Raw genomic sequence first — 40,708 nt, forward strand, 5'->3', positions numbered from 1 at the left:
GGCAGCGGCAGCGGCAGCGGCAGCGGCAGCGGCAGCGGCAGCGGCAGCGGCAGCGGCAGCGAGCAGATTGGTCGCATGCCTTGGTCGCGGCTACCCTCAATCACGCGCGGACGGTGCTGAACGTAATGCGCTTGGCAGGCTGTGGAAAAGCAATCTTGAGAAGGTCGCGGGGGAAATCCTTGATCCGCTGACGATGGGTCAGAAAACGGGGCGTTTCCGGGTGTTCTGGAACGGGTTTCCAGGCTCGCGGCCCAAGCCGGTCCGTCGCGCTGGCGCTTTTCAGCAGCCTGCCCGATCATGCAGCAGGCATACCTTCGCTCGGGCATATGGGCGGCGCCAAACATCGCGCGCGCCTGTTGATTCGCGTGTGGGTTGCCCCACTTGCGCGTATGGAAGGCGTAGAACCATAAGGCCGGCATTCCCGGTCGCCTCCACCGGCACATGCGCCGGCGGCGGACAAGACCATCAAGTCGCAGGTCCGCCCGACCGGCACCCGCCGTCCACCCGTGGCATGCAAGGCGATGGGCGCCTGCCGGATTTCGCCACCTCGCGCCAATATCCCACGGCAATGCATGCGCGCACGGATGAGGCATGCACGTGCGCATCGCAGACATTGGGGCAAGGCCGCTCACATGTCGCGCCATCCACCCGCCGCGATCCACGCCCCCGCGGATAAAACATGGTCGGGCCGGGCGGCACGACGGCGCCAAGGGTAAGCCGCAATGCATGCGCGCGCGGATAAAAATCGGACGGGCAGATCGCGGACATGGGGGCGTCAAGACATCAAGCCGTCCCCCGGTAAAGCCCAATATACAGGGCCCACCCAGCAACAGCCGACCCATGTGCCGGAGGGGCCGGCATATGCGCGCGGGCGGGTCCCATTCCCAAGGTCCGGGCAGGATCGCCGCTGCGCGGAAACATCCGCGTCACCGGCCCGCCACCTTGGCAAAAAAGAATTTCCTGCCCGGTTCAGGGCTGTTTTCCGGCATGATATTTGCGGGCTGGTCAGGATAATGATCCTTGTTTTAGCGGCATTCCACCAAATACAGGAATATTATTCCTTCAACCTCGCCGTTTACGCCGCTTGCGTTCCTTGATTGCGCCGCACCCCCACCTTAATCAATCAACCTGAAGGAGCGCGCGATGACCATCACGATCACAGGCATGAGAAAGCGGTTCGGTCCCACCGAGGTCCTGCGGGGCATCGACCTGACCGTCGAAAAAGGCGAACTGGTCGCCCTCCTCGGCCCGTCGGGTTCGGGCAAGACGACCCTGCTCAAGATCATCGCCGGGCTGGACTGGCCCGACATGGGCGGGTTGGACGTGGACGGCGTCAACTGGCTGAACCTGCCCGCGCAGGACCGCCGCATCGGCTTTGTCTTTCAGCATTACGCGCTGTTTCCGCATATGAAGGTGCGCGACAACATCGCCTTCGGCCTGACCGTGCGCCCGCGCAGCCAGCGGCCGGGGCGCGGCGTCATCGCCGCCCGCGTCGACGAATTGCTGCACCTGTTGCAGATCGCCCATCTGGGCGACCGTTATCCCGCCCAGCTTTCGGGCGGACAGCGCCAGCGGGTCGCGCTTGGCCGGGCGTTGGCGATCGAGCCGACGGTGCTGCTGCTGGACGAACCCTTCGGCGCGCTGGACGCCGCCATCCGCCGCGACCTGCGCAACTGGCTGCGCGAGGTGCATGGCGCGACCGGCTCGACCTCGATCTTCGTGACCCACGACCAGGAAGAGGCGTTCGAGCTGGCCGACCGCGTCGTCATCATGGGCCAGGGCCAGATCGAGCAGATCGGCAGCGCCGACCAGATCCACGACCGCCCTGCGACGCCCTTCGTCGCCAATTTCATGGGCGCGACGGTCGAAATTCCCGTCACCATGCGCGCCGGACGGATCGAGGCCGCAGGCATCGACGCCACGCGGCTGGAACGGCGGGTGCTGCCCGACGGCCCCGCGACGCTGTTCCTGCGCCCCGACGACATCACACCGATCGCCGACACCCAGGGTTGCTGGACCATCGAGACCGTCGCCAGCACCGGCGCGACCCTGCGCATCGCGCTGAAGGACGGGGCAGGCAACCGCGTCGAGACCGTCCTGCCCCGTCGCGCCCCCGAAGCCGCCGGGCTGACTCCCGGCACCCGCACCCATCTGCGCCCCGAGGCGGGATCGGTCTTTCCCGGCCCACGGCCGGCCACCACCCCCGCCCCGGCTGCACAAGCCCCCGCCAAGGAGAACATCCGATGAAACCGAAAACCCTCCGCACCGCCTTTCTGGCCCTGGCGCTTGGCGCCTCGCCCGCCCTGGCGCAGGACAAGATCCTGAACGTCAGCTACGATATCGGGCGCGAACTGTTCGAGGCGCTGAACCCCCATTTCGTCGAAAGCTGGCAGGCCGAGAGCGGGCGCGACGTAACCATCGACCAGAGCCACGGCGGGTCCTCGCGTCAAGCCCGCGCGATCCTTGAGGGGCTGCCCGCCGATGTCGTGACCTTCAACCAGGAAACCGATATCGACGTGCTGGTCGAGGGCGGGCTGGTCCAGGAGGGCTGGCGCGAGGCTTTCCCGAACGGCGCGTCCCCCTTCTATTCGCTGCCCGCCTTCCTGGTGCGGCAAGGCAACCCCAAGGACATCACCGATTGGGACGACCTTGCGCGCGAGGACGTCCAGCCGGTCTTTCCCAACCCCAAGACCAGCGGCAACGCGCGCTATACCTACCTGGCCGCCTATGCCTATGCGCTTGACCAGAACGGCGGCGACCAGGAACAGGCGCAGGAGTTCGTGCGCCAGATCCTGTCGAACGTCCCCGTCTTCGACACCGGCGGGCGCGCCGCGACCCAGACCTTCGCCGAGCGCAACATCGGCGACGTGCTGGTGACCTTCGAGGCCGAGACCGGCGCCATCGCCGCCCAATACGAGGCGCAGGGGTTCGAGCGGGTCACGCCCTCGCTGTCGCTGTTCGCGGCCTTCCCGGTCGCGGTCGTGGACGCCAATGCCGAGCGCAACGGCTCGACCGAGGTTTCGACCGCCTATCTCGACTGGCTCTATACCCCCGAGGCGCAAGAGATCATGGCGCAGAACCATTATCGCGTGTCGGATGAAGCCGTGACCGCCGCCCATGCCGACGACCAGCCCGAGGTGCGCCTGGTAACGGTGGACGAGGTCTTCGGCGGTTGGGATCAGGTGACCCAGGATCATCTGGCCGAGGGCGGCATCCTCGACAGCGTCTTCGTCAACCAATGATCGGTGCCGCCGCACCCATACGCGCGCGGCGCGTGCTGCCGGGGTTCACGCTGAGCCTCGGCACCACGCTGCTTTACCTCGTGCTGGTGGTGCTGATCCCGGTCCTTGCGCTGATCCTGAAGGGGGCCGAGATCGGTCCCGAACGATTCTGGCAGATCGTGACATCGCCGCGCACGCTGGCAGCGTTCAGGATCACCCTGACCGCCGCCGCCATCGCCACCGTCTTCAATGCGGTCTACGGGGTGCTGATGGCATGGGTGCTGGTGCGCTACGAATTTCCCGGCAAGCGCATCCTGGATGCGCTGATGGACGTGCCCTTCGCCCTGCCCACCGCCGTCGCGGGCCTGTCGCTGACCGCGCTGTTTTCGGCCAACGGCTGGTTCGGGCAATATCTGGACGCGGCGGGGATCCAGGTCGTCTACACGATCTGGGGCATCGTGCTGGCGATGACCTTCACCTCGATCCCCTTCGTCGTGCGCACCGTCCAGCCGGTGCTGGAGGACCTGGACACCACGCTGGAACAGGCCGCGATGACGCTTGGCGCGCGGCCCTGGACGATCTTTGCCCGCGTCGTCTTTCCCGCGATCCTGCCCGCCTTCCTTGCCGGATCGACCGTCGCATTCGCCCGTTCGCTGGGTGAGTTCGGCGCGGTCGTCTTCATCGCCGGGAACCTGCCGATGAAGACCGAGATCGCCTCGCTTCTCGCCTATATCCGGCTTGAGGAATACGACTATATCGGCGCCGCCGCCATCGCGCTGGTGCTGCTGGTCTTTGCGCTGGTGCTGCTGCTGGTCTCGAACCTGCTGCAAATCTGGGCCGCACGTTACCGCGAGGTGAAATGAGCATGTCCCACGCCGCGACCAGCTTCGCCCCGGGCCAGAGCCGAACGGGCCCGCGCATCCTGATCGGGTTGGCCGTCCTGCTGACCGGCCTTCTGGTCGTGGCGCCGCTGATCTACATCTTCGCACGCGCCTTTTCGGCGGGCTGGGGCGCCTATGTCCGCAACATCATGGCCCCCGACACGCTGCATGCGATCTGGCTGACCAGCATCACCGCGCTGATCGTGGTGCCGGTAAACATCCTGTTCGGCATCGCCGCCGCATGGGCCGTCGCCAAGCATCGCTTTCCGGGGCGCGGGCTGCTGGTCACGATCATCGAGATCCCGTTTTCCATCTCGCCCATCATCGCGGGGATCTGCTATCTGCTGCTTTACGGGCGGCAGGGGTTGCTGGGTCCGTGGCTGCAAGCCCATGACGTGCAGATGATGTTCGCCCTGCCCGGCATCGTGATGGTGACCATGTTCGTCACCGCCCCCTTCGTCGCGCGCGAGGTGCTGCCCCTGATGCAGGCGCAGGGAACCGAGCAGGAACAGGCCGCCGTCACCCTTGGCGCAAGCGGCTGGCAGATCTTTACCCGCGTGACGCTGCCCGGCATCAAATGGGCGCTGCTTTACGGCGCGGTGCTTTGCACGGCCCGCGCTGTCGGCGAATTCGGGGGCGTGTCGGTCGTGTCGGGCAACATCCGGGGCCAGACCAACACCCTGCCCTTGCAGGTTGAGTTGCTGTTCAACGACCTCAATGCCGTGGGCGCCTTTGCCGCCGCCTCGATCCTGACGCTGATCGCGCTGGTCGCGCTGGTGCTGAAGGCCGTGCTGGAAGGACGCAAGGCGGTCTGAGCGGCGCGGTTGCAAAGCCCGCGCACCGGTTCCATGATCCGGGTTCTGCGACCAAGGGGGCGGCATGCGGCATCAGGCTGGACGGATCGGGGCGGTCCTTTTCGACTGCGACGGCGTGCTGATCGACAGCGAGGTTTCGTCGATCGACTGCCTGATCTTGGAACTGGCGCGGCATGGGATCGCGGCCGACCGCGGCTATGTCATGCGCCATTTCATGGGCCGCAGCTTCGACACCGTGACCCGCCACGCGCGCGAGGTCTTTGCCCGCCCCCTGCCCGACAGCGCCGAGGAGGACTATCGCCTTGCCGTCGTCCGCGCCTTTGCCGACTCGCCCCGGACGATGCCGGGCCTGCCCTTGTTGCTGCGGCGGCTGGCGCTGCCTTGGGCGGTCGTGACCTCGTCCACGCGCGCGCGGGTGCAGGCGACGCTTGGCGCGGCGGGCTTGTGGCCGCTGGTCAAGCCGCGCCTTTTCACGACCGAGATGGTTGCCCGTTCCAAGCCCGCCCCCGACCTGTTCCTGCTGGCCGCCGAACGGCTTGGCGTTCCGCCCGCCCGCTGCGTGGTGATCGAGGACAGCCTGCCCGGCTTGCAGGCCGCCCGCGCCGCCGGAATGACAAGCTGGCATTTCAAGGGCGGCGGCCATATGCGCGGCCAGCAGGTCGATTACTGCCGGTTGACGCGGCCCGATGCGGTCGTCGATTGCTTTTCGCAGGTCATGGCGCAAGACCTGCTGCCGCTGCATGCCAAGGGGGGTGACGATGGCGCGAAATGACGAAAGCTCGCTGGACCTGGCCGCGCGGGCGGGCTGGCTTTACTATGTCGGCGGCAAGACGCAGGACCAGATCGCCAAGGAACTGTCCGTCTCGCGCCAGCGTGCGCAGCGGATGGTCGCAAGGGCGCTGGCCGAGGGGCTGGTGCGCGTCCGGCTGGACCACCCCATCGCCGCGCTGATCGAGCTGGAAAACCGCCTGATCGCCCGCTACGGGCTGCGCGAATGCCGCGTCGCCCCCGACCCCGGCGCGGGCGGTTCGCCCAATGGCGCCATCGCGGGCCATGCGGCGGCGCTGCTGGAAACCGTGCTGGACCGAACCGAGCCGCAGATCGTCGCCGTCGGCACGGGCCGCGCGATCCGGGCGATGGCGGACGCGGTCTTTGCCGCGCCCTCGCCCCAGCACGAGATCGCCTCGATCGTGGGCAATATCGGCTCGGACGGGGCGGCGACGCTTTACGACGTGGTGATGCGAATCGCCGAAAAACGCGGGATGCGCCCCTATCCGATGCCGGTGCCGGTCGTCACCGCCTCGGGGCAGGAACGGCGCGCCTTCCATGCCCTGCCGCCGGTGAAAAGCGTGCTGGCCAAGGTCGCCAGCGCCCATGCCGTCTTTGTCGGCGTCGGCCAGATGAGCGAGGACGCGCCGCTGGTCGTCGACGGCTTCATCACGCCGCAGGAACGCGCGCGCGTCGCCCGGCACGGCGCCGCGGGCGAGATCGCGGGCCATATCTACGACGCCGCCGGGCAATATATGGAAAGCCCCTTTCACGACCGGGTCGCGGGCCAGCGCATCATGGCCGGCGACGGGCGGCTGATCGTCGGCATCGCCGCCGGGCCGGCCAAACTGGTGCCGCTGCGCGCCGCGCTGACCGGCGGGCTGCTGAACGCCGTCGTCACTGACGAACGGACGGCAAGCGCCCTGCTGGACTGAACCGGAACGCCCGCCGGGCAAAATGGCATTGACTCGGCAATCAAAAATCATGATCCTTTGCTTACGCATTGGGCAAATGCTCATCCCGCGCCAATGTGGAGGAGGTAATCACATGAATCGCAGCACTTGCGGGCTTGCTCTGGCTGGCGCGCTTGCCGCCCTTGCAGGGTCGGTTTCCGCCGAGACGATCACGGTCGCCACCGTCAACAACGGCGACATGATCCGCATGCAGGGCCTGATGGCCGAGTTCAACCAGGCCCATCCCGACATCACCGTCGAATGGGTCACGCTGGAGGAAAACGTCCTGCGCCAGCGCGTCACGACCGACATCGCCACGGGCGGCGGCCAGTATGACGTGCTGACCATCGGCAATTACGAGGTGCCGATCTGGGGCGCGCAGGGCTGGCTGCTGGGTCTGGACGACATGGGCGAGGATTACGACGCCGCCGACCTCTTGCCCGCCGTCGCCGATACGCTGACCGTGGACGGCACGCTTTACGCCGCCCCCTTCTACGGCGAGGCCGCGATGGTGATGTATCGCACCGACCTGGCCGAGGCCGCGGGCGTCACCATCAGCGAAGCCCCCACCTGGGCCGAAATCGCCGACGCCGCCGAGAAGATGACCGACAAGGACGCGGAAATCTATGGCATCTGCCTGCGCGGCAAGGCCGGCTGGGGCGAAAACATGGCCTTTCTGACCGCCATGTCGCATTCGATGGGCGGGCGCAGCTTCGACACGGAATGGGTGCCGCAATACGACAGCCCCGAATGGGTCGAGACGCTGACGCTCTACCTGGACCTGATGTCGAACTACGGCCCGCCGGGCGCGTCGTCGAACGGCTTCAACGAATCGCTGGCGCTGTTCCAGTCGGGCAAATGCGGCATGTGGATCGACGCCACGGTGGCCGCGTCCTTCGTGACCAACCCCGATGATTCGTCCGTTGCCGATCACGTCGGTTTCGCCAAGTTCCCGCACAAGGACGGCGTGGACAACACCGGCAACTGGCTGTGGTCGTGGAACCTTGCCATCCCGGCGTCCTCGACCAAGGCCGAGGCGGCAAAGACCTTCGTGGAATGGGCCACGTCCAAGGAATACCTGGCGCTGGTGGCCGAGAAGGAAGGCATCGCCAACGTCCCGCCGGGCACGCGCACATCGCTTTACGAAAACCCGGAATACCTGGAGGACGCGCCCTTCGCCGCCATGACGCTTGAGGCGATGACGGCGGCCGACACGCAGAACCCCTCGGTCCAGGAAGTGCCCTATACCGGCGGGCAATGGATCTCGATCCCCGAGTTCCAGGCCATCGGCACGGCGGTCGGCCAGCAGTTTTCCGCAGCGGTCGCGGGTTCGGCCAGCCTTGATCAGGCGATTGCCAGCGCCCAGCAACTGGCCAAGCGTGAAATGACCCGCGCGGGTTATCCCAAGTAGGAACGGGCCCAAACAAGAACCCGGCCGTGGCGGAACCCTCGCCACGGCCCCCGGCACGGCAAGGAGCCTTACATGGCCACCAAAGCTTCACGCGCCACGGCGCGATTGATGGTTTCGCCTTCGGTCATCCTGCTCTTGCTGTGGATGATCGTGCCGCTTGGCATGACGATCTGGTTTTCGCTGCTGCGCTACAACCTGCTGATGCCGGGCACCGAAAGTTTCGCGGGGCTGGAAAACTATCGCTATTTCTTCAGCGATCCCGCCTTCTGGCCCGCCATCGCCAACACGCTGACGCTGGTTCTGGGGGTGCTGGCAATCACGGTCGGCGGCGGCATCCTACTGGCGATCCTGCTGGATCAACCGATCTTCGGACAGGGGATCGTGCGCATCCTTGTCATCGCGCCCTTCTTCGTCATGCCCACCGTTTCCGCGCTGGTGTGGAAGAACATGATGATGAACCCCGTGAACGGCCTTTTCGGCTGGCTGGCGCGGACCTTCGGGATGCAACCCATCGACTTCTTCGGGCAGATGCCGCTGTTTTCCATCATCGTGATCGTAAGCTGGGAATGGTTGCCCTTCGCGACGCTGATCCTGCTGACCGCGATGCAGTCGCTGGACAGCGAACAGCTTGAGGCCGCCGAAATGGACGGTGCCCGCCCGCTTGCGCGGTTCCGCCATATCGTGCTGCCGCATCTGGCGCGCGCCATCACCGTCGTCATCCTGATCGAGACGATCTTCCTGCTGTCCATCTTCGCCGAGATCCTGGTCACCACCAACGGCGGTCCGGGCACGGCGACGACCAACCTGCCCTTCCTCGTCTATGCGCAGTCGCTCTTGCAATTCGACGTGGGGCTGGGATCGGCGGGCGGCATCTTCGCGGTAATCCTTGCCAATATCGTGGCGATCTTCCTGCTGCGCATGATCGGAAAGAACATAGATGCCTGACCGTAACCAAGGGGGAAACTGACATGGCCCGCGCCGTCTCGACCCGCCGCAAGATCGGCTTCACGGCACTGGCCTGGGCCGTGGGGCTGCTGATCTTCTTCCCGATCCTGTGGACCGTGCTGACCTCGTTCAAGACCGAGGCCGATGCCGTCGCAATCCCGCCGAAATTCCTGTTCACGCCGACGCTGGACAATTATGCGACGGTGCAGAGCCGCTCGAACTACGGGCTGCATTTCATGAACTCGGTGATCCTGTCGCTTGGCTCGACGCTGCTGGCGCTGGTTATCGCGATCCCCGCCGCATGGGCGATGGCCTTCCAGCCGGGGCGGCGGACCAAGGACCTGCTGATGTGGATGCTGTCCACCAAGATGATGCCCGCCGTGGGCGTGCTGGTGCCCATCTACCTGATCTTTCGCGATTTCGGCCTGCTGGATACGCGCCTTGGCCTGATGATCGTGCTGACGCTGATCAACCTGCCCATCGTGATCTGGATGCTGTTCACCTATTTCCGCGAAATTCCGGGCGAGATCCTGGAGGCCGCGCGGATGGACGGCGCCAGCCTGTGGCGCGAGATTGTCCATGTGCTGGCGCCGATGGCGGTGCCAGGGATCGCCTCGACCATGCTGCTCAACATCATCCTTGCGTGGAACGAAGCGTTCTGGACGCTGAACCTGACCACATCGAAGGCCGCGCCGCTGACCGCCTTCATCGCCAGCTATTCCAGCCCCGAAGGGCTATTCTATGCGAAACTGTCCGCCGCCTCGACGCTGGCCATCGCGCCGATCCTGGTTCTGGGCTGGTTCAGCCAGAAGCAACTGGTCCGTGGCCTGACCTTCGGCGCCGTGAAATAGGAGACGACAATGGGACAGATCGAACTTCGCGGCGTGCAGAAGACCTTCGGGACAACCGAGGTCATCCCGCCCCTGGACCTGTCGATCGGAGACGGCGAATTCGTCGTCTTCGTCGGCCCCTCGGGCTGCGGGAAATCGACGCTGCTGCGCCTGATCGCAGGGCTTGAGGACATCACCGGCGGCGAAATCAGGATCGACGGCAAGGATGCGTCCAGCCTGCCGCCCGCCCGGCGCGGGCTGGCGATGGTGTTTCAAAGCTATGCGCTTTATCCGCATATGTCGGTGCGCAAGAATATCGCCTTTCCGCTGAAGATGGCGGGCACCCCGCAGGCCGAGATCGACCGCAAGGTCGAGGCAGCGGCACGCAGTCTGAACCTGACCGACTATCTCGACCGCCGCCCCGGCCAGCTTTCGGGCGGCCAGCGCCAGCGCGTGGCCATCGGGCGGGCCATCGTGCGCGAGCCTGCGGCCTTCCTGTTCGACGAGCCGCTGTCCAACCTCGACGCGGCGCTGCGCGTGAACATGCGGCTGGAAATCTCGGAACTGCACAAGCAGTTGCGCACGACGATGATCTACGTCACCCACGATCAGGTCGAGGCGATGACCATGGCCGACAAGATCGTCGTGCTGAACGCCGGGCGGGTCGAGCAGGTCGGCAGTCCGCTGGAGCTTTACCGCAACCCGGTCAACCTGTTCGTGGCGGGTTTCATCGGCAGCCCGCGCATGAATTTCGTGACCGGACCCGAGGCCGCGCGTTTCGGCGCCCATACCATCGGCATCCGTCCCGAACACCTGACCGCACAGCCCGCAGGGGGCGAAGGCTGGCAGGGCGAGGTTCTGCTGTCCGAACATCTCGGTTCGGACACCTATCTGCACACCCGCACCGAACATGGTCAGGTCAATGTCCGCGTGCATGGCGAATTCCCGGTCCATTCGGGCGACCGCGTGACCCTGACCTTCAACCCCGACCACCTTCATCGTTTCGATCAACAAGGCTCCACGCTGAAATGAGACTTACAGGCAAGACCGCCCTCGTCACCGGCGCCGCGCGCGGCATCGGAACCGCCTTCGCGCGCCGCTATGTCGCGGAAGGCGCAAGCGTCGTGATCGCCGACATCAACCTGGAAGCGGCGCAGGCCGCCGCCGAAAGCATCGGCCCCAAGGCCCATGCCGTGCGGCTGGACGTGACCGACCAGGCCAGCATCGACGCCTGCGTGACGCAATCCGCCGAGATTCTGGGCGGCATCGACATCCTGATCAACAATGCGGGCATCTTCACGATGGACCCGATCGTGGACATCAAGCGCACCGATTACGACCGGGTTTTCGCGATCAATGTTTCGGGCACGCTGTTCATGATGCAGGCCGTCGCGCGCCACATGATCGCGCGCGGCAAGGGCGGGCGCATCATCAACATGGCCAGCCAGGCGGGCCGCCGGGGCGAGGCGCTGGTCGGCGTCTATTGCGCCAGCAAGGCCGCCGTGATCTCGCTTACCCAATCGGCGGGGCTGAACCTGATCGCGCATCGCATCAACGTCAACGCCATCGCCCCCGGCGTGGTCGAGGGCGCGCATTGGGACGAAGTCGACGCCCATTTCGCCCGTCACGAAAACCGCCCTCTGGGCGAGAAGAAGCGCCTTGTCGGCGAGGCCGTCCCCTTCGGCCGCATGGGCACCGCCGAGGATCTGACCGGCATGGCGGTATTCCTTGCCTCGGACGATGCCGAATATATCGTCGCGCAGACCTATAACGTCGATGGCGGGAACTGGATGAGCTGATGAAACTCTCGCTTACCACCCTGCCCGGCCTGCCCGCCGCCGTCGCCGCACCGCGTTACGCGCGCGCCGACCTGCGCCCCGGCATCGTCCATATCGGCTGCGGCAATTTCCACCGCGCCCATATGGCGGTCTATCTGGACGACCTGTTCAACCTGGGCCGGGGCCATGACTGGGCGATCATCGGCGCAGGCGTCCGCCCCGAGGACAGCGCGATGCGCGACCGCCTTGCCGCGCAGGACTGGCTGACCACGGTGATCGAACTTGGCCAGCCCGAGTTGAACCAGGGTCCCCGCGTCACCGGCGCAATGGTCGATTTCCTGCCCGTGACGCCGGGCCATGCCGCGCTGATCGAACGGATGTCGCAGCCCGATATCCGCATCGTGTCCCTGACCGTGACCGAGGGCGGCTATTTCACCGATCCCCGCACCGGCACCTTTTCGCCCGATCATCCCGATATCCGCGCCGACGCCGCGCAGCCCGGCAGCCCGCGCACGGTCTTTGGCGCGATCCTGGCGGCGCTGCGCAACCGGCGCGCGGCGGGGCTGGCGCCCTTCACCGTCATGTCCTGCGACAACCTGCCCCATAACGGCCATGTCACCCGCGACGCGGTGGCGGGGCTGGCCGCGCTGATCGAGCCCACGCTGGCCGAATGGGTGCGCGAGGCGGTGGCCTTCCCCAACTCGATGGTGGACCGCATCACCCCCGCGACCGGCCCGGCCGAGATCGCGATGGCCGCGGCCCTCGGCATCGACGATGCCGCCCCCGTCACATGCGAACCGTTCCGGCAATGGGTGGTCGAGGACGACTTCCCCCAGGGCCGCCCCGCGCTGGAAGAGGTCGGCGTCACCTTCACCCCCGACGTCGCCCTGTTCGAGGCGATGAAGATCCGCATGCTCAACGGCGGCCATGCGATCATCGCCTATCCCGCCGGGCTGCGAGGCATCGAATTCGCGCATGAGGCGATGGCCGACCCGCAGATCGCTGCCTTCCTGCAAGCGGTCGAACAGCGCGAGATCATGCCCACCCTTCCCGCCATCCCCGGCCAACCGCCGCAGGATTACCTGCGCCTGCTAAGTGCCCGCTTTGCCAACGCGCAGGTGCGCGACACGATCCGGCGGCTGTGCCTGGACGGGTCGAACCGGCAGCCGAAATTCATCGTGCCGACGCTGCGCGACCGGCTGGCGGCGGGGCAACCGGCGGATGGGCTGATCCTGCTGTCGGCGCTGTGGTGCCGCTATTGCCATGGCCAGGCCGAGGACGGCACGGAAATCGCGCCCAACGACCCCAACTGGCCCGCCCTGACCGCCCGCGCACACGAGGCACGGGAACGCCCCGAGGCATGGCTGGAAATGGCCGATGTCTATGGCGGGCTTGGCCAGGACCCCACCCTGCGCGCGGCTTTTGCGACAGCCCTGCGCAAGATCTGGGATCAGGGCAGCCAGGCCGCGATCGCTGGCTACCTCGCCGGCTGAACGCAGCCGCTGGCCACGCCCGCAGCGCAGCCTGGCGATCCGAAACAAGCAAGGGTCCCGGCACCACATGCGCCGGGACCCTTTTCCAATCGGCAACGGCCAATCGAAACATGCGCAGGAAACCACGCCCCTGCCATGAACCCAAGGCCATGCCGAATGCAGGCAAAACCCGGTGTGAGGACGCCCGTATCAGGTCAATCGATACAGACGTTACTTGGTAAGCCCCCTATGGATACGCATGCCGCGTCCTCACAGGGCTTATAAAACATATCCCATTTTTCTTTTGAACTTGTTTCTTTCGACAGTTGTTCGCCTTCAAGTATAGCCCCGATGGATTCCACCACCACAGAGGGCCGAAAGACATTAACCAAGATCTATGGATTCTTCATATTTTCTCTAATTAAATATCTGTAAAATATGAATTAAACTTTATTAATGGTCAAGAATGCTGACCTAAGAAAGGCTGACTATTAACCTTCGTATATCGAATGGCTTTACGAACCGAACCGTTCCCTTTTACACCCGAAGGATCTACCCAGGGCTGTATCCGGCGCCGGGAATTTCCCGGTGTTTTCCTGACATTCCCACAACCAGAGCGGATATTTGGCCTTGGCGTGTAATCATTTGTTTACTTTTCTGGCTGGAAAGGGAATCGGTCCGAATCGCCGTCTCGGGAACGCTCCCACGGCGGGGTGCCGCCCAGTTCGGCCAGAAGGCAATCGATCAGCGCGCGCAGCTTCATCGGCATCGGGTTGACCGGCGGCCAGACCACGGCAATGGGCAAGGGCCGGTGATCCAGCTCGGGCAGGACGCGCACCAGCCTGCCCGCACGAATATCCGGCAGGCAGATGAAGCCCGGCATCGTGCCAAGACCAAGCCCCGCCAGGACGAAATCGCGGATCGCCTCGCCATTGTTCACGGTGATGCGGCTTGCGATGGGCACGTTGACGCGGTCGGCGCCATTGCCGGGCTGCCACATGCGCCCATCCGCGACATGGCTGTAGCCGATGGTGCGGTGGTTGCGCAGGTCGGCCAGATCCCGCGGCGCGCCGTGGCGGGCGATGTAATCGGGGCTGGCGCAGGCGATCTGCCGATCCTCGCAGATCTTGCGCGACATCAGGGCGGTGTCGCGCATGCGTCCGACGCGGACGGCGGCGTCCAGCCGGTCGTGGATCAGGTCGCGGGCGCGATCCTCGTAATCGATCAGCAGGTCCAGTTCCGGGTGCGCCTGCGCAAAACGCGCGAGGATCGGGCCAAGATAGAGGCGCCCCAATGTCATCGGGACCGAGATCGACAGCCTGCCGCGCAGCTGCGTGCTGCCGCGTGCTTCCACGATCGCGCCTTCGGCGGCGGCGCGCAGCCCGGCCAGGGCGGGACGCAGGCCCTCGGCCAGGCGCAGAGCGGTGTCGGTGGGCGTGATACGGCCCGCGTTGCGCAAGAACAGCGCGGCCCCCAGGTTGGCTTCCAGGTCCGAGATTCGCTTGCTGACCACCGATTTCGACAGGTTCAGCCGGGCAGCGGCGGCGGTCACCGTCCCCAGTTCCATCACCGCCAGGAATGTATCCATCTCGTCCAGCGAATAGCGCATGGCGGCAAGGATAGCGGGCCGGGCGGCCTTCGCAACTGCCTAACCGGCAGATGGGGGGCGTTTTTCGCGGCCGAAGGCCAGCGCCAGCATCCGGTCCAGATCCAGGTGGGTCTCGATCAGCCCGGCCAGTTCGTCCAGAACCTGTTCGACCTGCGCCCCGTGGTTCAGGTCCGACCCCGCGCCCATCGCCCCCAACCACGCGCGGCGAAAGCCGTCGCCGCAGAACAGCCCGTGCAGATAGGTGCCCTGCACCAGCCCGTCGGCGGAAATCGCGCCCTCGGCCCGGCCATCCACCCGCGCGAAAGGACGCCGGCAATCGGGACCGTCGGTGCGGCCCATATGGATCTCATAACCCGTCATGGCGCTGGCCGAGGCCTCATGCGCGGCGCGGACCTGCCGCAGCGTCTTGTCGCCTTCCATCACCGTTTCGACCTGCAACAGCCCCAGCCCCTCGACCCGGCCGGGCGGACCTTCGATCCCCCAAGGGTCGGCGATGCCAAGGCCCAGCATCTGATAACCGCCGCAGATCCCGAGGATGCGCCCGCCGCGCCGGTGATGGGCCAGCAGGTCGATGTCCCAGCCCTGCGCGCGCAGGAAGGCCAGATCGCCCCGCGTGGACTTGGTGCCGGGGACGATCACCAGATCGGCATTCGCCGGAATCGGCTGGCCGGGATGGACCGGCAGCAGCCTGACGCCCGGCTCCGCCGCCAGCGGATCGAGGTCGTCGAAATTCGCGACCCGAGATAGCACCAGCCAGGCCACGGTGATCCCTTCGCCGGTGCTGCGGGAGCGGATGTCCTGCGCGTCCTCGGCCGGCAGCAGGTGGGCACGGTCAAACGCGGGCAGGATGCCCATGCCGGGCCAGCCGGTGCGGGTTTCGATCAGATCATGCCCTTCAGAAAAAAGATCAAGATCACCTCGGAAGCGATTGATAATAAATCCATGAATGCGCGCGGCATCGGCAGGCTCGATCACCGCCTTCGTGCCCACGATCTGCGCGATCACGCCACCGCGGTCGATGTCGCCCAGCAGGATCACCGGCACGCCCGTCGCCTCGGCAAAGCCCATGTTGGCGATGTCATGGGCGCGCAGGTTGACCTCTGCCGCGCTGCCCGCGCCTTCGATCACGACCAGGTCGTGGGCGGCTTCCAGGCGGCGGTAGCTGTCCATGACGGCATCCATCAACCCGGCCTTGCGCCGCCAGTAGTCGCGCGCCTTGAAGGTGCCGATCCGCCTGCCCTGAACGATCACCTGCGATCCCGTCTCGGATTCGGGCTTGAGCAGCACGGGGTTCATGTCGCTATGCGGCGCCAGCCCGGCGGCGCGGGCTTGCAGGGCCTGTGCGCGCCCGATTTCACCCCCGTCAGCGGTCACGGCGGCATTGTTGGACATGTTCTGCGGCTTGAAGGGTGCGACACTCAGCCCGCGCAGGCGCAGCGCCCGGCACAGGCCCGCGACCACCAGGGACTTGCCCACATTCGAGCCGGTGCCCTGGATCATCAGGCCCGGCATCAGAACTCGATACCCGGCTGCGCCTTGATGCCCGCACGCCACGGATGCTTGACCAGCCCCATCTCGGTCACCAGATCGGCCATCTCGATCAGTTCCGGCTTGGCGTTGCGCCCGGTCAGGATCACATGGGTCATCGGGGGCTTCTCGCCCTGCAAAAAGGCACAGACCTCGGCGATATCCAGGTAATCGTAGCGCAGGGCGATGTTGATTTCGTCCAGCAGAACCAGCCTGATCTTCGGATCGCGGATCAACTCCTTCGCCTTTTCCCAACCGGCGCGGGCGGCGGCGATGTCGCGGTCGCGGTCTTGGGTTTCCCATGTAAACCCTTCGCCCATCGTGTAAAACTGGCACAGGCCGGGGAAATGCCGGGTCAGCAGGCGACGCTCGCCGGTTTCGCGCCCGCCCTTGATGAATTGCACGACCGCGCAAGGCATTTCATGGGCGATGGCACGCATGACCATCCCGAAGGCGGACGAGGATTTGCCCTTGCCCGGCCCGGTATGGACGACGATCAGTCCTTTTTCGTCCTGCCGGTCGGCATTCATCCGGTCACGCGCATTCTTTATTTTCTGCATTTTTTCAGCATGCTGTTTGCTATTCTTGTCATTTTGCATTGCATCCCCCTTTCGCTGCCGCGCCTGCGCCCGCAGCTAAGCGCGCACCGCACCCTTGCGCAAGCGGCGACTTGACTTTGCGTCCTGCTTGGCGGCATGACGGACAGGCAATGGTTCCTGCGGCGACGCAGGCTAAGAGGGAATGCGCCAACCAAGCGCAGCCGCCCCCGCGACCGTGACCGGAGAGCTTCGCACGCCACTGGGGGACACCCTGGGAAGGCCGCAAAAGCGAAGGGGCCAAGGCCCCGAGATCCGCAAGCCGGGAAACCTGCCTTGCCAGATGACCGATGACGGACGGGGTGTTCCGTGGTGGGGTGCAGATGCCGCATCCGATGCGCCGCCTGCCGCCGACCGCGCCCGTTCCAAACCGAAAGGCGCGACTTGGAGACCACGCTCTACCTTTGCCAGACCTGCCGCATGGGCCAGCCCGTGCCCGACGACGGCATCGTTCCCGGCCAGCGCCTACTGGCCGCCGTCAGCGCCTGCAACCTGCCCGAGAACGTCCGACTGGTGCCGGTGTCATGCCTCTCGGCCTGCGCGCGCGGCTGCGCCGTCGCCCTGTCGCGCCCCGGATCATGGACCTATGTGCAGGGCGGGCTGACCCCGCAGGATGCGGACGAAGTGCTGGGCATGGCCCGGCAGTTCGCCGCAAGCGCGGACGGGGTGGTGCCGTGGCGCGAACGGTCCGCGCTGTTTCGCAAGAACACCATCGCAAGAATCCCCCCTCTGCCTGCAAAGGAAGACATATGAGCACGCTTTCCAAGACTCCGGTTACCGTCGTTACCGGCTTTCTCGGCGCCGGAAAGACCACGCTGATCCGGCATCTGATCGCCAATGCGGGCGGCCGCAGGCTGGCGGTTCTGGTCAACGAATTCGGCACGGCGGGGGTGGATGGCGAGATCCTGAAATCCTGCGCCAATCCCGATTGTCCCGACAACAATATCCTCGAACTGGCGAACGGCTGCATCTGCTGCACGGTCGCCGACGACTTCATCCCGGCGATGGAGCAATTGCTGGCCCTGCCCCAGCCGCCCGATCATATCCTGATCGAGACTTCGGGGCTGGCCCTGCCCAAGCCGCTTCTGCGCGCCTTCGACTGGCCCGCCGTGCGTTCGCGCATCACCGTGGACGGCGTGATCGCGCTGGCCGATGCCGAGGCGCTGGCGGCGGGCAATTTCGATGAAGGACAGGCGCAGGGCGAAGGCGCGGACCACGACAGCCCGCTGGCCGAGGTCTTCGAGGATCAGGTCAATTGCGCCGACATCATCCTGCTGACCAAGGCCGATCTGGCCGATGCCGAAACCCGCCGCACCGCGCGCGACAAGCTGGCCGCCATCGCCCATCGCGACCTGCCGGTGATCGAGGTCGCGGATGGCGTCGTCGATCCCCGCATCATCCTGGGGCTGGGGGCCGAAGCCGAGGCGGACCTGGACGCCCGCCCCTCGCATCACGACGGGGCCGACGATCATGAACACGACGATTTCGACAGCGTGGTGATCGACCTGCCCGAAATCGCCGACCCCGCCGATCTGGTCGCGCGGATCGAGCGGCTGGCGCGCGAGAACCGCATCCTGCGCGTCAAGGGCCATGTCGCCGTCGCGGGCAAGCCGATGCGCCTGCTGGTGCAGGCCGTGGGCGCGCGGGTGCGCCAGCAATACGACCAGCCCTGGCAAGGCCCCCGCGCCTCGCGTCTGGTCGTCATCGCCGAGCACCACGACATCGACGAGCCTGCGATCCGGCGGGCGCTGGCGGGCTGATGCATATCCTCTTTCGCGAAAGCGGCGGGCTGGAAGAGGCCGCGACACCGCAGGATCTGGGGCAGACGCCCGCGGATCTGGTGGTGCTGTCGCTTTCCGACAGCGATCTGGCCGCTTTCGCGGAAGGGTGGCGGCGGGATGGCGGGTTGCCTTCGCTGCGGCTGGCGCAGATTGCGCGGCTGATGCATCCGGTCTCGGTCGATCAATATGTCGATGCGACGCTTTCAGGCGCGCGCGCCGTGCTGGTGCGGCTGATCGGCGGCGCGAATTACTGGCAGCACGGCGTCATGCAGTTGCAGGACCTGGCGCGCAGGCGCGGCATCCGGCTGGCGCTGCTGCCCGGCGACGGGACCGAGGACCAGCGGCTGCGCGAACTCTCGACCGTGGACGGCGCGCTGTGGGACCGGCTCAACCGCCTTTGCGCGCAAGGCGGGCACGAGGCGGCGGGGACCGCGCTGCGCCTGCTGGCCGGGATGCCGGCGACCGATCCCGCGCCGCTGCCGCAGGTCGGCTGGCTGGACGGGCCACCCACGGGCGAATGGATCGCGATCCCCTTCTATCGGTCGTGGATGCTGGCGGGCGACATCGCCCCCATCCGCGCGTTGATCGCAGCCTTCGCGCAGCGCGGGATACAGGCGCGGGGCATCTTCCTGCCCAGTCTGAAATCGCCCGAGGCGCAGTCCTTCCTGCGCGACGCCTTTGCCGCGAACCCGCCGCTGGCCGTGGTCAACACCACCGGCTTTTCGACGGGTGATGGCAACTGTCCGCTGCGATCCGGGCCGCCGGTGTTTCAGGCCGTGGTCTCGACCGCGCCGGAACGGCTGTGGCGGCAGGACGGGCGCGGCCTCTCGCCCGCCGATCTGGCGATGCATGTCGTGCTGCCCGAGGTAGACGGGCGCATCCCGGCGCAGATCGTCTCGGTCAAGGATCAGGGGGCGGCGGACCCGGCGCTTGAGTTCGCGCCGTTGCGCCACAAGCCCCTGCCCGACCGGATCGCGGCGCTGGCGGACCGGGTGACGGCATGGCTGCGCCTGCGCGACCGCCCCCCGCTGGCGTTGGTGCTGTCCACCTATCCGGGCAAGCCGTGGCTGGACGCCCATGCCGTCGGGCTGGACGCGACCGCCTCGGCGCAGGCGATGCTGCGCCATCTGGGCCACGAGCCGCCCGATCTGGCGCGCGGGCTGAGGCAAGGGGGGCTGGACTGGCCGCTGGCCGATTACCTGCGCGCGCTGGAATCCCTGCCCCGCCCCCTGCACGAGGCGCTGCACGACGCATGGGGGCCGCCCGAAAACGACCCGCAGATCGACGCCGGGCGCATCCGCTTCCACGCGCTGCGCTGCGGTCCCCATATCGTCGCGCTGCAACCCGAACGGGGCCGGGCCGAGGATCGAGAGAGCGGCTATCACGACCTGACCGCGCCGCCGCGCCATGCCTATGTCGCCTTTTATCTGTGGCTGCGCGCCTCTCGCATCGGCGCAATCGTCCATATCGGCGCGCATGGCACGCTGGAATGGCTGCCCGGCAAGGCGGCAGCGCAATCCGCCGCCTGCTGGCCCGAGGCGCTGGCGGGTCCCTTGCCCGTCATCTACCCCTTCATCGTCAACGATCCGGGCGAGGCCGCGCAGGCCCGCCGCCGCCTTGGCGCGGTGACACCGGGACACATGCCGCCGCCCTTGGCCCCCGCGCAACTGCCCGAGAAATTCGTCAACCTCGAACAGATGCTGGACCGCTACTCGACCGCCGACGGCATCGACCCGGCGCGGCGCGACCGCCTTGCCGCCATGATCGCGGACGAGGCGCGGGCGCTTGGCCTGATGGGCAGCCTCGGCATCCAGGGCGATGATTTCGAGGCGCTCAGCGCGCTCGACCGTTTCGTCTGCGAGTTGAAGGAAAGCCGCTACAGCGACGGGCTGCATGTCTGGGGCGAGGCCCCCGGCGAATGGGCCGGGCTGGATGCCGCGCTGGCCGGGCGCCATGTCGCACCGGGCCCGTCCGGCAGCCCGTGGCGTGGCGCGGGCGACGTGCTGCCCACGGGGCGCAACCTTTTCGCCGTCGATCCCCGCGCCCTGCCCGCCCCGGAATCCGAGGCCAAGGGCCGGATGATGGCGGATGAGCTGATCCGCGGCTATTTGCAGGACCACGGCGATTACCCGCGCGAGGTGATGGTGGACCTGTGGGGTTCGGCCACCATGCGCACGGGGGGCGAGGACCTGGCGATGGCGCTGGCGCTGGCCGGGCTGCGGGCGCTGCGCGACCCCGGCACGGGCCGCGTGAACGGGATCGAGGTGGTGCCGCTGGCCGAACTGGGCCGCCCGCGCGTGGGGGTCAGCCTCAAGATCTCGGGGCTGTTCCGCGACAGCTTCCCGGTGCTGATCCGGTTGTTCACGCTTGGCTGCAACATGCTGGCGCGGCGCGAGGAAAGCGCCGCAGACAATCCTTATCTAAGCGCGGAACCGCGCGTCTTCGGCCCGCCTGAAGGCGTCTATGGCACCGGCATCGACATCGAGACCGCGCCCAAGGCGGTCGCGGGCGCATGGCTGGCGAACGGCGGTTTCGCCCATGACGGCAGCGACCCCGCGCGGCCCGCCGGGCAGGCGCTGCGCGACAGGCTGGGCGGGCTTTCGGCGCATGTCCATACGCAGGACCTGCCCGAAACCGACCTGCTCATGTCCGAGGATTACGCCGCCCATATCGGCGGAATCGCCGCCGCCCTGCGCGAGATGGGCCGCGACGCGCCGCTTTATCACTTCGACAATACCCGCGCCGAGCGGGTGACCATGCGCGAACTGGGCGCCGAACTGGCGCGCATCACCTGGTCGCGCGCCGCCGCCCGCGACTGGATCCTGGCCATGATGCGCCACGGGCCGCGCGGCGCGGCGGAAATCGCCGCCGGCACGCGCCACCTGGTCGCCTTCGCCCGGCTGACGGGCCGGGTGCCGCCGCCTCTGCTGGACAGCATCGCGCAGGCCACGCTGCTGGACGACGAGGTGCTGGACTTCCTGCGCGAGCAGAACCCGCAGGCGCTTGGTGCGCTGTTGCAGGCGCTGAACATGGCGCGGGATGAAGGGCTGTGGCCCTCGCGTCACAATGCGCTGCTGACCCGGATCGGAGAGCTGAATGCCGCCCTATAGCATCAAGGGCTGGTGCCCCGCCCCCGACCGCCCGATGCGCACGGGCGACGGCTGGCTGCTCCGGCTGAAACCCCTTGGCGGGCACCTTGAAAGCGGGCAGGCGCGGGCGATCGCGGATATCTCGGCCCGGCTGGGGAACGGGCGGCTGGAACTGACCAGCCGCGGATCGCTGCAACTGCGCGGGGTGGCGGACGATCGGCTGGCACAGGCGCAGGCCGAGATCGCGGCGCTGGACCTGCATCAGCAAGGCACGTTGGCGGCGGTGCTGCTGGCGCCCTGGCTGGACGAGGGCGGCCTGGCCCGGCAACTGGCGCAGGTGATGGCCCGCCATCCCGGATTGCCCGCCAAATTCGGGCTGGCCGTCGATTGCGGCCCGGTGCGGCTGCTGGCAAGGGCCGGGGCGGACCTGCATGTGGAACGGGCCGCATCGGGTCTGATCCTGCGCCTGGCGGGGCGCGAGCGCGGCCTGGCCGTCACCCGCACGACCCTGCCTCAGGTGCTGGACGCGCTGCTGTCGCGCTTCGTGGCCAAAGGGGTCCAGGGCGGGCGGGGACGGATGCGGGACTGGACGGCCCGGCTTGGCGAAACCGAAACGCCCAACCCCGCGGTGCAGCCCGCACCCGGTCCCTTCGGTCCCCGGATCCTGCACGCCCTGCCCTTCGGCGCGCTGGACGCCGCCCTGCTGGACCGGATCGCGGCAACCGGCCCGGTCACGCTGACACCCTGGCGCATGGTCGGGCTGGACCGCGCCGTGGCCGAACCCGGCCTGATCCTCGAGCCAAACGACAGCCTGCTGCGCATGGCCGCCTGCGTGGGCGCGCCGGGCTGCGCGCAGGCCCATGCGCCGACCCGCCCCCTTGCCCGCGCGCTGGCGCCGCTGCTGCCGCCGGGGACAAGCCTGCATGTCTCGGGCTGTCCCAAGCATTGCGCCCGCCCCGATCATCCCGCCACATATACGCTGACGGCGGGGATGCAGGGCTTCGACCTTGCCCGCAAGGGCACCCACCTGACAAGGAAATCCGCACGCACCATGCCGCACGAATACGAAACCGACGGGCAGGCGATCTATCGCCAGTCCTTTGCCACCATCCGCGCCGAGGCCGACCTCGCCCGCTTCACCCCCGAAGAAGAGCGCGTGGCCGTGCGCATGATCCACGCCGCCGGGCTGGTCGGGCTGGAACGCGACATCCGCTTTACCCCCGATTTCACCGGCGCGGCCATCGCGGCCCTGCGGGCGGGCGCGCCCATCCTGTGCGACGCGCGCATGGTGTCGGAAGGGATCACGCGGGCCCGGCTGCCCGCAGGCAACGCAGTGATCTGCACCCTGCACGACCTGGAGGTGCCGATGATGGCCCGCGCGATGAGCAACACCCGATCCGCCGCCGCGCTGGAGCTGTGGCGGCCCCGCCTGGCGGGCGCGGTGGTCGCCATCGGCAATGCGCCGACGGCGCTGTTTCACCTGCTGAACATGCTGGCCGACCCCGATTGCCCGCGCCCGGCGGCGATCATCGGCTGCCCCGTGGGCTTTGTCGGCGCGGCGGAATCGAAAGCGGCGCTGATCGCCGCGCCCCCCGTCCCCGCGATGGTCGTGCAGGGGCGGCTCGGCGGCTCGGCCGTCACCGTCGCCGCCGTCAACGCGCTTGGATCGGACAAGGAATGAGCGGGCAGGACCACCTCGCGGGCCGCGTGATCTGCGCGGGCCTGGGTCCGGGGGCGCCCGACCTCATCAGCCTGCGCGCCGCCCGTGCCATCGGCAATGCCCGTCACATCGCCTTTTTCCGCAAGAAGGGCCGTGCGGGCCGCGCGCGCACCATCGCCGAGGGGCTGATCCCCCAGGGCTCCACCGAACATGCGATGGAATATCCCGTCACGACCGAACTGCCCTTCGGTTCGGACGAATATCGCGGGTTGCTGGCGCGGTTCTACGACGATTGGGCCGACCGCATCGCCACACTCGCCCGGTCCGAGGATGTCGTCGTGCTGTGCGAGGGCGACCCGTTCTTCTACGGCTCCTTCATGCATCTGCACCTGCGCCTGCAAACCCGCGCCCGGATCGAGGTGATCCCCGGCATCACCGGCATGTCGGGCTGCTGGACCGCGACGGGCCGCCCGGTCACATGGGGCGACGACGTGCTGACGGTCCTGCCCGGCACGCTGGAACAGGCCGAACTGACGCGCCGGCTGCGCGACTGCGACGCCGCCGTCATCATGAAGACGGGCCGCAACCTGTCGCGCATCCGCGCCGCCGTCATCGGCGCAGGACGCATCGCCGACGCATGGCTGTGCATCGAGGGCACCATGCCCGGCCAGCGCATCGCGCGGCTTGGCGATGCGGGCGACGACTGCCCCTATTTCGCGACCGTCATCCTGCACGGCAATGGCCGCCGCCCGCTGGCCGGGGCGGCCGAATGACGGGGCGGCTGTCCATCGTCGGGCTTGGTCCCGGTGCGCCCGGCCTGATGGCCCCCGATGCGCAGGCCGCGCTGGCGCAGGCCACCGATATCCTGGGCTATCAGCCCTATGTCGCGCGCATCCCCGCGCGCCCCGGCCTGCGGCTGCACCCCTCGGACAACCGCGAGGAACTGGACCGCGCCCGCCATGCCATCGCGCTGGCGCAGGGGGGCGCGCGGGTCGTGGTGGTCTCGTCCGGCGATCCAGGGGTCTTTGCCATGGCCGCCGCCGTTTTCGAGGCGCTGGAAAGCGTCCCCACCGCCGAGCCCCCCCGGATCGAGGTCATCCCCGGCATCACCGCCATGCTGGCCGCCGCCGCGCGTTGCGGCGCGCCGCTGGGGCACGATTTCTGCGCCATCAACCTGTCGGACAACCTCAAGCCCGCCGGGGTGATCGCGCATCGCATCCGCCACGCGGCGCTTGGCGGTTTCGCGATGGGGTTCTACAACCCGCGATCCCCCGCCCGCCCCGACGGCTTCGCCCGCGCGCTGGCCGTCCTGCGCGAGACATGCGAGCCGGAACGGATCGTGATCTTCGCCCGCGCGGTTTCCACCCCCGAGGAGGCGATCACCGTCACGACGCTGGCCGAGGCGCGCGAGGACATGGCCGACATGCGCACCGTCGTGCTGATCGGCAATCCGCAGACCCGGCGCGTCGGCGGCTGGACCTATACGCCGCGATCATGGGCGGGCGCATGAACGTCCAGCCACGCCATCGCCTGATCCACCGTCCGGGCCGTGGGGCGGGCAGGCAGCACGGGGCGCGCGACCATGACCACCGGCAGGCCGAGGATGCGCGCCGCCTCGATCTTGGCATGGGCGCCCTCACCGCCCGAATTCTTGCTGACCACGCAGTCGATGCCCTGCGCGCGCATCAGGGTCAGATCGTCGGCCAGCCGGAAGGGACCACGTGCCACGATCACATCCGCGCCGGGCAAGGGCGGGGCGGCAGGCGCATCGGCAAGGCGCAGCAGGAAATGCTGCGGGCAGCCGCAGAAGGCGGCCAGTTCATTGCGCCCGATCGCCAGAAAGACGCGGTCGCCTTGCAGGCTGCGGGCGGCGGCGGCCATGTCGGGCACCTCGGTCCAGCGGTCGCCGGGCTGCGCCTGCCATGCGGGCCGCTCCAGCGCCAGCAGCGGCAGGCCAAGCCGCGCGGCGGCGTCATGGGCATTGGCGCTGATCCGCGCGGCGAAGGGATGGGTCGCGTCCACGATGGCCCCGATGCCGTGGTCGCGGCACCACGCCGCCATGCCCCCGGCACCGCCGAAACCGCCGATCCGCGTGGGCAGAGGTTGCGGACGCGGCTGCGCCACCGCGCCCGCATAGGAATAGACCGCATCGCGCCCGGCCCCGGCCAGCGCATGGGCCAGCGCGCCCGCCTCACTCGTGCCGCCCAGCAAAAGGATGCGTGACATGGGCTCTCCGTGGCTGACCATCATCGGTATGCAGGAGGACGGGCCGGACGGGCTGGGTGCCGCCGCCCGCGCCGCCCTGAAGGATGCCGATATCATCTTCGGCGGGCCGCGTCACCTGATGCTGGCGGGCGCGGGCGAACGGGGCCGCGAATGGCCGCGCCCCTTCTCGGTCGCGCCGGTGCTTGAGGCGCGGGGGCGGCGCGTCGTGGTGCTGGCCTCGGGCGATCCGTTCCACCACGGCGCGGGCAGCAGCCTTGCCGCGCATCTGGACCCCGGCGAATGGCGCAGCCTGCCCGCACCCTCGACCTTCTCGCTGGCGGCGAACCGGCTGGGCTGGCCGCTGGAGGGCTGCCTTTGCCGCGCCCTGCATGCCGCGCCGCCGGAAACCGTCGCGGGCGATCTGACCACGGACGCGCGGCTGATCGCGCTGATGCGCGACGGGGCGGCGATCCACGACCTGGCGCGCTGGCTGGCCGGACGCGGCATCGTTGCCCGGCTGACAGTCTGCGAGCATCTGGGCGGCCCGGCGGAACGCATCCGCCCCTACGATCCCGCCGCCAGCTACGACGCGCCGGTTTCGTTGGCGGTCCATGTCACGCAGGCCGATGCGCCAAGCCCCGCGCCGGGCCGCCCGGCGGACAGCTATCGCCACGACGGCCAGATCACCAAGCCCCAGGTGCGCGCGATCACGCTGGCCGCGCTGGCGCCTCGGGCCGGGGAAATGCTGTGGGATCTGGGCGCGGGGTCGGGATCCGTCGCGGTGGAATGGTGCCGCCTCGGCGGGCACGCCGTCGCGGTCGAGGCCCGCGCCGACCGCTGCGCCGCCATCGCCGCCAATATCGCGGATTTCGGGCTGCAAGGGCGGATGCGGGCCGTCACCTCCGACCATGCCGCAGCCATTCCCGACCTGCCCGCGCCCGATGCGGTCTTTGTGGGCGGCGGCTTTTCTCGCGCGCTGTTTGATGAGATCCGCCGCCACGCTCCCCACGCCCGGCTGACCGTCAACGCCGTCACGCTGGAAACCGAGCATCTGCTGGCCAGCCTCCACGCTCACCACGGCGGCCAATTGCTGCGGGTCGAGATCGCGCAGGCCCGCCCCCTTGGCCGCGCACAGGCTTGGGTCCCCGCCCGCCCCGTCGTGCAATGGAGCCTGCCATGATCGCCGGGGTCGGCCTGCGCGAAACCGCCACGGCGCGCGACATCCTTGCGGCCCTGGACCTTGCCCCGGCGCCGCTGGCGGGCATCGCCACGCTGGAGGGCAAGGCCGCGCTGCCCGCCCTGCGCCACGCCGCCGGGATACGCGGGCTAAGCATCACCGCCCTGCCCCGCGCGGCCATTCAGGGCATCGCCACCCCGACGCAATCGCCGCGCCAACTCGCGCTTTTCGCCACCGGATCGCTGGCCGAGGCGGCGGCGCTGGTTGCCGCCGGTCCCGGCGCCACCCTGCACGGCCCGCGCCTTGTCCTGCCCGGCGGGGCCGCCACCATCGCCTTTGCCTCCAAGGAGCAGCCATGACCGTGCATTTCATCGGCGCCGGACCCGGCGCGCCCGATCTGCTGACCCTGCGCGCGCGAGACCTGATCGCCGCCAGCCCCGTCTGTCTTTATGCCGGATCGCTGATCCCACCCGAGGTGCTGACCCATTGCCCCCAAGGGGCGCGCATCGTCAACACCGCGCCGCTGTCGCTGGACCAGATCATGGCCGAGATCGCCGAGGCCCATGCTTCGGGGCAGGACGTGGCGCGGCTGCATTCGGGCGATCTGTCGGTCTGGTCGGCGATGGGCGAGCAGCTTCGCCGTCTGCGGGCGCTGGCGATCCCCTATGACATCACCCCCGGCGTGCCCGCCTTCGCCGCCGCCGCCGCCGCCCTTGGGGCGGAACTGACGCTGCCCGGACAGGCGCAATCGCTGGTGCTGACGCGGACCTCGGGCCGGGCCAGCGCAATGCCTGCGACGGAAACGCTGGAGGCTTTCGCCGCAAGCCGCGCGACGCTGGCGGTCCATCTGTCGATCCATGTCGCGGAGCAGGTGCGCGACAGGCTGCTGCCCTTCTACGGTCCCGATTGCCCGGTCGCCGTGGTCTGGCGCGCAAGCTGGCCCGATCAGCAGATCGAGCGCGGCAGGCTGGACGAATTGGCCGAACTGGCCGCACGCGGCGCCTCGCGCACGGCGCTGATCCTGATCGGCGGGACATTGGCCCCGCCCGGCGAACTGGACCAAGGCTTCGGCGAAAGCCGCCTTTACGCCGGCGATTACGACCGCCGTTTCCGCCCCGTCGGCCCCGCGCCGCGCTTCCCCGAGGGCGGGCAATGACGCGGGGCCTGCTGATCGCCGCGCCCGCCTCGGGGACGGGCAAGACCACGGTGATGCTGGGGCTGCTGCGCGCCCTTCGCGACCGGGGGCTGTCGGTGCAGCCCTTCAAATGCGGCCCGGATTACATCGACCCGGCCTTTCACCTCGCGGCCTCGGGGCGGCAATCGAGCAACCTGGATGGATGGGCGATGGGGCGCGGCCTGCTGTCCGGGCTGGTCGGGCTGGCGAAAGACGCCGACCTGGCGCTGGCCGAAGGCTCGATGGGGCTTTTCGACGGGGTGCAGCAGGCGGGGGCCTTCTCGAACGGGTCCAGCGCCAGCATCGCGGTCGAAACCGGCTGGCCAGTCGTGCTGGTCATCGACACCTCGGGGCAGGCGCAATCGGCGGCGGCGGTGGCGCTTGGCTTTGCGCGGCTGGACCCGGCGCTGCCCTTCGCGGGCGTCATCCTGAACCGCGTCGCCTCGCCCCGGCACGAGCGGCTGTTGCGCGCGGCCTTCGACGATCTGGACATGCCGGTTTTCGGCTGCCTGCCCCGGCGCAAGGACCTCGCGCTGGCCGAGCGTCACCTGGGCCTTGTGCAGGCGGTCGAGCATCCCTCGCTTGAGGCCGCAATCACCGATTACGCACGAATGCTGGCCGAACATGTCGATCTGGATGCGCTGATCGCGGCGGCGGCGGGGCGACCCGAACCCGCCGTGCTGCCCCGGCTGACGCCCCCGGCGCAGCGTATCGCGATCGCGCGGGATCAGGCGTTTTCCTTCATCTATCCCCATCTTCTGCACCTGTGGCGGGACGCGGGGGCCGAGTTTTCCTTTTTCTCGCCGCTGGCCGACCAGCCCCCGCCCGAGGCGGACATGGTCTGGCTGCCCGGCGGTTATCCCGAACTGCACGCGGGCCGGATCGCCGCCGCCGGAACCTTCCTGCAAGGGCTGCGCGACTTTGCCCGCACCCGCCCTGTCCACGGCGAATGCGGCGGCTACATGGTGCTGGGGCGCAGCCTGACCGATGCCGAGGGCGCGACCCATCGGATGGCCGGGCTGCTGGGGCTGGAAACCTCTTTCGCGCGGCGTCGCCTGAACCTGGGCTATCGCCGCGCGCGGCTGGACGGTCCCATCGGCGCGATCCCGGCAGGCAGCGAATTGCTGGGGCACGAGTTTCACTATTCCACCATCCTCGCCCAACCCGACCCGCCGCTGGCGCAGGTCCATGACGCGACCGGCGCGCAGGCGGCGCAGACCGGATCGCGGCGCGGGGCGGTCACCGGCAGCTTTTTCCACATGATCGCGGCGGGTCAGGATGCGTGAGATCACCCTTGTCGGCATCGGCTGCGGCAATCCCGATCACATGACCCTGCAAGGCATCGCCGCGCTGCAAGGGGCCGACCTGATCCTGCTGCCCGAAAAGCCGGAAAAGCCGCAGCTTGCGCAGGTCCGCGAACAAATCCTTGCCCGCCACCTGGGCGCGCAGAGGCCCCGGATCGCCAGCTTCGCCATGCCCCGGCGGGAACGGGGCGGCGACTACCTGGACGCGGTTGACGACTGGCACCGACGGATCGCGCGGGCCTGGACCGAGGCGATGGCCGCATTCCCCGACTGCCGCCACGTCGCGCTGCTGGTCTGGGGCGACCCGGCGCTTTACGACAGCACGATCCGCATCGCGCGGCGGCTGGACCCGGAGATGGCCCTGCGCGTGGTGCCCGGCGTCTCGGCGGTGTCGGTGCTGGCGGCGGCGCATGGGATTCCGCTCAACCATGTCTCGTCGCCCGTGGCGATCATGCCCGCGCGCCAACTGACCGCGCGCGGCTGGCCCGAGGGGTTCGAAAGCGTCGTCGTCATGCTGGACGACGGCCATGCGCTGGAAGGCTGCAAGGTTTCCGCGCATATCTTCTGGGGCGCCTACCTGGGTATGCCGCAAGAAATGCTGGTCCACGGTCCGCTGGCCAAGCGGCGCGGCGAAATCCTGGCGCTTCGCAAGGAACTGCGCGCGCGGCATGGCTGGATCATGGACATCTACCTGCTGACCACGCGCACGCCCTGACCGGCGCGGCTATTGCATCATTTCCTCTTCCCGGGCGGCGAATTCGGCCATCTGCTGGGCATTGACGTTGCGATAGGCCGCGGCAAGGCGCGGAGAGGCTTCGGCGACCGGACCGGGCAGGCTTTCGGGCAGGTCGCCATAGGCCAGGTAGGTCTCGAAACCGGGCACATAAAGCCAGGCCAGCAGCAGGCTGTCGGTGATGGGCGAGGTCTCGAACCGCTGCGCCAGACGTTCCGCCAATCCCTTCGGTGCGCCGAACAGATAGGGCGTCACCGCTGCCGCATCCGCCTCGCCCTCGGGCGGGGTGGGCATATGGCCCTCGTATCCCAACGCAAGGGAAAGCGAGGACACCGGCACGCGCCACGCAGCCCAGGCATCGAAATCGCCATCCGCCCGGACCGGGGGCAGCGCGCGCGAGATTTCCTCGATCTGGTCGAAGAAGCGGTCGGCGTCGAACCATGTATCCCAGCTTTCCGCAAGGGCCATCGCCGCCCCGTAGCCATCCGCGCGGCTGTGTGCGGCGGCTTCGGACAAGGCGCGGATATGGTCGCGGTCGCCGTCCGAAAGCGTTCCCCACAGGCGTCCGGCCAGCGCAGAGATCTGCTCTGCCCGTGCCGCCGAATCGACATTCGCCCCCTCGGGCAGCACGGCGTCCACCGCGATCCACAGGGCGACCGGATCGCGCGCGGCCAGCGCGGCCATGTCGGCGTTGTGCTGCGCGGGTTCGGGCCGGGCGCGCAGCAGGGCGACATAGCGATGCAGGGTTTCGGTCGGGTCGTCGGTGCGAAAGATGCTGTTCATCCGTGTCCCCTGAGCGTTGACAAAGCCCGGAACCACCATCAAGGCGGCGGCTCCGGCAAGGAAGTTGCGCCTGCGCCATCCTGGCGGCCCGTCAGCGCGCCGAAGCGCGGCCGGGCGTCGATTTTGGGCGTTATCCATCGAAATTCTCGCGAATGCGCAGTTTGACGCGCGGGATCCTTGCACCGATCGGCAGCCTGGACTTGCCCGCGAAGGTATGGACCTTCTCCAGGAACTCCAGCACGGCGTTCACGCTGACGCTTTGATCGAAGCGGTAGGCCCCGCGCGATACGCTGCCGTCGCGGTGCAGGACGATGCAGCCGACCGACCAGGTATGCGAGGTGCCCGGATGGATCAGCACGCCGGTCCGGCGGTCCATGCTGCCCGACCCGGTGCCATAGATGGCGATGCCGGGGCGGGGCTTGTTCAGATAGGCGGTGCTGTAGCCGTAGGTCTTGTAATTCACGGTGCTGTGCGGCGACAGGCCATAGCTGTCGCGGGCGACGATCATGTATTGGTTGTAATAAGCGTAATTCGGCCCGTTCGAACTGTAGTTGAAGGCGGCCTCGCCCGGCCCGCCCCGCTCGGAGGTCAGGCATTCAAAGACCAGCGTGCCCGAGCCTGCGTTTTCCGTGTCCCAAAGCTCCATCTTCAAATCGCCGACGGTGCAATCCCAACGTCCGCCGAAATTGTGCTTGGTGTGGCGGGTGATGGTGATGACCAGCCATTTGTCGTCGCAAGGGCATTCCAGCGCGGAAACGTCCCGGTCGGGTGCCGTGGCCTGCGTGTCCGCCGCCGCGCCGCCCTCGGCGCCAGCCGTCCCGCCGCTGGGTTGGGGCAACGGCGCCGCATCGGCCTGTCGCATCAGGCCGGACCAGAAATTGCGGCAACCTTCGGCCAGCGAGGTGGTCGTTTTCGGGGTCATTCGCCCTCCTGCGGCAGCAAGGACTGCCAATAGCGCAGCACGGCCTGCCCGAAGGCCAGCCTGCGTTCTTCGGGTGTCCGGTCATCGGGCGCCAGCGCCGCCCGCGCCCAGGGGAAACGCGGATCGTCGGCAAAGCGAAAGCCAAGCTGCATGGCGATGCAGGCATAGGCGACCGCATCGGCCGATTTCAGGCCGTAGCGGCGCAGCACCGGGGCAAGTGCGTCAAGATAATCCCCATGCACGCCGCCCATCAGCGCGAAGCGGGCGGGCCAGCAGCTTTCCATATGGGACAGCATCAGGGAGCTGGTCGCCAGCTCGCCCTCATGATCGCGGTAAAGCCGTGCCATCGCCTGGACGGGACGGCGCATATCCGCATGATCGGGGGCGGTTGCCCGCTCGATCCGGTCGATCTCGGCGATGACGGCGGAAAGATGGGTCGAGCCGGTCCGCCGCCCGTTCCGGTCGATCCACCAGCAGCGGGCCAGCGCGTCGCGATATTGCGGGTCCAGTTCGAAATAGCTGCCCCAGAACATCACGGGAATAAGGTATCGCTGCCGGTCGCGCAGGCTGGTCACGCCGCGCTGCTGCGCATGCGCGATGCCGAAGCGCGCCACGTCGCGCAACTCGTCATCCGACAGCAGCGCGGTCGCAGGCGCAAAGCTGCGGCGCAGGAAGGCCATCGCCTGCCGCTCTTCCTCAAGGCGGCGTTCGCCGTCATATCGGGCAAGGCCGTCGGGGGTAAGAAATTCGCTTAACGAGAGCATCCGGCTGGAACCGATCAGGAAATTTCCCCGCACGATAAACCACCCGCGCCGCCCCGTCGAGAGCGGCGTTCGGCGCGGGCGGCGGGTCTATGCGTCGGTGCGATATTCCTCGCCCACGCCGAACAGCCTGCCCTTTTCGGCGATCAGGATGCAGCCAAGCGCCAGAAGGCCAAAGATGACATAGCCCGCGGCGATGGGCACGACGGTGCCGTCGAAGAAGCTGCCCACCAGCGTGCCGAGCAGCGCGCCCCCCACCGTCTGGATGAAGCCGAACACCGACGAGGCCGTGCCCGCCACCGCGCCCAGGGGTTCAAGCGACAGCGAATTCATGTTCGACGCCGACCAGCCGAACATGAACATGATCACGCACAGCAGCCCCATGAACAGCCACAGCGGCATCGCGGGCAGGGTCAGGGCCAGCACCAGCCACAACGCGCTGACCGCGACGAAGGTCAGCATGGCGCCGTGGCTCAGCCGCCTCATGCCGATGCGGCGCACCATGCGCGAGTTGGTATAGGACGACACCGACATCAGCGAGGCCTGAAAGGCGAAGGCCAGCGGAAACAGCGCGCCCAGATCGTAGATATCGACATAGATCTGCTGCGAGGTGTTGATGAAGCCGAACAGCGCCGCGAAGATGAAGGTCCCGGCAAGGCCATACATGATGGCGTTGCGGTTCGTCACGACGATGCGGAAGCCGTCCAGGATCACGGCGGCGCGCAGCGGGCGGCGGTTTTCGGGGGCAAGGGTCTCGGGCAGGCGCAGGAAGGCCCAGACCGTGATCGCCATGCCCACGACCGCCATGAACAGGAAAATATATTCCCACGGGCCGGTCAGCAGGATCACCTGCCCGATGGCCGGGGCGATCACCGGGATGATCATGAAGACCATGAAGACCAGCGACATGACCTCGGCCATGGCGCGCCCGTGAAAGCGGTCGCGCACCACCGAGGTGGCGATGACGCGGGTTCCGGCGGCGCCGACCCCCTGGACGAAGCGCAGGACCAGAAGCGTCGCGAAATTGGGCGAGAACACGGCGGTGAAGGCGGCGATGACATAGATCACCAGGCCCACGAACAGCGGCGCGCGCCTGCCGAATCGATCCGAAAGCGGGCCGAAGGCCAGTTGGGCGATGCCGAAGCCCAGCATATAAGCGGTCAGCACGAAATGGCGGTCGTTTTCGTTAAGGACGCCCAATGCCGCGCCCATATAGGGCAAGGCGGGCAGCATGACGTCGATGGCCAGCGCATTGAGCGCCATCAGCCCGGCGATCAGGGCAATGAATTCGGGCCGGGACACGTCCCGGCTGGATGCAGTGGGGGCAGACATGAAGACAACCTTGGAAATGATGGGGCCGGGACGCTGAGGCGTTCAGACCTGTCGGGGGGAACTTGGACCCGCGCCGCGGGCATTGCAACCCCTCGCCCGACCCATTCCCCTGCCGACGCAGGGTCCTGCCTGAAGATATCCGCGGCGTGGCCCGTCTTCCGCTTCGGCACCATGACCGCCGGCAGGGTTCCCGGCCAGCCCGGCAGGGTCGCGACCGCTAGTGGTCCATCACCAGATGACCGGCGCCAACCTCGTGGTAACGACGTGGGACCGGCACATGATCGACGGGGCGGATCGGGCTGGGGATCTCGGCATCCGGCAGCACCCGCCGGTCGCGGCGGCGCGAGGGATCGGGCACCGGCACCGCGGAGAGCAGCTTTCTCGTATAAGGATGCCGGGGATTGCCGAAGACCTGCGCGCGGGGTCCGATCTCGACGATTTCGCCCAGATACATGACCGCGACGCGGTGGCTGACACGTTCGACCACCGCCATGTCGTGGCTGATGAACAGATAGGCCAGCCCCAGCCGCGCCTGAAGGTCCAGCATCAGGTTCACGATCTGGGCCTTGATCGACACGTCCAGCGCCGAAACCGATTCGTCCGCCACGATCAGGCGCGGCTCCATCCCCAATGCGCGGGCAATGCAGATGCGCTGCCGCTGGCCGCCCGAGAATTCATGCGGATAGCGATCCGCCACCGAAGGCGGCAGGCCGACCTGTTCCAGCAGTTGCGACACGCGCGTCCGCGCCGCGCGGCGGTCCGCAAGGCGATGCACCAGCAAAGGTTCGGCAATCGCGGCACCGACGGTCTGGCGCGGATCGAGGCTGGCGAACGGATCCTGAAAGATCATCTGCATCCGGCAGCGCTGCCGCTGCATCTGCGCGGGTGTCAGCGAGGACAAGGCGCGCCCCTCGACCAGAACCTCGCCCGAGTTGGGCCTGAGCAGGTGCAGGACCGAGCGGCCCGTGGTCGATTTGCCGCAACCGCTTTCGCCGACCAGGGCCAGCGTCTCACCCGCCCGCAGATCGAACGAAACATCTTCGACCGCATGGACGCGGCCGCGGATGCCCCGGAAGATGCCGCCCCTGATATCGAAGCGGGTCGTCAGGTTGCGGACCTGCAACAGCGGCTCGCCGTCGCGCTTGACGGTATCGGCCTCGCGCATCGGCGGGGTGACGGCCTGACCGTTTTCGTCCATTTCCGGGAAGGGCATGGGCCGGTCGGACGCGCCCATCGCGCCCAGCTTCGGCACCGCGAACAAAAGCGTGCGGGTATAGGGATGCCGGGGCCGCGCGAAGATGGCGTGGCATTCGCCGGTCTCGACGACCTCGCCGTTGCGCATCACCAGAGCGCGGTCGGCGATCTCGGCCACAACGCCCATGTCATGGGTGATGAACAGGACGCCCATTTTTTCCTCATCCTGCAATTCCTTGATCAGTTGCAGGATCTGCGCCTGAATGGTGACGTCCAGCGCCGTCGTCGGTTCGTCAGCGATCAACAGCCTTGGCCGGCACGCCAGCGCCATTGCGATCATGACCCGCTGACGCATCCCACCTGAAAACTGATGGGGAAACTCATCCAGCCGCCGCCTGGCCGATGGAATGCGGACACGATCCAGAAGCGCGAGCGCCTCGGACCGCGCGCGCGCCGCGCCCATCCCGCGATGGATGGCCAGCGATTCCCCGATCTGCGCGCCGACGGTCATCGTGGGGTTGAGCGAGGTCATCGGTTCCTGGAAGATCATGGCGATCCGGTTGCCGCGGATGGCCGACATCGCCCTTTCGTCCAGCTTGGTCAGGTCGGTGCCCTCGAACAGGACGCGCCCGCGCGCGATCCTTGCGCCGGGGGGCAGAAGCCGCAGGATCGACAGCGCCGTCACCGACTTGCCCGAGCCGGATTCGCCCACGACGGCCAGGGTCTCGTTGGCATGCACCCGCAACGACAGGTCATGGACGGCGGCTTGCCAGGCGTCGTCGCTGCGGAACTCGGTCCGAAGGCCCTGCACGTCGAGAATGGGAGAGGCATCGGCAGTCGTCATCGCAAGGCTCCTGTCATTGCACGCGGGTTTTCGGGTCGATCGCATCGCGCAGCGCATCGCCCAGGATGTTCAGCGCCAGCACGGTCATCAGGATGGCCAGGCTGGGAAACAGCACCAGCCACCAGGAATCCAGGATGTTCTCGAACCCTTCGCGGATCATGCTGCCCCAGGTCGGCGTCGGTGGCGGGACGCCAAGCCCGATGAAGCTGAGTGACGCCTCGGTGCGAATCGCGCTGGCCATCCACATGGAACCCATGACGACCACCTCGGACACCATGTTGGGGAAGATGTGCAGCCCCATCAGGCGCGGGTTGGAAAAGCCCATCGCGCGGCCCGCCTCGATGAAGTCGCGCTGCTTCAGCGCGATGGTGGGCGCACGGGCGACGCGGGCGAAGGGCGCCATCTCGGTGATGGCGATGGCGATGATCAGGTTTTCGAAGCTGGCGCCCAGCATCGCCGCGATCATCAGGCCCAGAAGCAGCGTCGGAAAGGACAGCATCACGTCCAGCACGCTCATCACCACGCGGTCGAAGAGCCCGCCGATGAACCCCGAAAGGATGCCGATGGCCGAGCCGACGACCATCGCGATCAGGATCGCCACGAAACCCACGACCAGCGACACGCGCGCGCCGTGGATCAGCCGAGACAGCACGTCGCGGCCATAGGTGTCGGTGCCCAGCCAGAACTCGGCCGAGGGGGGTTGCAGGCGGTTGACGATATGCTGGGCCAGCGGATCGTAGGGGGCCAGCAGCGGCGCAAAGACCGCCGCGCCGACGATGATGGTCAGCAGCGCCAGGCCGACCCATGACAGCCGGTTGCGGCGAAAGGCCAGCCAAAGGGCGCTGCGGCGGGCGGGGATCTCGGTTGCAGTGGACATCAGTTGTATTTCACCCTCGGATCGACCAGCCCATAGGCAATGTCAGTCAGCATGTTCACAAGGATGACAAAGGTCGCGAAGACCACCATCAGCCCTTGCAGCAAGGTGTAATCGCGCGCATTCAGCGCACCCAGGATCAGCCGCCCCAGGCCGGGGCGGGAAAAGACGATCTCGGTCAGGACCGAATTGCCGATCAGCGTGCCGAAATACAGCCCCACGATGGTCACGACCGGGATCAGCGCGTTGCGCAGGGCATGGCGGCGGATCAACTGCCCCGGCCGGACGCCCTTGGCGCGGGCAGTGCGGATGTAATCCTCGCTCAGCACGCCCAGCATCGACGAGCGCGTGACCCGCGTGATATAGGCCGTCATGATCAGCCCCAGGTTCAGGGCGGGCAGGGCAAGGTTGCGCAGGTGATCGCCCAGCCCGCTGCCGCTGCCGCCGATCACGGGAAACCAGCGCAGGTTGACCGCGAAGGCCAGCAGCATCAGGATGCCCGACACGAAGGCGGGAAAGGACAGCCCGACCAGCGACAGGACGCGGCTGAAATAATCGGGCCAGCGGTTGCGGTGCAGCGCCGCATAGGTCCCCAGCGGGATGCCGATTGCCGCCCCGATCAGCAGCGCCGCCGCCGTCAGTTCAAGCGTATAGGGCAGCACGATCATGACCTCGTGCAGGACGCTGCGTCCGGTGGCCAGCGAATGCCCGAAATCGCCCGTCACGGCCTTGGCCAGAAAGTCGATGTATTGGACATGGATCGGCTGATCCAGACCAAGCTGCGCGCGCAGCCGTGCCAGGGATTCCGCGCTGGCCTGATCGCCCAGGATGGTGATCGCTGCGTCCCCCGGCACAAGGCGCACCAGGACGAAGATCACCGTCAGCATCAAAAGCAACGTGGGAATGGCAAGCAGAACGCGTCGGATCACATATTGGGTCATGCGGCGGCTCCCTCTTGTGAAAAACGGTCGGCGGCGAAAGGTTGCAAGGTCGGGGGAACAATGCCGGTAATCACCATTTCGGCAATGGCCGCACCGGCGGCGGGAACAAGCTGGAAGCCGTGTCCCGAAAAGCCGAAGGCATGGAACAGCCCCTCGGCGCGGGCCGGGCAGATGACGGGCAGCAGGTCCTGCGTCTTTCCCTCGATCCCCGACCAGCAGCGGGTGATCCGGGCGCCTGAAACCGAGGGCATCAGTTCCGTCGCCGCCATCGCGCCCCTTGCAAGCGCGTGGAAATCCATGAAGGTGCGCCCGCTGTCCAGATCGTAGCGCCCCTGTATCCCGCCCCCCAGAACCAGCGTCCCTTGCGAGGACTGCTTGAACGAAAGCGACCGGCCGATGATGCCGACCACCGGACGGATGGTCCGGGCCAGCCGCTCGGTGACCATCATCATCGAGGCCTTGGCCGAAAGCGGGATGTTTTCCCCCGTCAGCGCGGCAATGCGCGCACCCCATGCCCCTGCGGCATTGATTGCCTGCGGGGCGCTGACGGTCCCGCCGGGCATGGTGGCGGCCCAGAGCCCGCCGCGGCGGCAAAGGCCGGTCACCGGGGCGCCTTCACGGATCGTCACACCCGCGCGCAAGGCCGCCGCGCGAAAGGCCACCAACGTGCGATGGGGGTCCGCCGCGCCGTCCCGCGCCGCATAGGCCGCACCGATGAACTTGGGATTGATGCCGGGCACCAGCGCGCGCAACTGGTCCTGTCCGATCACCGTCTCATTATCATAGCCCGCAGCCGTCAGCCGCGCGATCCGCTGCGTCTCGGCTGCGATCTGCGCGTCGGTTTCGGCGACCCGAAGCTGGCCGTGGGCGTGAAAGCCGCAATCGTCGCCGACCAGTTCGGCGATGTCGTGCCACATGTCCATCGAGATGGTGGAAAGCGGCATCTCCAGCGGGTTGCGGCCCAGCGTGCGGACCCCGGCAGCAGAGGCGCCCGAAGCATGCCGCCCGACGAATTCGCCTTCCAGCACCGTCACCGAAGCGCCGCACCGGGCCAGATGCAAGGCGGCCGACAACCCATGCAGCCCGCCCCCCACGATCAGGATATCCGGGTTTGTCATGGCGCCTCCCGGCCCTCTTGCAGGGCTGCGAGTTCGCCCAGCCTCACCGGCTTCAGCGGCGGGCGGATGCGGAAAAATCCGGTTTCGGCCCGGCTTTTGCCATATTCGGCAGCCAGCAGGCGATTCACGCTATAGCCGCACTGGCGCCCCTGGCACGGTCCCATCCCGCAGCGGGTATAGGCCTTGACCTGATTGGGACCGCCGCGATGCAGCCTGGCCGCCGCGCGGATTTCGCCCGCCGTCAGTTCTTCGCAGCGGCAGACGACGGCCTCGTCGGCGATATCGTCATCGGGCGGCGGGTAAAGCGCGTCGATCACCGGGCGCGAGGCGAGGGCACGGGCCAGCGCCGCACGCGCAGCGGGTTCGGCCCCTTCCGGCAACCTGTGGCCCAGCCATTGCGCGATGCCCAGGGCCGCGATGCGCCCACGCGCCTCGGCAGCCGGCGCGCCCGCGATTCCCGCGCCGTCGCCCGCCAGATAAAGCCCCTCGACGCTGGTCATGCCCCAAGCGTCGACCTGCGGGACGAAACAGCCCTGCGCGTCGGACCAGAGATGGTCGCAATTCATCGCCAGCGTCGCATGGATCGACGGAACCACCCCCTCGTGCAGCAAAAGGACCGAGGCCGGTTCGCGATGTAGCTGCCCGTCGGGCGTGGTATAGCAAACCGCCTCTATCCGTTCCTCGCCCAGGGCGCGGATATCGCCCACGCCACGCAACCAGCGAAGCCCGGCCCGGCGCAGTTCGCGCAGCCACTTCAGACCTTTCAGCAGATCGCCGCGTCCGCGCCATGCAGCGGCGGCATGGGGCAAGGCCCGTCCTGCCCCACCTCGCGGCGTCGTGTCCAGATAGCCCGCAACCTTGCCGCCCACGGCCAGCAACTGCCGGATATAGAGCAGCGGCAGCGGACCCGATCCCGCGATCCACACCGGCTGGTCGGGGATTTGCGCCGAGGTCTTCAGCAGGATCTGCGCCGCGCCCACGGTCATTACCCCCGGCAGCGTCCAGCCCGGCAGCGGCACAGGCCGCTCCTGCGCCCCGGTCGCCAGCAACACCGCGCGGCAACTGCGCGAAAAAGCCGCGCCGTCCCGCGACATGAAGACCTGAAAGCCCGGTTCCAGGTGCCACATCCGCGTGCCGGGCAGGTAATCGACGCCCGAGTTGCGGAACTCCGCGACCCGTCCGGCCCCCTGCGCATAATCGGGACCCAGCGCCCGCCGCACGGCATCGGGCCGCGCGCCCTCGCTGGCGCGCCAGATCTGGCCGCCGGGCATGGGCTGTTCGTCGATCACCAGCGGCGAAAGGCCCAGTCCCGCAAGCTGCATCGCCGCAGCCATGCCCGCCGGTCCCGCACCGACGATCAGGATATCGTGTTCGGATGTCATGGCGTGATCCTTACCTTGCCCTTCTGGCGCTGGATGCGCATGCCCGGACGGGCCTCGACCAGGCAGGTCTGGACCGAGGTTTCGCCGTCCACCGTCGCGAGGCAGTCGAAACATACCCCCATCATGCAATAGGGCGCGCGTGGCGTTTCCCCGACGGGCGTGTGCCGGGCGATGCCGGGCGCCGTGCGCAGCAGCACCGCGGCGACCGTATCGCCGGGACGGGCAACAGTCTCGCTGCCGTCGATATACACAAGGAATGAGGGACTGCCGGAATCAGCAAGCTGTCTGAACATCGAAGCGCCTGTGGTGGAAAGGTTGGCAGGTTTCGGGAAGCGCGCCGGCCGCGATGTGACCGGCAAGTTCCGTGGCGTGAACGGCGGCAAGCGTGACGCCGGAATGGCAGCTTGCCACGAAGACGCCGGGACATTCCCTGGACTGGGCATAGACGGGATAGCTGTCGGGCGTCATGATCCGCAGCCCCGACCAGTGTCGGACCAGTTGCACCCGCGACAGGGCTGGCGCGATCTCGACCGTCTTGCGCGACAGCCAGGCCGAGGCGCGGATGGTGGCCGCGACGTCCTCGCCGGCCTCTTCCTTCGTGGCGCCGATCATGATGGTGCCCTCGACA

The 40,708-nt window shown here is 67.8% G+C and carries 39 protein-coding genes, 1 pseudogene and 1 riboswitch; of the genes and pseudogenes, 24 read left to right on the top strand and 16 right to left on the bottom strand.

All coding sequences use genetic code 11. The features are described 5' to 3' along the window. On the bottom strand, window positions 1-419 hold a 419-nt coding region (locus Q0O97_RS12295), incomplete at its 3' end, for a hypothetical protein (protein ID WP_294929541.1). Window positions 420-1,143: 724 nt separating this feature from the next. On the opposite strand from Q0O97_RS12295, the gene Q0O97_RS12300 reads away from it, so the two are divergent. The 12 genes from Q0O97_RS12300 to Q0O97_RS12355 all read left to right on the top strand — a co-directional run bounded on the left by Q0O97_RS12300 (window position 1,144) and on the right by Q0O97_RS12355 (window position 13,095). After that, a complete protein-coding gene (locus tag Q0O97_RS12300; RefSeq protein ID WP_294929543.1) occupies window positions 1,144-2,247 on the top strand; it encodes a sulfate/molybdate ABC transporter ATP-binding protein in 1,104 nt (367 codons plus the stop codon). Next, the gene (locus Q0O97_RS12305; RefSeq protein ID WP_294929546.1) at window positions 2,244-3,242 is read left to right on the top strand and encodes a sulfate ABC transporter substrate-binding protein; all 999 of its coding nucleotides are present in this window, start codon (window positions 2,244-2,246) and stop codon (window positions 3,240-3,242) included. Before Q0O97_RS12300 ends, Q0O97_RS12305 begins: the two co-directional genes overlap by 4 nt. Beyond that, on the top strand, window positions 3,239-4,084 hold the full coding sequence (gene cysT / locus Q0O97_RS12310) for a sulfate ABC transporter permease subunit CysT (protein WP_294929549.1): 846 nt from the start codon (window positions 3,239-3,241) through the stop codon (window positions 4,082-4,084). The genes Q0O97_RS12305 and cysT overlap by 4 nt, the downstream gene beginning before the upstream one ends. A 2-nt stretch (window positions 4,085-4,086) precedes the next feature. After that, window positions 4,087-4,917: a sulfate ABC transporter permease subunit CysW gene (gene cysW, locus Q0O97_RS12315; RefSeq protein ID WP_294929552.1), complete on the top strand. Its 831-nt coding sequence runs from the start codon at window positions 4,087-4,089 to the stop codon at window positions 4,915-4,917. A gap of 64 nt (window positions 4,918-4,981) precedes the next feature. Next, the gene (locus Q0O97_RS12320; protein WP_294929554.1) at window positions 4,982-5,689 is read left to right on the top strand and encodes an HAD-IA family hydrolase; all 708 of its coding nucleotides are present in this window, start codon (window positions 4,982-4,984) and stop codon (window positions 5,687-5,689) included. Continuing rightward, entirely contained in the window at window positions 5,676-6,620 is a 945-nt protein-coding gene (locus Q0O97_RS12325; RefSeq protein WP_294929557.1) for a sugar-binding domain-containing protein, read from the top strand. Before Q0O97_RS12320 ends, Q0O97_RS12325 begins: the two co-directional genes overlap by 14 nt. 112 nt (window positions 6,621-6,732) lie before the next feature. Beyond that, window positions 6,733-8,049 (top strand): sugar ABC transporter substrate-binding protein, encoded by a 1,317-nt coding sequence (locus Q0O97_RS12330; RefSeq protein WP_294929559.1) that lies wholly within the window; start codon window positions 6,733-6,735, stop codon window positions 8,047-8,049. 72 nt (window positions 8,050-8,121) lie between these two features. Next, the gene (locus tag Q0O97_RS12335) at window positions 8,122-8,994 is read left to right on the top strand and encodes a sugar ABC transporter permease (protein ID WP_294929562.1); all 873 of its coding nucleotides are present in this window, start codon (window positions 8,122-8,124) and stop codon (window positions 8,992-8,994) included. A 23-nt stretch (window positions 8,995-9,017) separates the two neighbouring features. Next, window positions 9,018-9,845: a carbohydrate ABC transporter permease gene (locus Q0O97_RS12340; RefSeq protein ID WP_294929565.1), complete on the top strand. Its 828-nt coding sequence runs from the start codon at window positions 9,018-9,020 to the stop codon at window positions 9,843-9,845. A gap of 9 nt (window positions 9,846-9,854) precedes the next feature. After that, window positions 9,855-10,856, top strand: a complete 1,002-nt coding sequence (locus tag Q0O97_RS12345) for an ABC transporter ATP-binding protein (protein WP_294929567.1) — start codon at window positions 9,855-9,857, stop codon at window positions 10,854-10,856. Further along, window positions 10,853-11,623 (top strand): L-iditol 2-dehydrogenase, encoded by a 771-nt coding sequence (locus tag Q0O97_RS12350; RefSeq protein WP_294929569.1) that lies wholly within the window; start codon window positions 10,853-10,855, stop codon window positions 11,621-11,623. Before Q0O97_RS12345 ends, Q0O97_RS12350 begins: the two co-directional genes overlap by 4 nt. Then, complete coding sequence (locus Q0O97_RS12355) at window positions 11,623-13,095, top strand: mannitol dehydrogenase family protein (protein ID WP_294929572.1); 1,473 nt, start codon at window positions 11,623-11,625, stop codon at window positions 13,093-13,095. Before Q0O97_RS12350 ends, Q0O97_RS12355 begins: the two co-directional genes overlap by 1 nt. A 628-nt stretch (window positions 13,096-13,723) precedes the next feature. Here Q0O97_RS12355 and Q0O97_RS12360 read toward each other — a convergent pair. From Q0O97_RS12360 to cobO, 3 genes are read right to left on the bottom strand one after another with little or no spacing between them, the layout of a single operon-like run. Continuing rightward, entirely contained in the window at window positions 13,724-14,683 is a 960-nt protein-coding gene (locus tag Q0O97_RS12360; protein ID WP_294929575.1) for a LysR family transcriptional regulator, read from the bottom strand. A gap of 39 nt (window positions 14,684-14,722) precedes the next feature. Further along, entirely contained in the window at window positions 14,723-16,195 is a 1,473-nt protein-coding gene (locus Q0O97_RS12365; protein ID WP_294929578.1) for a cobyric acid synthase, read from the bottom strand. Continuing rightward, window positions 16,195-16,809 carry a cob(I)yrinic acid a,c-diamide adenosyltransferase gene (gene cobO, locus Q0O97_RS12370; RefSeq protein ID WP_294929581.1) on the bottom strand — a complete coding sequence of 205 codons (615 nt, stop codon included), beginning with the start codon at window positions 16,807-16,809 and terminating at the stop codon, window positions 16,195-16,197. The genes Q0O97_RS12365 and cobO overlap by 1 nt, the downstream gene beginning before the upstream one ends. 94 nt (window positions 16,810-16,903) lie before the next feature. After that, window positions 16,904-17,100: riboswitch (cobalamin riboswitch) on the top strand. Between the two features lie 90 nt (window positions 17,101-17,190). On the opposite strand from cobO, the gene Q0O97_RS12375 reads away from it, so the two are divergent. The 7 genes and pseudogenes from Q0O97_RS12375 to cobJ all read left to right on the top strand — a co-directional run bounded on the left by Q0O97_RS12375 (window position 17,191) and on the right by cobJ (window position 24,846). Further along, entirely contained in the window at window positions 17,191-17,559 is a 369-nt protein-coding gene (locus tag Q0O97_RS12375) for a DUF1636 domain-containing protein (RefSeq protein WP_294929584.1), read from the top strand. Continuing rightward, window positions 17,556-18,566: a cobalamin biosynthesis protein CobW gene (gene cobW / locus Q0O97_RS12380; RefSeq protein WP_294929587.1), complete on the top strand. Its 1,011-nt coding sequence runs from the start codon at window positions 17,556-17,558 to the stop codon at window positions 18,564-18,566. The genes Q0O97_RS12375 and cobW overlap by 4 nt, the downstream gene beginning before the upstream one ends. Continuing rightward, window positions 18,566-21,697 (top strand): cobaltochelatase subunit CobN, encoded by a 3,132-nt coding sequence (cobN, locus tag Q0O97_RS12385; RefSeq protein ID WP_294929590.1) that lies wholly within the window; start codon window positions 18,566-18,568, stop codon window positions 21,695-21,697. The genes cobW and cobN overlap by 1 nt, the downstream gene beginning before the upstream one ends. Window positions 21,698-21,731: 34 nt before the next feature. Continuing rightward, window positions 21,732-21,914, top strand: a pseudogene (locus Q0O97_RS12390) (precorrin-3B synthase); the annotation flags it as partial. An 813-nt stretch (window positions 21,915-22,727) separates the two neighbouring features. Beyond that, on the top strand, window positions 22,728-23,357 hold the full coding sequence (locus Q0O97_RS12395) for a precorrin-8X methylmutase (protein WP_294929646.1): 630 nt from the start codon (window positions 22,728-22,730) through the stop codon (window positions 23,355-23,357). After that, on the top strand, window positions 23,354-24,109 hold the full coding sequence (gene cobI / locus Q0O97_RS12400; RefSeq protein WP_294929592.1) for a precorrin-2 C(20)-methyltransferase: 756 nt from the start codon (window positions 23,354-23,356) through the stop codon (window positions 24,107-24,109). The genes Q0O97_RS12395 and cobI overlap by 4 nt, the downstream gene beginning before the upstream one ends. Further along, window positions 24,106-24,846, top strand: coding sequence for a precorrin-3B C(17)-methyltransferase (gene cobJ / locus Q0O97_RS12405; RefSeq protein WP_294929596.1), 741 nt, complete (start codon window positions 24,106-24,108; stop codon window positions 24,844-24,846). Before cobI ends, cobJ begins: the two co-directional genes overlap by 4 nt. Here cobJ and Q0O97_RS12410 read toward each other — a convergent pair. Next, window positions 24,816-25,562, bottom strand: coding sequence for a cobalt-precorrin-6A reductase (locus Q0O97_RS12410; protein WP_294929599.1), 747 nt, complete (start codon window positions 25,560-25,562; stop codon window positions 24,816-24,818). The two genes, cobJ and Q0O97_RS12410, sit on opposite strands and share 31 nt — an antisense overlap. On the opposite strand from Q0O97_RS12410, the gene cbiE reads away from it, so the two are divergent. Genes cbiE through cobF form a run of 5 tightly spaced genes read left to right on the top strand, consistent with a single transcriptional unit; the run spans window position 25,561 to window position 29,911 of the window. After that, entirely contained in the window at window positions 25,561-26,721 is a 1,161-nt protein-coding gene (gene cbiE / locus Q0O97_RS12415) for a precorrin-6y C5,15-methyltransferase (decarboxylating) subunit CbiE (protein WP_294929602.1), read from the top strand. The genes Q0O97_RS12410 and cbiE overlap by 2 nt on opposite strands. After that, window positions 26,718-27,077 carry a cobalamin biosynthesis protein gene (locus Q0O97_RS12420; protein WP_294929605.1) on the top strand — a complete coding sequence of 120 codons (360 nt, stop codon included), beginning with the start codon at window positions 26,718-26,720 and terminating at the stop codon, window positions 27,075-27,077. Before cbiE ends, Q0O97_RS12420 begins: the two co-directional genes overlap by 4 nt. Beyond that, complete coding sequence (cobM, locus tag Q0O97_RS12425) at window positions 27,074-27,874, top strand: precorrin-4 C(11)-methyltransferase (protein WP_294929608.1); 801 nt, start codon at window positions 27,074-27,076, stop codon at window positions 27,872-27,874. The genes Q0O97_RS12420 and cobM overlap by 4 nt, the downstream gene beginning before the upstream one ends. Then, on the top strand, window positions 27,871-29,178 hold the full coding sequence (locus Q0O97_RS12430) for a cobyrinate a,c-diamide synthase (protein ID WP_294929611.1): 1,308 nt from the start codon (window positions 27,871-27,873) through the stop codon (window positions 29,176-29,178). Before cobM ends, Q0O97_RS12430 begins: the two co-directional genes overlap by 4 nt. After that, the gene (gene cobF, locus Q0O97_RS12435; protein ID WP_294929614.1) at window positions 29,171-29,911 is read left to right on the top strand and encodes a precorrin-6A synthase (deacetylating); all 741 of its coding nucleotides are present in this window, start codon (window positions 29,171-29,173) and stop codon (window positions 29,909-29,911) included. Before Q0O97_RS12430 ends, cobF begins: the two co-directional genes overlap by 8 nt. Before the next feature lie 9 nt (window positions 29,912-29,920). Here the strand turns inward: cobF and Q0O97_RS12440 are convergent, their stop codons facing one another. The 11 genes from Q0O97_RS12440 to Q0O97_RS12490 all read right to left on the bottom strand — a co-directional run. After that, window positions 29,921-30,712, bottom strand: coding sequence for a hypothetical protein (locus Q0O97_RS12440; RefSeq protein ID WP_294929616.1), 792 nt, complete (start codon window positions 30,710-30,712; stop codon window positions 29,921-29,923). Window positions 30,713-30,842: 130 nt separating this feature from the next. After that, the gene (locus tag Q0O97_RS12445; RefSeq protein ID WP_294929619.1) at window positions 30,843-31,634 is read right to left on the bottom strand and encodes a hypothetical protein; all 792 of its coding nucleotides are present in this window, start codon (window positions 31,632-31,634) and stop codon (window positions 30,843-30,845) included. Next, window positions 31,631-32,431: a hypothetical protein gene (locus Q0O97_RS12450; protein WP_294929622.1), complete on the bottom strand. Its 801-nt coding sequence runs from the start codon at window positions 32,429-32,431 to the stop codon at window positions 31,631-31,633. Before Q0O97_RS12450 ends, Q0O97_RS12445 begins: the two co-directional genes overlap by 4 nt. A 54-nt stretch (window positions 32,432-32,485) precedes the next feature. Then, window positions 32,486-33,727, bottom strand: a complete 1,242-nt coding sequence (locus Q0O97_RS12455; RefSeq protein WP_294929624.1) for a multidrug effflux MFS transporter — start codon at window positions 33,725-33,727, stop codon at window positions 32,486-32,488. A gap of 217 nt (window positions 33,728-33,944) precedes the next feature. Beyond that, entirely contained in the window at window positions 33,945-35,765 is a 1,821-nt protein-coding gene (locus Q0O97_RS12460) for an ABC transporter ATP-binding protein (RefSeq protein WP_294929627.1), read from the bottom strand. 13 nt (window positions 35,766-35,778) lie between these two features. Next, complete coding sequence (locus Q0O97_RS12465) at window positions 35,779-36,642, bottom strand: ABC transporter permease (protein ID WP_294929630.1); 864 nt, start codon at window positions 36,640-36,642, stop codon at window positions 35,779-35,781. Beyond that, window positions 36,642-37,580 (bottom strand): ABC transporter permease, encoded by a 939-nt coding sequence (locus Q0O97_RS12470; protein ID WP_294929633.1) that lies wholly within the window; start codon window positions 37,578-37,580, stop codon window positions 36,642-36,644. Before Q0O97_RS12470 ends, Q0O97_RS12465 begins: the two co-directional genes overlap by 1 nt. Continuing rightward, a complete protein-coding gene (locus tag Q0O97_RS12475) occupies window positions 37,577-38,698 on the bottom strand; it encodes an FAD-dependent oxidoreductase (RefSeq protein WP_294929635.1) in 1,122 nt (373 codons plus the stop codon). The genes Q0O97_RS12470 and Q0O97_RS12475 overlap by 4 nt, the downstream gene beginning before the upstream one ends. Further along, window positions 38,695-40,080, bottom strand: a complete 1,386-nt coding sequence (locus tag Q0O97_RS12480) for an NAD(P)/FAD-dependent oxidoreductase (RefSeq protein WP_294929638.1) — start codon at window positions 40,078-40,080, stop codon at window positions 38,695-38,697. Before Q0O97_RS12480 ends, Q0O97_RS12475 begins: the two co-directional genes overlap by 4 nt. Further along, the gene (locus Q0O97_RS12485) at window positions 40,077-40,373 is read right to left on the bottom strand and encodes a (2Fe-2S)-binding protein (protein WP_294929640.1); all 297 of its coding nucleotides are present in this window, start codon (window positions 40,371-40,373) and stop codon (window positions 40,077-40,079) included. Before Q0O97_RS12485 ends, Q0O97_RS12480 begins: the two co-directional genes overlap by 4 nt. Further along, the coding region (locus tag Q0O97_RS12490) for an FAD-dependent oxidoreductase (protein ID WP_294929643.1) at window positions 40,354-40,708 on the bottom strand (355 nt) is incomplete at its 5' end. The genes Q0O97_RS12485 and Q0O97_RS12490, both read right to left, overlap by 20 nt.

This window comes from uncultured Paracoccus sp. (assembly GCF_945915435.1).
Taxonomy (GTDB): domain Bacteria; phylum Pseudomonadota; class Alphaproteobacteria; order Rhodobacterales; family Rhodobacteraceae; genus Paracoccus.

Excerpts from the sequence above, each read along its gene's own strand:
- cobM (WP_294929608.1), top strand. The coding sequence starts at position 27,074 with ATGACCGTGCATTTCATCGGCGCCGGACCCGGCGCGCCCGATCTGCTG.
- cobF (WP_294929614.1), top strand. The coding sequence starts at position 29,171 with ATGCGTGAGATCACCCTTGTCGGCATCGGCTGCGGCAATCCCGATCAC.
- Q0O97_RS12350 (WP_294929569.1), top strand. The coding sequence starts at position 10,853 with ATGAGACTTACAGGCAAGACCGCCCTCGTCACCGGCGCCGCGCGCGGC.
- cysT (WP_294929549.1), top strand. The coding sequence starts at position 3,239 with ATGATCGGTGCCGCCGCACCCATACGCGCGCGGCGCGTGCTGCCGGGG.
- cobW (WP_294929587.1), top strand. The coding sequence starts at position 17,556 with ATGAGCACGCTTTCCAAGACTCCGGTTACCGTCGTTACCGGCTTTCTC.
- Q0O97_RS12300 (WP_294929543.1), top strand. The coding sequence starts at position 1,144 with ATGACCATCACGATCACAGGCATGAGAAAGCGGTTCGGTCCCACCGAG.
- Q0O97_RS12355 (WP_294929572.1), top strand. The coding sequence starts at position 11,623 with ATGAAACTCTCGCTTACCACCCTGCCCGGCCTGCCCGCCGCCGTCGCC.
- Q0O97_RS12440 (WP_294929616.1), bottom strand. The coding sequence starts at position 30,712 with ATGAACAGCATCTTTCGCACCGACGACCCGACCGAAACCCTGCATCGC.
- Q0O97_RS12335 (WP_294929562.1), top strand. The coding sequence starts at position 8,122 with ATGGCCACCAAAGCTTCACGCGCCACGGCGCGATTGATGGTTTCGCCT.
- Q0O97_RS12475 (WP_294929635.1), bottom strand. The coding sequence starts at position 38,698 with ATGACAAACCCGGATATCCTGATCGTGGGGGGCGGGCTGCATGGGTTG.
- cobO (WP_294929581.1), bottom strand. The coding sequence starts at position 16,809 with ATGCAAAATGACAAGAATAGCAAACAGCATGCTGAAAAAATGCAGAAA.
- Q0O97_RS12485 (WP_294929640.1), bottom strand. The coding sequence starts at position 40,373 with ATGTTCAGACAGCTTGCTGATTCCGGCAGTCCCTCATTCCTTGTGTAT.
- Q0O97_RS12420 (WP_294929605.1), top strand. The coding sequence starts at position 26,718 with ATGATCGCCGGGGTCGGCCTGCGCGAAACCGCCACGGCGCGCGACATC.
- Q0O97_RS12325 (WP_294929557.1), top strand. The coding sequence starts at position 5,676 with ATGGCGCGAAATGACGAAAGCTCGCTGGACCTGGCCGCGCGGGCGGGC.
- Q0O97_RS12340 (WP_294929565.1), top strand. The coding sequence starts at position 9,018 with ATGGCCCGCGCCGTCTCGACCCGCCGCAAGATCGGCTTCACGGCACTG.
- Q0O97_RS12445 (WP_294929619.1), bottom strand. The coding sequence starts at position 31,634 with ATGACCCCGAAAACGACCACCTCGCTGGCCGAAGGTTGCCGCAATTTC.
- Q0O97_RS12460 (WP_294929627.1), bottom strand. The coding sequence starts at position 35,765 with ATGACGACTGCCGATGCCTCTCCCATTCTCGACGTGCAGGGCCTTCGG.
- cobI (WP_294929592.1), top strand. The coding sequence starts at position 23,354 with ATGAGCGGGCAGGACCACCTCGCGGGCCGCGTGATCTGCGCGGGCCTG.
- Q0O97_RS12410 (WP_294929599.1), bottom strand. The coding sequence starts at position 25,562 with ATGTCACGCATCCTTTTGCTGGGCGGCACGAGTGAGGCGGGCGCGCTG.
- Q0O97_RS12320 (WP_294929554.1), top strand. The coding sequence starts at position 4,982 with ATGCGGCATCAGGCTGGACGGATCGGGGCGGTCCTTTTCGACTGCGAC.
- Q0O97_RS12365 (WP_294929578.1), bottom strand. The coding sequence starts at position 16,195 with ATGCCGGGCCTGATGATCCAGGGCACCGGCTCGAATGTGGGCAAGTCC.
- Q0O97_RS12480 (WP_294929638.1), bottom strand. The coding sequence starts at position 40,080 with ATGACATCCGAACACGATATCCTGATCGTCGGTGCGGGACCGGCGGGC.
- Q0O97_RS12470 (WP_294929633.1), bottom strand. The coding sequence starts at position 37,580 with ATGACCCAATATGTGATCCGACGCGTTCTGCTTGCCATTCCCACGTTG.
- cbiE (WP_294929602.1), top strand. The coding sequence starts at position 25,561 with ATGGGCTCTCCGTGGCTGACCATCATCGGTATGCAGGAGGACGGGCCG.
- Q0O97_RS12345 (WP_294929567.1), top strand. The coding sequence starts at position 9,855 with ATGGGACAGATCGAACTTCGCGGCGTGCAGAAGACCTTCGGGACAACC.
- Q0O97_RS12360 (WP_294929575.1), bottom strand. The coding sequence starts at position 14,683 with ATGCGCTATTCGCTGGACGAGATGGATACATTCCTGGCGGTGATGGAA.
- Q0O97_RS12395 (WP_294929646.1), top strand. The coding sequence starts at position 22,728 with ATGCCGCACGAATACGAAACCGACGGGCAGGCGATCTATCGCCAGTCC.
- cysW (WP_294929552.1), top strand. The coding sequence starts at position 4,087 with ATGTCCCACGCCGCGACCAGCTTCGCCCCGGGCCAGAGCCGAACGGGC.
- Q0O97_RS12465 (WP_294929630.1), bottom strand. The coding sequence starts at position 36,642 with ATGTCCACTGCAACCGAGATCCCCGCCCGCCGCAGCGCCCTTTGGCTG.
- Q0O97_RS12455 (WP_294929624.1), bottom strand. The coding sequence starts at position 33,727 with ATGTCTGCCCCCACTGCATCCAGCCGGGACGTGTCCCGGCCCGAATTC.
- Q0O97_RS12305 (WP_294929546.1), top strand. The coding sequence starts at position 2,244 with ATGAAACCGAAAACCCTCCGCACCGCCTTTCTGGCCCTGGCGCTTGGC.
- Q0O97_RS12430 (WP_294929611.1), top strand. The coding sequence starts at position 27,871 with ATGACGCGGGGCCTGCTGATCGCCGCGCCCGCCTCGGGGACGGGCAAG.
- cobJ (WP_294929596.1), top strand. The coding sequence starts at position 24,106 with ATGACGGGGCGGCTGTCCATCGTCGGGCTTGGTCCCGGTGCGCCCGGC.
- Q0O97_RS12330 (WP_294929559.1), top strand. The coding sequence starts at position 6,733 with ATGAATCGCAGCACTTGCGGGCTTGCTCTGGCTGGCGCGCTTGCCGCC.
- cobN (WP_294929590.1), top strand. The coding sequence starts at position 18,566 with ATGCATATCCTCTTTCGCGAAAGCGGCGGGCTGGAAGAGGCCGCGACA.